56 protein-coding genes and 1 other annotated feature (2 of these 57 cut by a window edge) are annotated in these 56,744 nt (G+C 56.9%); of the genes, 44 read left to right on the top strand and 12 right to left on the bottom strand.

The window, feature by feature from the left end; translation table 11 throughout:
* Positions 1–399 carry the start of an ATP-binding protein gene (locus tag KJB29_RS09905; RefSeq protein WP_004512126.1) on the bottom strand. Its footprint begins 1,566 nt before the window's first position, so 399 of the gene's 1,965 nt are visible here — the first part of the coding sequence; it begins with the start codon at positions 397–399; the stop codon falls past the left edge of the window.
* Positions 400–407: 8 nt separating this feature from the next.
* Complete coding sequence (locus KJB29_RS09900; RefSeq protein ID WP_238378985.1) at positions 408–1,325, bottom strand: ABC transporter substrate-binding protein; 918 nt, start codon at positions 1,323–1,325, stop codon at positions 408–410.
* Between the two features lie 523 nt (positions 1,326–1,848).
* Between KJB29_RS09900 and KJB29_RS09895 the strand changes: the two genes are divergently transcribed.
* The 3 genes from KJB29_RS09895 to gptM all read left to right on the top strand — a co-directional run bounded on the left by KJB29_RS09895 (position 1,849) and on the right by gptM (position 5,404).
* Positions 1,849–3,759, top strand: a complete 1,911-nt coding sequence (locus tag KJB29_RS09895; RefSeq protein WP_004512124.1) for a TonB-dependent receptor plug domain-containing protein — start codon at positions 1,849–1,851, stop codon at positions 3,757–3,759.
* A 111-nt stretch (positions 3,760–3,870) separates the two neighbouring features.
* Positions 3,871–3,999, top strand: coding sequence for a hypothetical protein (locus KJB29_RS19555; RefSeq protein ID WP_004512123.1), 129 nt, complete (start codon positions 3,871–3,873; stop codon positions 3,997–3,999).
* A gap of 106 nt (positions 4,000–4,105) precedes the next feature.
* Entirely contained in the window at positions 4,106–5,404 is a 1,299-nt protein-coding gene (gene gptM / locus KJB29_RS09890; RefSeq protein WP_004512122.1) for a geopeptide radical SAM maturase, read from the top strand.
* 51 nt (positions 5,405–5,455) lie between these two features.
* Here gptM and KJB29_RS09885 read toward each other — a convergent pair whose 3' ends face one another.
* From KJB29_RS09885 to lptF, 3 genes are read right to left on the bottom strand one after another with little or no spacing between them, the layout of a single operon-like run.
* Positions 5,456–6,406 (bottom strand): IPT/TIG domain-containing protein, encoded by a 951-nt coding sequence (locus KJB29_RS09885; protein WP_215734433.1) that lies wholly within the window; start codon positions 6,404–6,406, stop codon positions 5,456–5,458.
* 56 nt (positions 6,407–6,462) lie between these two features.
* The gene (gene lptG / locus KJB29_RS09880; RefSeq protein WP_215734432.1) at positions 6,463–7,542 is read right to left on the bottom strand and encodes an LPS export ABC transporter permease LptG; all 1,080 of its coding nucleotides are present in this window, start codon (positions 7,540–7,542) and stop codon (positions 6,463–6,465) included.
* On the bottom strand, positions 7,539–8,708 hold the full coding sequence (lptF, locus tag KJB29_RS09875; RefSeq protein ID WP_215734431.1) for an LPS export ABC transporter permease LptF: 1,170 nt from the start codon (positions 8,706–8,708) through the stop codon (positions 7,539–7,541). Before lptF ends, lptG begins: the two co-directional genes overlap by 4 nt.
* 205 nt (positions 8,709–8,913) lie before the next feature.
* On the opposite strand from lptF, the gene rpsB reads away from it, so the two are divergent.
* The 16 genes from rpsB (at position 8,914) to KJB29_RS09795 (ending at position 25,295) form a co-directional block, all read left to right on the top strand.
* Positions 8,914–9,669, top strand: a complete 756-nt coding sequence (gene rpsB / locus KJB29_RS09870; protein ID WP_215734430.1) for a 30S ribosomal protein S2 — start codon at positions 8,914–8,916, stop codon at positions 9,667–9,669.
* A 96-nt stretch (positions 9,670–9,765) separates the two neighbouring features.
* A complete protein-coding gene (gene tsf, locus KJB29_RS09865; RefSeq protein ID WP_011365792.1) occupies positions 9,766–10,416 on the top strand; it encodes a translation elongation factor Ts in 651 nt (216 codons plus the stop codon).
* 95 nt (positions 10,417–10,511) lie between these two features.
* Positions 10,512–11,231, top strand: coding sequence for a UMP kinase (gene pyrH, locus KJB29_RS09860; RefSeq protein WP_215734429.1), 720 nt, complete (start codon positions 10,512–10,514; stop codon positions 11,229–11,231).
* A 1-nt stretch (position 11,232) separates the two neighbouring features.
* Positions 11,233–11,790, top strand: coding sequence for a ribosome recycling factor (gene frr, locus KJB29_RS09855; RefSeq protein WP_004512114.1), 558 nt, complete (start codon positions 11,233–11,235; stop codon positions 11,788–11,790).
* Between the two features lie 118 nt (positions 11,791–11,908).
* Positions 11,909–12,649: an undecaprenyl pyrophosphate synthase gene (gene uppS, locus KJB29_RS09850; RefSeq protein ID WP_215734428.1), complete on the top strand. Its 741-nt coding sequence runs from the start codon at positions 11,909–11,911 to the stop codon at positions 12,647–12,649.
* 2 nt (positions 12,650–12,651) lie between these two features.
* A complete protein-coding gene (locus tag KJB29_RS09845; RefSeq protein WP_215734445.1) occupies positions 12,652–13,479 on the top strand; it encodes a phosphatidate cytidylyltransferase in 828 nt (275 codons plus the stop codon).
* A gap of 18 nt (positions 13,480–13,497) precedes the next feature.
* Positions 13,498–14,652 (top strand): 1-deoxy-D-xylulose-5-phosphate reductoisomerase, encoded by a 1,155-nt coding sequence (locus tag KJB29_RS09840; protein ID WP_215734427.1) that lies wholly within the window; start codon positions 13,498–13,500, stop codon positions 14,650–14,652.
* Between the two features lie 32 nt (positions 14,653–14,684).
* The gene (gene rseP / locus KJB29_RS09835) at positions 14,685–15,752 is read left to right on the top strand and encodes an RIP metalloprotease RseP (RefSeq protein ID WP_215734426.1); all 1,068 of its coding nucleotides are present in this window, start codon (positions 14,685–14,687) and stop codon (positions 15,750–15,752) included.
* Complete coding sequence (gene tsaB, locus KJB29_RS09830) at positions 15,752–16,444, top strand: tRNA (adenosine(37)-N6)-threonylcarbamoyltransferase complex dimerization subunit type 1 TsaB (protein WP_004512109.1); 693 nt, start codon at positions 15,752–15,754, stop codon at positions 16,442–16,444. The genes rseP and tsaB overlap by 1 nt, the downstream gene beginning before the upstream one ends.
* A gap of 175 nt (positions 16,445–16,619) precedes the next feature.
* Positions 16,620–18,281, top strand: a complete 1,662-nt coding sequence (ilvD, locus tag KJB29_RS09825; protein ID WP_215734425.1) for a dihydroxy-acid dehydratase — start codon at positions 16,620–16,622, stop codon at positions 18,279–18,281.
* Positions 18,282–18,353: 72 nt separating this feature from the next.
* Positions 18,354–20,054, top strand: coding sequence for a biosynthetic-type acetolactate synthase large subunit (gene ilvB / locus KJB29_RS09820; RefSeq protein WP_215734424.1), 1,701 nt, complete (start codon positions 18,354–18,356; stop codon positions 20,052–20,054).
* 57 nt (positions 20,055–20,111) lie between these two features.
* Positions 20,112–20,603 (top strand): acetolactate synthase small subunit, encoded by a 492-nt coding sequence (gene ilvN, locus KJB29_RS09815; RefSeq protein WP_215734423.1) that lies wholly within the window; start codon positions 20,112–20,114, stop codon positions 20,601–20,603.
* Positions 20,604–20,666: 63 nt separating this feature from the next.
* Positions 20,667–21,683, top strand: coding sequence for a ketol-acid reductoisomerase (ilvC, locus tag KJB29_RS09810; RefSeq protein WP_215734422.1), 1,017 nt, complete (start codon positions 20,667–20,669; stop codon positions 21,681–21,683).
* Positions 21,684–21,833: 150 nt separating this feature from the next.
* A complete protein-coding gene (locus KJB29_RS09805; protein WP_215734421.1) occupies positions 21,834–22,490 on the top strand; it encodes a phosphatidylserine decarboxylase family protein in 657 nt (218 codons plus the stop codon).
* Positions 22,487–23,266 (top strand): CDP-diacylglycerol--serine O-phosphatidyltransferase, encoded by a 780-nt coding sequence (gene pssA / locus KJB29_RS09800; protein ID WP_004512103.1) that lies wholly within the window; start codon positions 22,487–22,489, stop codon positions 23,264–23,266. The genes KJB29_RS09805 and pssA overlap by 4 nt, the downstream gene beginning before the upstream one ends.
* Positions 23,267–23,399: 133 nt before the next feature.
* Positions 23,400–23,655: a binding site (T-box leader), on the top strand.
* A 101-nt stretch (positions 23,656–23,756) separates the two neighbouring features.
* A complete protein-coding gene (locus KJB29_RS09795; protein ID WP_004512102.1) occupies positions 23,757–25,295 on the top strand; it encodes a 2-isopropylmalate synthase in 1,539 nt (512 codons plus the stop codon).
* Between the two features lie 128 nt (positions 25,296–25,423).
* On the opposite strand, the gene KJB29_RS09790 is transcribed toward KJB29_RS09795, so the two are convergent.
* Both KJB29_RS09790 and KJB29_RS09785 read right to left on the bottom strand, forming a co-directional pair.
* Complete coding sequence (locus KJB29_RS09790; RefSeq protein WP_004512101.1) at positions 25,424–25,624, bottom strand: cold-shock protein; 201 nt, start codon at positions 25,622–25,624, stop codon at positions 25,424–25,426.
* 206 nt (positions 25,625–25,830) lie between these two features.
* A complete protein-coding gene (locus KJB29_RS09785) occupies positions 25,831–26,859 on the bottom strand; it encodes an LOG family protein (protein WP_004512100.1) in 1,029 nt (342 codons plus the stop codon).
* Positions 26,860–27,015: 156 nt separating this feature from the next.
* Between KJB29_RS09785 and KJB29_RS09780 the strand changes: the two genes are divergently transcribed.
* From KJB29_RS09780 to KJB29_RS09755, 6 genes are all read left to right on the top strand, one after another.
* A complete protein-coding gene (locus tag KJB29_RS09780; protein WP_215734420.1) occupies positions 27,016–28,299 on the top strand; it encodes a 3-isopropylmalate dehydratase large subunit in 1,284 nt (427 codons plus the stop codon).
* Positions 28,300–28,373: 74 nt separating this feature from the next.
* Complete coding sequence (locus KJB29_RS09775) at positions 28,374–28,901, top strand: 3-isopropylmalate dehydratase small subunit (protein WP_215734419.1); 528 nt, start codon at positions 28,374–28,376, stop codon at positions 28,899–28,901.
* A gap of 161 nt (positions 28,902–29,062) precedes the next feature.
* Positions 29,063–30,580 carry a hypothetical protein gene (locus KJB29_RS09770; RefSeq protein ID WP_215734418.1) on the top strand — a complete coding sequence of 506 codons (1,518 nt, stop codon included), beginning with the start codon at positions 29,063–29,065 and terminating at the stop codon, positions 30,578–30,580.
* 5 nt (positions 30,581–30,585) lie between these two features.
* The gene (locus KJB29_RS09765) at positions 30,586–31,353 is read left to right on the top strand and encodes an MlaE family ABC transporter permease (protein ID WP_246561060.1); all 768 of its coding nucleotides are present in this window, start codon (positions 30,586–30,588) and stop codon (positions 31,351–31,353) included.
* A gap of 90 nt (positions 31,354–31,443) precedes the next feature.
* Entirely contained in the window at positions 31,444–32,487 is a 1,044-nt protein-coding gene (locus tag KJB29_RS09760) for an MlaD family protein (protein WP_011365795.1), read from the top strand.
* Between the two features lie 91 nt (positions 32,488–32,578).
* Positions 32,579–33,448 (top strand): carotenoid biosynthesis protein, encoded by an 870-nt coding sequence (locus KJB29_RS09755; RefSeq protein ID WP_215734416.1) that lies wholly within the window; start codon positions 32,579–32,581, stop codon positions 33,446–33,448.
* Positions 33,449–33,469: 21 nt separating this feature from the next.
* On the opposite strand, the gene KJB29_RS09750 is transcribed toward KJB29_RS09755, so the two are convergent.
* Entirely contained in the window at positions 33,470–34,228 is a 759-nt protein-coding gene (locus tag KJB29_RS09750; protein ID WP_215734415.1) for a phosphorylase family protein, read from the bottom strand.
* Positions 34,229–34,474: 246 nt separating this feature from the next.
* Between KJB29_RS09750 and kdsB the strand changes: the two genes are divergently transcribed.
* The 16 genes from kdsB (at position 34,475) to metK (ending at position 49,322) form a co-directional block, all read left to right on the top strand.
* Positions 34,475–35,239: a 3-deoxy-manno-octulosonate cytidylyltransferase gene (kdsB, locus tag KJB29_RS09745; RefSeq protein WP_215734414.1), complete on the top strand. Its 765-nt coding sequence runs from the start codon at positions 34,475–34,477 to the stop codon at positions 35,237–35,239.
* 83 nt (positions 35,240–35,322) lie between these two features.
* On the top strand, positions 35,323–36,939 hold the full coding sequence (gene pyrG, locus KJB29_RS09740; protein ID WP_004512091.1) for a CTP synthase: 1,617 nt from the start codon (positions 35,323–35,325) through the stop codon (positions 36,937–36,939).
* Between the two features lie 27 nt (positions 36,940–36,966).
* Positions 36,967–37,785 carry a 3-deoxy-8-phosphooctulonate synthase gene (gene kdsA / locus KJB29_RS09735; RefSeq protein ID WP_004512090.1) on the top strand — a complete coding sequence of 273 codons (819 nt, stop codon included), beginning with the start codon at positions 36,967–36,969 and terminating at the stop codon, positions 37,783–37,785.
* 78 nt (positions 37,786–37,863) lie between these two features.
* Positions 37,864–38,829 carry a KpsF/GutQ family sugar-phosphate isomerase gene (locus tag KJB29_RS09730; RefSeq protein ID WP_004512089.1) on the top strand — a complete coding sequence of 322 codons (966 nt, stop codon included), beginning with the start codon at positions 37,864–37,866 and terminating at the stop codon, positions 38,827–38,829.
* Entirely contained in the window at positions 38,829–39,344 is a 516-nt protein-coding gene (locus KJB29_RS09725; RefSeq protein WP_215734413.1) for a KdsC family phosphatase, read from the top strand. Before KJB29_RS09730 ends, KJB29_RS09725 begins: the two co-directional genes overlap by 1 nt.
* 355 nt (positions 39,345–39,699) lie before the next feature.
* Positions 39,700–40,275, top strand: coding sequence for an LPS export ABC transporter periplasmic protein LptC (gene lptC, locus KJB29_RS09720; protein ID WP_215734412.1), 576 nt, complete (start codon positions 39,700–39,702; stop codon positions 40,273–40,275).
* 1 nt (position 40,276) lies between these two features.
* Positions 40,277–40,786 (top strand): lipopolysaccharide transport periplasmic protein LptA, encoded by a 510-nt coding sequence (gene lptA, locus KJB29_RS09715; RefSeq protein WP_004512085.1) that lies wholly within the window; start codon positions 40,277–40,279, stop codon positions 40,784–40,786.
* Positions 40,767–41,507 (top strand): LPS export ABC transporter ATP-binding protein, encoded by a 741-nt coding sequence (gene lptB, locus KJB29_RS09710; protein ID WP_215734411.1) that lies wholly within the window; start codon positions 40,767–40,769, stop codon positions 41,505–41,507. Before lptA ends, lptB begins: the two co-directional genes overlap by 20 nt.
* Before the next feature lie 94 nt (positions 41,508–41,601).
* Entirely contained in the window at positions 41,602–43,050 is a 1,449-nt protein-coding gene (gene rpoN / locus KJB29_RS09705) for an RNA polymerase factor sigma-54 (protein ID WP_215734410.1), read from the top strand.
* 119 nt (positions 43,051–43,169) lie between these two features.
* Positions 43,170–43,715, top strand: a complete 546-nt coding sequence (gene hpf, locus KJB29_RS09700; protein WP_215734409.1) for a ribosome hibernation-promoting factor, HPF/YfiA family — start codon at positions 43,170–43,172, stop codon at positions 43,713–43,715.
* 82 nt (positions 43,716–43,797) lie between these two features.
* A complete protein-coding gene (gene hprK, locus KJB29_RS09695; protein ID WP_215734408.1) occupies positions 43,798–44,757 on the top strand; it encodes an HPr(Ser) kinase/phosphatase in 960 nt (319 codons plus the stop codon).
* 3 nt (positions 44,758–44,760) lie between these two features.
* Positions 44,761–45,618, top strand: a complete 858-nt coding sequence (gene rapZ / locus KJB29_RS09690) for an RNase adapter RapZ (RefSeq protein WP_215734407.1) — start codon at positions 44,761–44,763, stop codon at positions 45,616–45,618.
* A gap of 4 nt (positions 45,619–45,622) precedes the next feature.
* Positions 45,623–46,015: a PTS sugar transporter subunit IIA gene (locus KJB29_RS09685; RefSeq protein ID WP_214187064.1), complete on the top strand. Its 393-nt coding sequence runs from the start codon at positions 45,623–45,625 to the stop codon at positions 46,013–46,015.
* A 21-nt stretch (positions 46,016–46,036) separates the two neighbouring features.
* Positions 46,037–46,303 (top strand): HPr family phosphocarrier protein, encoded by a 267-nt coding sequence (locus KJB29_RS09680; RefSeq protein ID WP_215734406.1) that lies wholly within the window; start codon positions 46,037–46,039, stop codon positions 46,301–46,303.
* Positions 46,284–48,050, top strand: coding sequence for a phosphoenolpyruvate--protein phosphotransferase (gene ptsP / locus KJB29_RS09675; protein WP_215734405.1), 1,767 nt, complete (start codon positions 46,284–46,286; stop codon positions 48,048–48,050). The genes KJB29_RS09680 and ptsP overlap by 20 nt, the downstream gene beginning before the upstream one ends.
* 108 nt (positions 48,051–48,158) lie before the next feature.
* Entirely contained in the window at positions 48,159–49,322 is a 1,164-nt protein-coding gene (gene metK, locus KJB29_RS09670; RefSeq protein WP_215734404.1) for a methionine adenosyltransferase, read from the top strand.
* Positions 49,323–49,412: 90 nt separating this feature from the next.
* Here metK and KJB29_RS09665 read toward each other — a convergent pair whose 3' ends face one another.
* A complete protein-coding gene (locus KJB29_RS09665) occupies positions 49,413–50,135 on the bottom strand; it encodes a response regulator transcription factor (protein WP_215734403.1) in 723 nt (240 codons plus the stop codon).
* Positions 50,132–51,088, bottom strand: a complete 957-nt coding sequence (locus KJB29_RS09660) for a sensor histidine kinase (RefSeq protein ID WP_215734402.1) — start codon at positions 51,086–51,088, stop codon at positions 50,132–50,134. The genes KJB29_RS09665 and KJB29_RS09660 overlap by 4 nt, the downstream gene beginning before the upstream one ends.
* A 130-nt stretch (positions 51,089–51,218) precedes the next feature.
* On the opposite strand from KJB29_RS09660, the gene KJB29_RS09655 reads away from it, so the two are divergent.
* A complete protein-coding gene (locus tag KJB29_RS09655) occupies positions 51,219–52,307 on the top strand; it encodes an NAD(P)H-dependent flavin oxidoreductase (RefSeq protein ID WP_215734401.1) in 1,089 nt (362 codons plus the stop codon).
* Positions 52,308–52,466: 159 nt separating this feature from the next.
* A complete protein-coding gene (gene ahcY, locus KJB29_RS09650; protein WP_215734400.1) occupies positions 52,467–53,897 on the top strand; it encodes an adenosylhomocysteinase in 1,431 nt (476 codons plus the stop codon).
* Positions 53,898–53,975: 78 nt separating this feature from the next.
* Here the strand turns inward: ahcY and KJB29_RS09645 are convergent, their stop codons facing one another.
* A complete protein-coding gene (locus KJB29_RS09645; protein ID WP_215734399.1) occupies positions 53,976–55,757 on the bottom strand; it encodes a M3 family oligoendopeptidase in 1,782 nt (593 codons plus the stop codon).
* A gap of 129 nt (positions 55,758–55,886) precedes the next feature.
* On the opposite strand from KJB29_RS09645, the gene KJB29_RS09640 reads away from it, so the two are divergent.
* Positions 55,887–56,177, top strand: a complete 291-nt coding sequence (locus tag KJB29_RS09640) for a Smr/MutS family protein (protein WP_215734398.1) — start codon at positions 55,887–55,889, stop codon at positions 56,175–56,177.
* A gap of 85 nt (positions 56,178–56,262) precedes the next feature.
* On the opposite strand, the gene KJB29_RS09635 is transcribed toward KJB29_RS09640, so the two are convergent.
* Positions 56,263–56,744, bottom strand: the end of a protein-coding gene (locus KJB29_RS09635; RefSeq protein WP_215734397.1) for a vitamin B12-dependent ribonucleotide reductase. 1,747 nt of this gene lie beyond the right edge of the window; only the last 482 of its 2,229 coding nucleotides appear in the window; its start codon lies off the right edge, out of view; its stop codon occupies positions 56,263–56,265.

Raw genomic sequence — 56,744 nt, 5'->3', positions numbered from 1 at the left:
CTCGGTTGTCCCTTTCAGCCGTTCGAAGCGGGTGCTCCAATGGGGAAAGGCCCGGCCGGAATTGTTGATAACACTCTTGTGTGCCTGTTCCTGGAGTGCTTTACCTTCTGCCGTCACGATGGTGACAAAAAGGACTCCTTCGTGTTCCAGAATACCCTGGATGGGGTCCCGCAGAAGTTCTGCATTTTCGGCAAAAACACCGAGACGGGTATTGTGGGCCAGGAGTCTCGCCAGGAGTTTCCCCTCGTTGACCAGACTATCCCTCAGGGCGCTTCGCTGTTGCTGGAAGAAGAAAACCGTAAACGAAATCGAAATTACCGCGATAAAGAGTGTGAACAGGAGGAAGAACCTCAGTCCCACGCTGTCACGACGGTTTTTCAGCTCGTCGAAAAAATCCATTCTTTCCCCTAGCGTATGACTTTGGCTCGACTTAAAGCCTCTTCGTTCAAGGAGAGGCCAAGTTTGCGCGCTATCCTGCTGTTTATCGTGATGACCGCGCCATGGGGTTCGCTGCGCGGGATGCTTTCAGGAGAGGTTCCCGACTGTATCTTTCTGACCATTTCGCCAGCCTGCCGCCCCACCTCGTACGGATCAACATCGAGCGCCATGAGTGCTCCCATCTGAACATACTTATCCGAAAACGTGATGATGGGAATCCTGTTGTTCAGGGAGAAGAGCAGGAGGTACTCGATCGCTTCCGGTGTCAAAAGCGTGGCATCGGGAAGCATGAGGAATGCCTCGATGTCGCCTTTCATCCCTTCGACAAGATTCAGGACATCGCGTGACGAGCGGACTTCCCGCGCCACGAGGTCTATGCCGAGAGAGCGGGCCGTTGCCTGCGATTTACGGAAAAGGGCTCCGCTTCGCGCCGGGTTGTACAGGGTCCCCACACGCTTGAGCCGCGGCATTACCTTCTGTGCTGAAACTAATTGCCGCTCCGGCGCCACGTGCATGCCGATGCCGGTGATGTTTGATCCAGTAGTGAGGGAGTTATGCTGGTCGAAGACCATAAGGTAGACGATGGGAGTGTCCTTGATTCTCTTTACCCTGTTCATGGCCTCCGTGCCGATGGCCACAATCACATCGGGCCGTTCATCCCGAACCGCTTTTGCCACATCGAGACCGTCGAGATCAGACAGGACCAGTTTCCTGAAGTTCCCGGCCACGACGCTTCGCACCCCCTTCGCCGCTTCCTCATAGGGGGCGACCCTGAGGCTTTGCAGGACGAGCACCTTCTGGGCCGCCTGACTTGTTCCGCCAAGGAGCACCAGAGTGAACGCAAACACGAACGTGACAAGCCTCATGAAGAGGATGGCTCTGTTCACGTCGCTTGCGCCCAGGAATGGCGGGATCGTGTGATCTTTGCCGAAAGCCCTGGTGCTCTGGATCGAACTATGGTCTTGTCGACGATTTGACATGTTGGAGGTAATGGTTGCCAATTTTTTGTTTGTCTAAGTCGTTAATTTGAATTGCTTTATAGGCTGGCAATAGTAATTAAGCCCTTGAATGTCCATAAAAAACAGGATGTTTGCCGGTGTGCTCCTGATGGGAGCGTACGGTAAAGATAGGGAGTTGTGCGATTTTAATGCCATTTTGGTAATGATACCGAAGAGTTGATTATTCGAGAGAGAAATTTCTCTTGCCGGGTAACCCGGAGGAGATTCAATGGTGCTGATTTTTCGATGTATTTAAGGGTGGAAGGGATATTGTTTCTAACATCTGTGGGATTTGAAAGGTTTGAAAGGAGCTCTTTTTGCATGATCCGGTTTCTTGAAAATGCATTAATGGTTGCAGCATCGTGACAGCGAATAACACTATCGGGAACTTCTGTAGGGTTGGGGGAGATGGATGTCGTTTCAGGATAAAGCGATCAAGAAACGGATTTCTGTGGCCACGATAGCCTGTGCAGGGGCTGTGCTGTGGCTCCATGGCTCGGTTGTCCCGGCCTGGGCCGAAAACGACGAGATGAAGGTCCTTGAGATGTTTTACGAGGACAAAGAACTTGTGGTCACTCCCACGCGGGATCCGAAGCCCATCTCCCAGGTGGCGGAAAACGTCACCGTCATCACCGCCAAGGAGATTCAGGCCCTCAATGCCCACACCCTGGGAGAGGTTCTCAATACCATACCGGGGGTCCATGTGGAGCCCCGCGTGACGCCGGGAGGGTTATCCCCCACACTTTCCATCCAGGGGTCCGAGAGCAACCATGTCCGGGTGATCATGGATGGAGTGACCATCAACAACGTTTCCGACTTCCTGGCGGATGTGGGGGCCATCCCTGTACAGCGGATCGCGGCGGTGGAGATAATCAAAGGGCCGGCGTCCTCGGCATGGGGTTCTTCACTGGGGGGGATCATCAACATCATCACCAAGTCTCCGGACGAGGGACGGAAACTGGGCGGAACGGTCTCGGCCTCCATGGGTGAGCGTACCACCGGCGACTTCCGCCTGGAACTCTCTGGCACCCGTTCTTCTCTTGGATATTACCTGGCTGCCGACGGCATAACCTCCGACGGTCTCCTTCCCCATACGGGCGTGGACAGCGGCAGCGTATACGGCAAGATGACATGGGACCCCCAGGAGGATACCCGCGTGTTTGCCACGTATAGTTATTCCCGCGGGAAAAGGGGGTTGGGGGAGTTTCCCCAGTATGGATTGCGTCAGGAGGGGGACTATGAGCATTTGATAGCAACCCTCGGCATGAGCCATGCCTTGAGTGAAAGCCTTGATCTGGATATCGCGGGCCGCTTCTCGCACCGCGATTACAGTGACGTTTCCGGTGCCTTGGGCGCGGGAGAGGGATTGAACAACAACAGCTATGAGCAGCCCAACCTCGGCGCAAGCGCCAAGCTCGCCTGGCGCACGGGCATTCACAGCGTGATAATTGGAACGGATTACGACAACGGTACCATAGACGCAGATTTAAGGGAAAATGGCGGCACCGTTCGCACGAAGACCCATGGCCGCCTGGAGCGGCGGGCGATTTTCGCCAACGACACAATCGTCTGGAACAACTGGTCGATCACCCCGGGTCTGCGTTACGACTGGACCAGCACCAGCGATGATTTCTTCAGCCCGAGCCTAGGGGTGACATATAACCTGAGTGACCACACGGTCCTGCGGGCTTATGTGGCCCGGGGCTTTAACGTCCCTTCTTTGACCGCGACTACCGTCGGCGCGCAGGGATTGCAGCCTAACCCTCATCTGGAAATGGAGAAGGTCTGGTCCTATCAGCTTGGCTTCGAGACGACCTTTCTCAGGTATCTCTGGCTGAAGAATACGGTGTTCCGTCATGATGTCTCTGACTTCCTTGCTTATGATGGTGCGACCAACAGTTATGTCAATCAGGGGAAGCAGCGTCGGCAGGGGGTAGAGGTGGAGGTGAAATCCATCCCCTTTTTCAACACCACCATCGGCGTCGGCTATACATTCATCGATGCCCGTGATCGGCTTGCCGATGAACGCGTGCCGAACATCCCTCGGCAAACGTGGGACGTATCCATAAATTATGACGACCGGAAACTCCTGCGGGGAGGGCTTGTTGGGCGCTATACCCAATGGAACGCCAGAGAGGATTTTAACAGCCGCGAAAACGCCATGATCTGGGACCTGACCGGAGGGGTCCGGTTTCTGACCGGGCAGGTATCCGGCGAGATATTCTTCGTTGCCCATAACCTTTTCAATGGTTCACAATATCTCCATTACTTCTTTAGGAATCCTGGTCGCTGGTTCGAGGGAGGGCTTCGCTTTAACTTTTGAGTTGACGAAATTCATAAATTGAATATTATTAATTTTTTTCTTCTTGATTACTTGTGTGCAGAAAGTAGAATGACGTTCTATCGGTAAATATCTCACAGGAGGGAGGTACGTATGCAACAGGATGTTCAGAACGTGAAGAATGAAGTGACAGAAGAGGTTATGGTGGTGTCGGAGGGGACAATCGGTTCCGGTCCTCAAATTGGTGTCTGCTTCGGCTCGTACTTCCTCATAAGAGGATGATAATCACCTGAAGCATGAAGGAAGGGGGAGCTATTCCCCCTTTTTTTTATGTGTCATGGTGATGGATCGCAATGCACTCCTTACTTTGGCGCCAGGGAGGGCCGCCATGCACCTTTCCCGCTATCTGAAACGGTACTCCTGCCATGAGCGGCCGGGGCACCTGCTTCTCTTTTCCACCAGAACCGCTGCCATCGCCATCGTTCCCGAGAAGGTCATTGCCAATATCGAACAGGGAGCCATCAGTCCGGCGACCGCTGAAACCCTCTCGCGTCTCGGGTTTCTTGTCCCCGATACCGAGGTCGAGGCGGAACAGGTACGTCAGTTGTTCACGACGATCAATGGGGAGCGCACCGTTGCCACCATCATCGCCGTTCTGAACATGGACTGCAACCTGGCCTGCACTTACTGCTTCGAGGGTGGGCTGAAGGGGAAGCGGTACATGGATCACGCAACGGCAGAACGACTGGTATCTTTTCTGGACCGCCATTACCTCGCCGAAGGCATTGCCCCCAATCTGGATTTTTACGGTGGTGAGCCCCTCTTGAGTCTGGATCTGATCCGTTCCATCACCACGAGGCTGAAAGAACGTGCTGCCGGACGTGGGCTTTCCTGTTCCTTCGGCATGGTCAGCAACGGTACGCTTTTGACCGGAGATGTGGCCTGCGAGTTGGCCTCGCTGGGCGTTACCGGGGTCCAGGTTACCCTTGACGGCACTCGCGAGAACCATGATCGATACAGACCCTTTGTCTCCGGAAAGGGAAGCTTTGATGTGATAGTGCGGAATCTGCTGGAAGCATGCGATCTGCTCGATATCAGCATCGTCTGCAACTACACCCAGGAGAATTACTGGGGATTCCCCTCCCTGCTCGATTATCTCCTTGAAGTAGGCCTGAAGCCCGAACGGATTGCTGCTGTCAATTTCGCCCCCATCTCCCGAATCGGCACAGGGGAGCTTCCCCCCGAGTTCAACGATAGCTGTGCCTCCCACAATATGCCGTGGGTTTACGAATCGCAGCTCTTTTTGCGTCAGGAGGCTCTGAAGCGGGGCTACTCAGTGGCGAAGCTCCGTCCGCCGCTCTGCATGGTGGAATTGGCCCGTGATCTCGTGGTTACCCACGAAGGGGAATTGTACAAGTGCCCGGCTTTCATGGGGCGGAAGGGGCTTGCGGTTGGTACGCTGGAAGCGGGCGTCACGGAGTACCGGGAATCTCACAATCTCGATCTCTGGAATAACGAGGAATGTCTCGACTGTGAGTATCTCCCCTTCTGCTACGGTGGGTGCAGGCTTTCGCGGCTCGCGCAGACGGGGGAGATTAATGGGGTGGACTGCCGAAGGGACTACTACGAAGCATCCCTTGAGCGGTATGTCCGGCAAGAGATGGCCAACACGTCCCGTAAACGATAACTTTGCCGGAGACGAATTTGATTCCGTGAAGCACTGCTCGATTGACGGGGGTTACGGCGCTGTCACCTGCACTACCGAGCTTGTTTCGCCATTGGGGTTAATCACCTGAATCCTCAGATCCTTATCCGTCGGATCGGCGGGATAGCGCTGGTAGACCAGTTTCGAGCAGTCCACAAAGGTCAGAAACTCCCGTTCCCCTGATGGCGGCGCACCCGCCCTGAGTCGTTTGCCGGCTCCCGCGTTCAGTCCCACCTGCAGACTGTTTTCCTCCACTACTATTGTTGTTCCTGGCTGGAAATTCTTCCCTTCGATAACCAGCTTGTAATAGGTGACCGCTGCGTCGCTCCTTGTAACGCTGTAAATTTCCGGGGTTGCCACGATGGCAAGAGTCATGGGGGTGGTGAAGGTGTCGTCAGGATTCTTGACCTGGACCTGATGGAGTCCTCCTGGGGCCTGGGGGACAGTGAAGGTGAAAGATTGCTCCGAACCGAAGCTGCTCTTCACCACCGACCCATCGAAAAGCACTTGGCTTGCTGGCTGGAAATTGCGGCCAGTGATGGACAGGACACGCTCGCCCGCGGAGGAACAGACGCTGATAGTGTCGGGAGAAATGGATTCGACAAAGGGTTTCGGCGCTTGGATCGAGAAATTGTAGGTACGGCTCGTGGCGCCGTCGCGTTTGAGGAAAAGGGCGTAAAGTCCAGGAGGGAGTTTCGGTATGGTGAAGGTCAGCAGTTCCGGGCCAACGACCGTGGTCGGCACTTCGATTGTGCCCAGAAACGCCGATGTCTTCGCGGTAAAGCCGGTTCCTGAAAGGGTAACGGTGATATTCGGCTCGCCCTGGGCCGGAATGATGCTCAGGATATTTGGAGCAGGGGCGGGAGCCGGTTTCTCTGCCACTGTTGAGCTTGTCTTCCTGGACTTGGTTTGGGGGGCGCCCTGGGCGGCCACCGCAGGCAGCAGCGCCGCAAGCGCCACCAGTGCAATTACACGTTGTTTCATTGGGCCTCCCGTCTGGAGCGTACCTCGCACCAATTAAATCACCTGGTTGAGCGATGTCAACGGTTGAGTGTCATGGCGAGCCAGATGCCCGAGAGGGCAAAAATGACGTTTGCCGCCCACGCTGAAACCAGGGAGGGAAGGACGCCGGTCTGGCCGAAGGAGATGAGAATGGCGTTGATGATGAAGTAAGCGAAGCCGAAACCGATGCTGGCGCCGATGCCGAGGGCGACACCGCTGGAGCGGTTTCCCCGCAGTGCGAACGGGATGCCGAGAAAGGCCATGATGAGCGAGGCAAAGGGAAGCGATATTTTTGAATGCATCTGGGCTTCGTAACGGGTGGTTTCGTACCCCCCCTTTTTCAGCTTTTGGATATACTCTCTCAGCTTCAGAAATCCCATGTTGTCGGCGTATTTGTCCACCACTTTGAGGTCTTCTATCTGGAGGTTGAGGTTGACCGGCATGCTGGCGATCTGGGTTGTATTGGCAACGCCGCCCCCCTGGAAATCCCGCACGGTGACTTTCCAGAGAGTCCATTGGCTGCCGTCCCAACTCCCCTGTTCGGCGTCTATTCTCCGGGAGGGAGTCATCCCCTCCGAAAAAGACCACAGTGTTACCCCCCTCAACGTCTGATGGTCGGGATCAAAGGCCCGTGCCATGAGTATCGCTTTGTTGTCCTTGTGCCAGATATTGTTCTGGCGGAAGAACGTATTCGAGCTTTTTTTCCTGATGAGGACCTCCTCAATGAAGCGCATCTGGCTGTAGGTCTTCGGCAGAATCAGCTCGTTTGACACGATAACGAAAAGGCTGGCCGCACAGGCTATGACCAGGATTGGCGCACTGATTTTGCGGAGGCTCACGCCACAACTGCGCATGGCGATGATCTCGCTGTTGCGCGACAGCATCCCAAGCGTCAGCAGTGTGGCCATGAGTACCGCAAGAGGAATTACCTGGGTGGCGATTTCGGGGATCTTGTAGAGGAAAAACCGGACAACATGTATCCACTGGGGATCGAAGCGAAGAAAACGCCCGATCTTTTCCAGAAAATCAATCACCAGGTAGATGGCTATGAATGATGCAAGGCAGAGCCAGAAAACCCGCAGATAGGCGGAGGCTATGTAACGAGTCAGGATGCTCACGCAGCCTTCCTCCGGTGGAGCCACTCCCGCGCCTCTCCGATAAGCGTTCGCCCTCTCTCTATCAGTGGAAAGGGACGTTCAGTCGCCGCGAGCCTCAGCAGATAAACGCCAAAGGCGGTAAAGAAGACATTAGGGAGCCAGACAGCAAGCGGGATGGGAAGGATTTCCTTCTCCGCAATGGTTTTGCCGGCGGACATGACCACGTAGTACAGCATGAGGATGATGATGCCCGCTGAAAAACCTCCTGCTCTTCCCGACCGCTGGTTCTGGATGCCGAGCGGAACGCCTACCATTGCGAATACGATGCAGGCAAAGGGGAGCGCAAACCGTTTATGAAGCTCAATTGAGATATCGCGGCGGAACTTTTCGTTGTTCTGTCGGTTCCCGCGACTGGCAATAAGCTGCTTGAGGGTCATATCCTGTTCGTCGAACTGGTTTTTTTTCGCGTTCTGGCGCAGGTCCACATGGAGGTCGTAGCTGCGGAACTCAACAAGACGGTAGCCGCCAGGATCTATCCCCCGATGAATGCTCCCGTTTACAAGGTGAAGTCGGACGTTTTTTTCTTCGGGAGCTGCCGCGATTATTCCGGTTGAGGCGAAGATTGTCATTGGTTCATCCGGGTTGCGCTCGTCATGGACCAGGATGCCCGATATCTGGTGGCTCGCCTGGTCATAATCGTCAATATACACAACCAAGCCGGGGAAATCGTCGATAAATACCTTTTCCTTGATGGTTGTGGCAGCCCGCGACTCAATAACCTCGTAGAGAAATCGCTTGAAGGAGGTGTTGCCCCAGGGGAGTGCATAGACCGTGATGAACGTCGTGACGAGATAGGCAAGGACGGCGAACGTGAAGACTGGCGTGAGCAGCGATCCGAGGCCAACCCCCCCCGCCTTCATGGCTGTTACTTCGCTGTCCGCGGACAGTCTGCCGAAGGAAAGAAGTACCGCCAGCAGAAATGCCATGGGGATTGCAACGAGCAAGAAGGAAGGAAGCATGTAGAGGATGAGTCGGCAAACGTCAAGGAATGGCACTCCCTTGGCGAAGACCATCTCTGCCAGTTTGAGCAGGCGCCCCATGAGAAGTACAAAGGTAAAAACCGCCATGCCGAGGACGAACGGAACAGCGGTTTCCTTGAAAATGTAACGGAACAGAATGCTGGTCATGGAGGCGCGATGATACACGAAGGCATGGGGGTTGTAAATAACGGAGGGGTGCGCATCACAGTTTGCCCTTGTCAATTGTCTGTTCATGTGCTATACGAGTTCGGTTTCTAATTCGCACGCTTTCTGTCCGGCCGGTGGTGTCCGCGTCTGATGCGGGTTCCGGCTGTCGGGGAAGCGGAGGCACAACCAAAAAGGAGAAAAAAGTATGTCCAGTGTAACAATGAAGGAGTTGCTGGAGGCCGGCGTACATTTCGGTCACCAAACCAAGAGATGGAATCCGAAGATGAAGCCGTACATTTTCGGGGCGCGGAACGGGATTTATATCATCGATCTCCAGAAGACCGTCCGTCTGTTCAAAAATGCTTACAGCTTTGTTCGCGAGTGTGCCCAGTCCGGTGAGACGATACTCTTTGTCGGGACCAAGAAGCAGGCCCAGGACGCCATTGGTGAGGAAGCGTCGCGTTGCAACATGTATTATGTGAACCAACGCTGGCTTGGCGGGATGCTTACCAACTTCGCCACCGTGAAGCAGAGCATTGATCGCCTCAAGCGTCTTGATGCCATGTTTGCCGATGGTACCGTTGAAGCCTACACTAAGAAGGAAGCCCTCCAGTTGGAAAAAGAGCGCCAGAAGCTCGAAAAGACCCTCGGCGGCATCAAGGGGATGGGAAAGGTTCCCGGTGCGCTTTTCGTGATTGACCCGAAGAACGAAACGATTGCCATCAGCGAAGCCAAAAAGCTCGGCATTCCAGTCGTGGCGGTTGTTGATACCAACTGCGACCCGGATCCGATCGATTATGTCATTCCCGGAAACGATGATGCAATTCGCGCCATCCGTCTTCTGACCTCTAAGATGGCCGATGCGGTTCTCGAAGGTGCCCAGGCCCGGGATGCGCAGTTGCAGACCGGCGAAGAAGAGATGGCTGCTGCCGAAGGCGAGTCGGAGCAGGTAGAAGCGTAAGTCGTTATACCCTGTCCGTTTGGCGCGGGGCGTATGTCATTCAAATTCAAAGAACAGGCTGACGCACGGCGCGTCGGCCCTGTCCGGGAGGATACAGTGAGCATCACAGCTGCACAGGTAAACGAGCTGAGAAAAGCTACCGGAGCAGGACTTATGGACTGCAAGAAGGCCCTTACTGAGACCGGCGGCGATCATGAGAAGGCCATTGACTATCTTCGGAAGAAGGGGCTTGCCGCCGCCTCCAAGAAAGCTGGTCGCGTGGCTTCCGAGGGTGCGGTGGGTTCCTACATTCACGCTGGCGGAAAAATCGGAGTTCTCGTCGAAGTCAACTGCGAGACCGATTTCGTTGCGCGTAACGAAAACTTCCAGGCTTTCGTGAAGGATATCGCCATGCACATTGCGGCGGCCGCTCCCCAGTATGTGCGCCGCGAAGAAGTGACCGCGGATGTTGTCGAGCGCGAGAAGGAAATCTACCGCGCCAAGGCACGGGAAACCGGCAAGCCTGAGAATATTATCGAGAAGATCATCGAGGGGCAGGTTAATAAGTTTTATGCCGACATCTGTCTCCTTGAGCAGCAATATGTGAAGGATTCGGATAAGACCGTCCAACAGTTCCTCAACGAGACCATCGCGTCGATCGGTGAGAATATTTCGATTCGCCGCTTTGTACGGTACGCGCTGGGTGAGGGGCTTGCGAAGAAGGAAACCGATTTTGCAGCAGAGGTCGCTGCCGCAGCTGGTCTGTAAGAAGGTGAACGGGCCGGCCATGCTCCATGGCCGGCCTTTTTTACGTCCACAGCAGAATATGAGTTCCATTTACCAGGCGTGAGGGCCGACACACCATGGGAACACCGTACTACAAGCGAGTATTATTGAAACTTTCCGGCGAGGCCCTTGCGGGCGACCAGGGCTACGGCATCGATCCTCTGACGATCACGACCATTGCCGCCGAGATCAAAGAGGTGGTGGCATCCGGGGCTCAACTCGCCCTCGTTATTGGAGGCGGGAATATTTTCCGCGGTCTGGCAGCTTCCTCCAAGGGGATGGACCGTGCCAGCGCCGACTACATGGGGATGCTGGCCACCATGATCAATTCACTGGCCATGCAGGACGCACTTGAGAAGATAGGTGTAGATACCAGGGTACAGTCGGCCATTGCCATGCAGGAGGTCGCAGAGCCGTACATCAGGCGACGGGCCATGCGGCATCTTGAGAAGGGTCGGGTCGTCATATTCGGCGCCGGTACCGGTAACCCGTATTTCACCACCGATACAGCGGCAAGCCTACGAGCCATGGAAATCGGAGCAGATGTGATTCTCAAGGGAACCAAGGTGGATGGCGTCTACTCGGCCGACCCAAAGAAAGATCCCACCGCCCAGAAATACCCCCGGCTCACGTATCTGGAGGTCCTCAAAAAAGGGCTTCAGGTAATGGATGCAACTGCTACCTCGCTCTGTATGGACAACAATCTCCCCATTATCGTTTTTGACATCACCACATACGGCAACATAACAAAGGTGGTGTGCGGTGAAGAGATTGGCACCGTTGTGAAAGGAGAATAGCATGACGAAAGAAGTCATTGCCGACATGAAGGCGCACATGGAAAAGTCGGTTGACGCACTTCGCCGCGAGTACCAGAAGGTGCGCACCGGCAGGGCCACCACCGGGCTTCTCGACGATATCAAGGTTGAATATTACGGGAATCCCTCGCCCCTCAGTCAGGTGGCGACCCTTTCTGTCCCCGAGCCCCGGACGATAACCATCCAACCTTGGGAGGCCAAGTTGATCCCGGTTATCGAAAAGGCGATCATGAATGCGAATCTTGGTTTTACCCCGGCCAATGACGGTAAGACGATCCGCATTTCCCTTCCGCCTCTCACCGAAGAGCGCCGGAAGGAAATCGTCAAAACACTCAAGAAAATGGCTGAGGATACCAAGGTTGCGGTTCGCAACATTCGCCGTGACGGGATTGATAGCCTCAAAAAGCTGGAGAAGGATAAGAAGATTTCCGAAGACGATCTGAAGCGCGCCGAGAAGGAAGTGCAGGATGTCACGAACACGTTCGTGGCAAAGGTTGAGGAAGTGCTTACGCACAAGGAGAAAGAGGTTCTGGAGGTCTGATGCCGCGCTAAGCGGGAAAAAAGTATTTTTCCGCTTTTTGCTTGCGCACCAAGTGCTTTTATGCTTTAATCCCCTTTAACCCCTCAATTAAAGGGGATTTTTTGTTTCTGGGTATCCCATGTACGGTCTCTCACACGACAAACTTCCCCGCCACTTGGCCGTCATTATGGACGGAAACGGCCGTTGGGCCCAGGAGCGGATGCTCAAGAGGATCATTGGCCACCAGAAGGGGGTCGAGACGGTGCGGGTGATTGTTGAGGAGTGTTCTCGTCTTGGCATCAAGTATCTGACACTCTTTGCCTTTTCCGCGGAGAACTGGCTCCGACCCAAGACGGAAGTGAAAGCCCTCATGTCACTTCTCAAGAAGTACATCAGGGTCGAAACAGCACGGATGCTTGACAGCAATATACGGTTCAACGTGATCGGTGCCCGGGAGGAACTGCCGCCGGACGTGAACCAGGCTGTGCAGGAGGCCATCGACAGGACAGCGCGCAATACAGGTATGGTGCTGACGCTTGCCCTTTCCTACGGTGCACGCCAGGAAATTCTCTTGGCGGCCGAGCGCATTGCTGCCGACCTCTCCTCAGGCCATCTCTCCCCTGGCGATATTGACGAGAAAACCTTCTCCTCATACCTGTTTACGTCTGGCATGCCCGATCCCGATTTCCTCATCAGAACGAGCGGCGAGATGCGGATCAGTAATTTCCTCCTCTGGCAACTCGCTTACACAGAGCTCTATTTTACCGAGGTCAACTGGCCCGAGTTCACAGCTAAGGAGCTCCACCGTGCTCTGCACGACTATCAGTCCCGCGAGCGGCGCTTCGGCCGTACGAGTGCGCAACTGCAGAACAGGAGCTGACCATCAAGCGTCTACTGACCGGGGCCATTGCCCTGCCTCTGCTGATATTGTTCATCCTTAAAGCGAGCGTTTTCGTCTTTGCCTGCTTTGTTGGTCTCCTGGTGTTACTTGGTCTGGGCGAGTTCTACCGGATGGCACTTCCGAAACGGCCCGTGGTAGGGACCGTTGCGTCGCTGTCAGGGATGCTCGTCCTGCCTGTTTTAGTCAGCCCTGAGTTGCTACTGCGCTTTGTGCCGGTCCCTGCCGGGAACGGCGTGTTGTTAGCTCTGACGCTTCTATTCTCCGCCGTTGCCATTTTTTTTCTCTTCAGTATCAGAGATATCCGTCAGAGTGCGGCCGAAGCAGGCCTCATTTGGTTGGGATTTGCCTATGTCCCTTTACTCCTTTCGCACCTTGTCCTTCTCAGGGCTCTCCCTGCTGGAGTCTCATGGGTGTTTCTGATGCTTTTGATAGTCATGTCCGGCGACACTGCGGCATACTATGTGGGGAGCACTCTCGGAAGACGGAAGCTTTACCCTGTTGTCAGTCCAAACAAGAGCATCGAAGGTGCTCTCGGCGGGCTCTGCGGGAGTCTTGCAGGTACCTTGATTGCAAAATACACATTCTTGCATCAGCTAACGGTCGTTGACTGTGTGGTCACTGCTTTGGCCGTAGGGGCGTTGGGGCAGGTCGGAGACCTGTTCGAATCGCTTCTCAAGCGCAGCTTCGGCGTTAAGGATTCAGGCATTATCATTCCTGGACACGGCGGCATCCTCGACCGGCTCGACAGCATTCTTTTTGCCGCACCCGCACTGTATTACTATGCCTATCTGGTGGTCATGGCCCGATAGGTTTCCTGACGAGGGAACATGAAAAAACTCACCATTCTTGGCTCAACCGGTTCCATCGGGACCAGCACTCTGGAGATCGTCGCAGCGCACCCGGACCGATTCCAGGTGATTGCCCTCACGGCGGGGAGTAACCTGGAGCTTCTCAAACAACAGGTTGAAGTGTTTCGGCCCAGGCTTGTCAGCGTTCTGACCGCTGACCTGGCCCGACAGTTGGACCGGATGCTCTCGGATCCGAAACCGGAAATCCATCATGGGATTCCCGGTCTTATCGCCGCTGCCACTGCCGGTGAGACCGATGTCGTGGTCGCCGCTATTGTTGGGGCTGCCGGCCTCGTGCCTACCGCCGCCGCAATCAAGGCCGGCAAGGACGTCGCCTTGGCAAATAAGGAGACCCTTGTCACCGCCGGCCGGATCATGATGGACCTCGTCAGGGAAAACGGGGTCAGGCTCTATCCTGTCGACAGCGAGCACTCGGCGGTCTTTCAGTCCCTGGAGGGGCAGAGCGGAAAGGATGTGAAGCGGATTATTCTGACCGCATCGGGGGGACCATTTCTGAATCTTCCCCTTGACCGCCTTTCACGGGTTTCGGTCGCCGATGCCCTCAATCACCCCAACTGGAGCATGGGGCAAAAGATAACCATCGACTCGGCCACCATGATGAACAAGGGATTGGAGGTGATCGAGGCCCGCTGGCTTTTTGACACGCCGGCGGAGCGGATTGCCGTGAATATTCACCCCCAGAGCATCATTCACTCCATGGTTGAGTATGTGGACGGCTGTGTTATGGCCCAGTTGGGGGTTCCCGACATGAAGGCTCCCATTGCCTATGCCTTGACCTATCCGGAACGGATTCCTACAGGGGTGAAGCCCCTTGATCTGACCGCGTTGTCAGGGCTCACCTTCCTGGCCCCCGACTATCAGCGCTTCCCCGCCTTGAAACTGGCCTATGATGCCCTTGCTGCTGGTGAAAGCATGCCGGCGGTCATGAACGCCGCCAACGAGGTGGCTGTCGAGGCCTTCCTCAAGGGGAAAATCGGGTTTACCGGTATCGCTACGTCTATCGCTCGAACCATGGATGCACACGAGCCCCATACCCTTGCCACCATCGAGGATGTCCTTTCCTCTGACCTCTGGGCGAGGGAGAAGAGCAGGGAGCTTATCGGGTTGTCCTGACGGTATGTCCGTCACCTTTATCGAGGCACCAGATGACCAGTATCGTTTCGGCAATAATTGTTCTCGGCATACTCATCTTTGTTCACGAGTTTGGGCACTTCCTCTTTGCCAAGCTCTTTGGCGTCGGGGTCGAAAAGTTTTCCCTCGGCTTCGGGCCGAAGCTTATCGGCAAAAAGATGGGTGAAACCGAGTACCTCATTTCCGCGTTCCCCTTGGGGGGATACGTAAAAATGGTGGGCGAGGGTGGGGGGGATGAACTCTCTGATGAGGAAAAGAACCGTTCCTTTGGAGAAAAATCGCCCCTCAGGCGTATTGGGATTGTGGTGGCAGGTCCCGGGTTTAACCTGATTTTTGCCTGGTTCGTATTCATTGCAGTATTCATGGTAGGGGTCCCCTCCGCGACCACTAAAATCGGCGAAGTGGTCAAGGACAAACCGGCGGCCAAGGCTGGTATCGTTACGGGCGACAGAATCACTGCTGTGAACGGCAAGAAGGTTGATCGCTGGGAGGAAATGGCCACAGAGATCGCGGCTTCGAAAGGACCATCCCTCCTTGTTGAGATCAAGCGCGGCGGGGAAACGAAGGCTTTCCAGCTTAAGCCCGAGATGAGGACCGGCAAGAATCTCCTCGGCGAAACCGTGACCTCACCCGTAATAGGGGTAGTTGCAGCGGGAGAGACGGTTATCGACCGCTATCCTCCCGGCGAAGCCTTCTCCCGTGGGAGTGTCCAGACCTGGAACGTCATCGAACTGACGGTCCTCTCGCTGGTGAGGATCATCGAGCGGGCCATTCCCCTGGACACTATCGGCGGGCCGATTATGATCGCCAAGATGGCCGGCCAGCAGGCTGAGGCTGGAGGGGTTAGTTTTCTTGCCTTCATGGCGCTCCTCTCGGTCAACCTGGGGGTGCTCAATCTTCTTCCCATCCCGATTCTCGATGGTGGTCACCTCTTTTTCTACCTTTGGGAGTTGATCTTCCGGAGGCCGGTAAGTATGAGGGCCCGGGAAATTGCACAACAGATTGGACTTGCGCTTCTCATCGGGCTCATGGTGCTTGCCTTCTACAACGACATCGCCCGCTACCTCGTGGGGAACGGGTAGTGAAGCTCCTTACCGTCGACACCTCTACCTCTACCTGCAGCGTGGCCCTTACCATTGGCGGGAGCCTCGTGGCCGAGTCCCTGCTCGACAGCGAGCGTACCCTTTCCGAGAGGCTCCTTGCATCGATCGACACGATACTGCGCGATGCCGGACTCCTTCTTGCCGATCTGGATGGCTTCGGGGTTGCCTTGGGGCCAGGTTCCTTCACTGGAGTCCGCATCGGGGTGTCAACCGTCAAGGGGCTAGCTTTGGCAACGGGAAAACCGGTTGCCGGTTTTTCTTCTCTCGCCATGCTTGCACTTAACCTCCCGGTCAACTCACTTCCTGTCTGCACCCTTTTTGATGCGCGGAAAAAGGAAGTCTACGCAGGGCTCTACCGTTGCGGCTCACTTCCCGAACCACTCCATGCCGACTGTGTCATGGCTCCGGAACGCTTCCTGGATCTGGTCGACGGTCCGGCTCTTTTTGTCGGCAATGGGGCGCTCCGGTACCACGAACTTATCGTGGAGACCCTTGGCGACCGTGCCGTCTTTGCGCCGGCCCACTGCCATCAGCCTCGGGCGGCGGCTGGTGCGGTTCTTGCTCTCGAGGCGTTCCGTTCTGGCGCGCTTACACTACTGCCTTTCCTGAACCCCACCTATATCCGTCCATCCGAGGCCGAACTGTCAAGAATGATGCGGGAAACGCTATAACGCCATTTTAATGGTGTTGACAGTCCCCCCCGGATGTATTATTTTCACACTTTCCTTTTGTACTTCGATCTGTTTGAGATAATTGAATTTTGGATTATGCTCGCGAAACAGTTGGTCGGATCGAAGGCTCTTCTTGGGTACCACCCCATTAGATTCTACAGCAGAGGTCTTTCAGATGCGCAGTGACACCATAAAGCAGGGGATCGAACGGACTCCGCACCGAGCCCTCATCAAGGGAACCGGGGTTCCCCAAAGCGAAATGGCAAAACCCTTCATCGGCGTTGCCACCAGCTTCACTGACCTTATCCCTGGTCACGTAGGAATGCGTGACCTGGAGCGATTTATTGAGAAGGGAATCCACAGCGGCGGCGGTTACGCCTTTTTCTTCGGCATTCCCGGTGTCTGTGACGGAATCGCCATGGGGCACAAGGGGATGCACTACTCTCTCCCGACCCGCGAACTGATTGCCGATATGGTTGAGTCGGTGGCCGAAGCCCATCGCCTCGATGGCCTCGTGCTGCTCACCAACTGCGATAAGATCACCCCTGGTATGCTTATGGCGGCTGCTCGGCTTGATATCCCCGCCATCGTGGTAACCGCCGGCCCCATGATGGCCGGCCGCGGTGTTGAAGGGCGCCGCTTTTCCTTCGTGACCGATACTTTTGAGGCCATGGCACGCTACAAGGCCGGTGTCATCGATGCGAAGGAGCTTCAGGTCTGCGAGGACAACGCCTGTCCCGGTATGGGATCGTGCCAGGGGCTCTTTACCGCCAACACCATGGCTATTCTCACCGAAACCCTCGGCATGAGTCTCCCTCGTTGTGGGACGGCCCTGGCGGTTTCCGCCCTCAAGCGTCGCATTGCCTTTGCCTCGGGTGAGAAGATCGTGGACCTGGTCCGCAATGAGGTTACCCCGCGCAAGATCCTGACACGTGCTGCATTTGAAAACGCCATCCGGGTGGATCTCGCCCTCGGCGGTTCCTCCAATACGGTCCTCCACCTCCTGGCCATTGCCCGGGAGGCAGGGGTGGATCTCCCTCTCGAAACCTTTGATATCCTTTCCAAGGAGACGCCGCAGATTGCCTCCATGAATCCCGCTGGAGAGTATTTCATGGAGGACCTCGACGCGGCCGGCGGTGTTGTCGGGGTGTTGAAGCAACTCGGTGACACCATCAAGGACAGCCCGACCGTCCTGGGGCTTACCACCCACGAGCTGGCCTCCACGGTGGAATCAGTTGATGAGCGGGTGATCCGTCCCGTTTCCGACCCGGTCAAGAAGGAAGGGGGGATCGCGGTCCTCTTCGGTAATCTCGCACCCAAAGGTGCCGTGGTGAAGCAGTCGGGGGTGTCTGCTCCCATGATGCAGTTCGAAGGGACTGCCCGCTGTTTCGACTCGGAAGAACTCGCCATGGCCGCCCTCATGGGGGGGAAGATCACGTCCGGCGACGTGGTGGTCATTCGTTACGAAGGGCCCAAGGGTGGTCCGGGGATGCGGGAGATGCTCGCACCGACCGCAACCCTCATGGGACTCGGCCTCGGCGATTCCGTTGCCCTTATTACCGACGGCCGCTTTTCCGGCGGCACCCGCGGCCCCTGTATCGGCCACATATCCCCGGAGGCGGCAGAGGGGGGCCCCATCGCCCTGGTTGAAGAGGGGGACAGGATCCGCCTCGATATTCCCAACCGGAAGCTGGAGCTCCTTGTGGATGAGTCGACCCTCGCGGAACGCCGCAGCCGCTGGGTAGCCCCCGAGCCCAAGATCAAGACCGGATGGCTTGCCCGCTACGCCAAGGTGGTTACTTCGGCATACACCGGCGCGGTTACCACGGCCGAGTAGGAGAGCGATTCTGCAATCGTTCCCGTAACCCAATCGCTCCACTATCTGATTTCCCTTTTGGGAGGTTTTTCTATGAAAATGACAGGTGCACGTATCCTCCTTGAATGTCTCAAGCGTGAAGGAGTTGATACCGTTTTCGGTTACCCCGGCGGTACGGTGATCAATCTCTACGACGAGCTTTTCAGCTTCAAGGATATCCGCCATATTCTTCCCCGCCACGAACAGGCAGGTGTCCATGCGGCCGATGGATTTGCCCGTGCCACCGGCAGGGTCGGTGTCGCCATCGCCACCTCCGGCCCCGGTGCCACCAATACGGTTACCGGCATCGCGACCGCCTACATGGACTCTATCCCCCTCGTGGTGATAACCGGCCAGGTGCCCACGGCGCTCATTGGCAATGATGCCTTCCAGGAGGTGGACATCATCGGCATCACCCGCCCCTGCACCAAGCACAACTTTCTCGTGAAAGACGTGAAGGACATCGCCACGATCATAAAGAAGGCCTTCTACATTGCTCGCACGGGGCGTCCCGGGCCGGTTCTCGTGGACCTGCCGAAGGATGTACAGATCGCCACGGCCGAGTTTGAGTATCCCGAAACCATTGAGCTTCGCAGCTACAAACCGACCGTTGAGGGGCACCCGAAGCAGGTCGAGAAGGCTGTGTCCATGCTTCTCGCGGCGAAGAAACCGGTTATTTACGTGGGAGGGGGCGCCATTTCCGGCGATGCCGCCGGTGAACTCACTGCCCTGGCCACCAAGCTCCACATCCCGGTCACCACTACCCTTATGGGACTTGGCTCCTTCCCCGAGGACAACCCCCTCTCCCTCAAGCTTCTCGGGATGCATGGCACCTATTTCGCCAACATGGCGGTGACCAACTGCGACCTGCTGGTTGCCGTAGGGGCGCGCTTCGACGACCGAGTGACCGGCAAGATCGCCACCTTCGCTCCCCATGCCAAGATCATCCACATGGACGTGGATCCGACATCCATTCGGAAGAACGTCCGTGTTGATCTCCCAATAGTTGGTCAGGTCAAGGAAGTGCTTGGTCGCATGCTCAAGTCCCTTGATGAGAGCGGTGACAAAGTGACGGCATTCCATGCGGCGATTGAGCCGTGGCTTGCGGAAATCGAGGGGTGGAAGCAGAAGTATCCCATGACCTACAAGCAGACATCCACGGTTATCAAGCCCCAGTTCGTGATCCAGAAACTCCGTGAACTTTCGGCTCCCGATGCCATTGTGGCCACCGACGTGGGACAGCACCAGATGTGGACTGCCCAGTTTTTCGGTTTCCGCGAGCCCCGTACGCTCCTGTCGTCCGGCGGGCTCGGGACCATGGGATTCGGACTACCGGCGGCCATGGGGGCCCAGGCCGCCTTCCCGAACCGCCAGGTCATCGCTGTTTGCGGCGACGGCGGTTTCCAGATGAACCTCCAGGAGATGGCAACGCTGGTGCAGAATCGACTTCCCGTGAAGATTGTCATACTCAACAACAACTTCCTCGGGATGGTGCGCCAGTGGCAGGAACTCTTCTTCGACAAGCGCTATTCACAGACCTGCATGGAGCTTCCCATTGATTTCATCAAGCTTGCCGAGGCGTTCGGGGCAAAGGGGTTCCAGGCGACAAAATCCGACGAGGTGAAAGCTACCATCAAGAGGGCCTTCGAGACGCCGGGACCGGTTATCATGGAATTCAAGATCGCCCGGGAAGAGAAGGTTCTTCCCATGGTTCCTGCGGGGGCGTCGCTCAATGAAATGGTGCTCAATGCCTGATTGGCGCGTTTACGCGCCAGGGATTCCGATCTTGCCTGCTCTTCAGGAGGTTTTTTCATGAGACATACAATCACCGTTCTGGTGGAAAACGAATTTGGCGTGTTATCCCGTGTTGCCGGCCTCTTTTCCGGCCGCGGCTTCAATATCGACTCTCTCTCGGTGGCCCCAACGAACGACGAGACCATCTCACGGATGACCATCGTGACCCGCGGGGACGATCAGATTCTTGAGCAGATATCCAAGCAACTCAACAAGCTCATCGACGTCATCAAGGTAATCGACTTTACCGATGGCGAGGTGATCGAGCGGGAGATGGCGCTCATCAAGGTTACCGCCGAGGATTCTGCACGGGCTGAAGTCCTGAGGATTGCCGATATCTTCCGGGCGAAGGTCATAGACGTAACCCCAAAATCGTATACCATTGAGGCGACTGGGACCCCGGCAAAAATCGACGCCATTCTGGAACTTCTCCGCCCCCTGGGGCTCAAGGAGTTGGTTAGGACCGGGCCGGTTGCCATAGGCCGCGGTGCCAAGGCGTTGAAGAGCTAGCACGTTTTTTTCTGCCTGGCAATACAACGCAATAATTGATCCACTACACTCGAGGAGGAAAGAATGAAGATTTACTATGACAAAGACTGCAATATGGGCGTACTCAAAGGGAAAAAGGTTGCCATTATCGGCTACGGCTCCCAAGGACATGCCCATGCCAATAACCTGAAGGATTCGGGCATCGACGTTGTGGTGGGACTCCGTGCGGATTCCGCGTCGGTCAAGAAGGCCACCGAGGCCGGCCTGACCGTGCTCCCCACTTCTGAAGCGGTTAAGATCGCCGACGTGGTGATGATTCTCCTCCCTGATGAAACCCAGGGGGATATCTACCGGGAGGAGATCGGCCCGTTCCTCAAGCAGGGCGCCTATCTCGCCTTCAGCCATGGTTTTAATATCCACTTTGGCCAGATCGTGCCGCGGCCCGATGTGAACGTCATTATGATCGCTCCCAAGGGGCCGGGCCACCTGGTTCGCCATGAGTATACAAAGGGGGGCGGCGTGCCGAGCCTCATCGCCATCCACCACGACCCTGCCGGTAATTCCCGCGACGTGGCCCTTGCCTATGCCTCGGCCAACGGTGGTGGTCGCGCCGGCATCATTGAGACCTCGTTCAAGGAAGAGACCGAGACCGACCTCTTCGGTGAGCAGGCTGTGCTGTGCGGCGGTATCTCTGCCCTGATCCAGGCTGGTTTCGAGACCCTGGTCGAAGCAGGTTATGCGCCGGAGATGGCCTACTTCGAGTGTCTCCACGAGACGAAGCTCATCGTTGACCTGATCTACGAAGGCGGCATCGCCAACATGCGCTACTCCATCTCCAATACTGCCGAGTATGGTGACCTCACCCGCGGGCCGCGGGTCGTTACCGGCGAAACCAAGAAGGAGATGAAGAGGATTCTTGAAGAGATCCAGACTGGCCAGTTCGCCAAGGAGTGGATGCTCGAGAACAAAGCCAACAAGCCGGTGTTCACCGCCCTGCGCCGTAAGGGGGCCGAGCACCAGATCGAGGAAGTCGGCGCTCGTCTCCGTTCCATGATGTCCTGGATCGGTGCTTCCAAGATCGTCGATAAAGCGAAGAACTAACAATAGACTGAACCAGAGACAGGGAGGCCGGGTACAGGAGAGGGGATAAGGACCCAAACCGTATCCGGCCTCTTTGTGGTTTGCGTGAAATATGCGGTCGCCACGGGGCGGTCGTTTGGTTTATTATTGTCCAAAACCCGAGGTTCTCTGATGCGCAACTCAAATACTCCCATAGCAGCGGAGGGATACCCCTTTATCGCCGGTGCCGTGCTCATTGCCGTAGTGCTGGCCGTTCTCGGCTCAAAAATTCCCGCATTCTTTTTTCTGGCGGTGTTTTTCGGGGCGTTGACCCTTTTTATCGTTTTTTTCTTTCGTAATCCCGAGCGCACCACCCCGGCGGATGAAAACGCGGTGATTGCTCCGGCTGACGGCGTGGTTATCTACCTGGGGCCTTCCCGCGAAGAGCACTTGGGCGAGGAGATGACCAAGATCAGCATCTTCATGTCGGTCTTCAATGTTCATGTGAACAGGGTGCCGATAACCGGCAAAGTGCTGGACACCTTTTACATCAAGGGGAAGTTCCTTGATGTTCGCGACGACCGGGCAACGTTCGAGAACGAACAGGCGGGGCTTATCATTGAAACTGCCAAGGGAATGAAGATGGTTGTTGTTCAGGTGGCAGGCCTCATCGCACGCCGCATTGTCTGTTACGCTGCCAAGGGAGATCAACTCGTGCGCGGAAAACGTTACGGTTTGATCCGCTTCGGTTCCCGCCTCGATGTGTATCTCCCGAGTGAAGCTGCAGTACGCGTCAGGATGGGCGACAAGACCGTTGCCGGCGAAACTATCCTGGGGTTACTGCCATGAATGGTGAAAAGATCGACATGAGCGAGAGCATGCGGAAGGGGATTTACATCCTTCCGAATCTCTTTACCACGGGAAGCCTGTTTGCCGGCTTTTACGGTATGGTCGCCACCATGAACGGCGATTTCAAGACCGCCGCGCTCTGGATTCTTGTCTCCTCCATCTTTGATGGCCTTGACGGCAAGGTTGCGCGGCTTACCGGCACCTCCAGCAAGTTCGGGGTTGAATACGACTCGCTCGCGGATGTGGTATCCTTCTGTGTCGCTCCGGCACTCCTCACATACAAGTGGGCGCTCCAACCCTTTGGCCGCTTGGGGTGGCTTGCGGCGTTTCTCTTCGTCGCCTGCGGTGCGCTCAGGTTGGCCCGCTTCAACGTTCAGGTCAATACGGTGGAGAGTAAGCGTTTCGTGGGACTGCCGACCCCTGCGGCTGCGAGCATGGTGTCGGCCATGGTGCTTCTTTTCTATCACTTCGGCTGGCCCAGTTCCTACAAGAAACTGGCGATCCTGGTCCTCATTTACCTTCTCGCCTTTCTCATGGTTTCCAACTTCCGGTACTACTCCTTCAAGGATCCTGAGTTGATCAAGCGCCAGCCCTTTGCCTTTCTCGTGCTTGCGGTGCTTCTCCTGGTGGTTATTGCGGCTGAACCGGTCGTCATGCTCTTTCTGATTTTCATCTGCTACACGTTTTCGGGGATTGTCGGTTTTTTGATGACCTGGCCACGGCGGCGCAGACTCGAGAAGGCGATCCATAACAAACACACCAAGGAAGAGCCCTGAGCTATCCACGGATATGAAGCGGCCTTGAATTTGGTTAGGACAAACAAGATTTGAAGCTTTGGAACCTTGTGGAATCCAAGTGGAATTGTCTTGACACGCTGTCTCGTTGTTTTCTATTATCACAGGACAAATCGTAAAGGCAGAGAAGAGGAGTAGTAGTCCTCATCCTTATTGTGCAGTTTCCAGAGAGCCGGTGGGTGGTGCGAACCGGTATAAGGACGGATGAACTCGCCTCGGAGCTGCTCCGGTGAACGCGGACATGACCTGTGTCCCCTAGTCGGAGACGTCGCCCGCGTGAAGGGAATAATGAGGTCCACTTCAGTGAGGGTTTTACTCATTTGGGGAGGATAAAAAGGGTGGTACCACGGAGCAAAGTCTTCGTCCCTTGTCTGGGCGAAGGCTTTTTTTGTTTTGGGCTCACGTGAACACTGACGGCCTTGATCGACCCGTCGGTGGCATGAGACAGCCATCACGCAAAGGGAGGTAGACCATGGCGGAACTGAAGACCATCAAGATTTTCGATACAACGCTTCGCGACGGCGAGCAGTCGCCGGGCAACAGCATGAACATCGATGAGAAACTGCGGGTTGCCAAGCAGCTTCTGAAGCTGAACGTCGATGTCATCGAAGCGGGATTTCCCATCGCTTCCGAGGGGGATTTCGAGGCGGTCAAACGGGTTGCCCAGACCATCAAGGGACCGGAGATCGCTGGCCTTTGCCGTTCCAGCGACAAGGATATCGACCGGGCCTGGGAGGCACTTAAGTACGCAGGTGAGAAGGGGCGTATTCATACTTTTATCGCCACCTCTGATATCCACATGAAGTACAAGCTGAAGATGACCCGTGAGCAGGTTCTTGAGAATGCGGTCAAAGCGGTGAAACGAGCGAAATCCTACACGCCAAATGTGGAATTTTCCTGCGAGGATGCCGTCCGTACCGACTTGGCCTTCTTGGTGCAAATGGTGGAGGCGGTGATCGACGCCGGAGTCACGACGGTGAATATTCCCGATACTGTCGGCTACACGATCCCCTTCGAGTACTTCAACATCATCCGTCACCTCAAGGAAAACGTTTCCAATATCGAAAAGGCAGTAATTTCAGTCCATTGCCACAATGACCTGGGGCTTTCCGTGGCGAACTCCATTGCGGCGGTTCAGGCTGGGGCAGGTCAGGTGGAGTGTACCATCAACGGCATTGGTGAGCGGGCGGGAAACTGCTCTCTTGAAGAGTTCGTCATGGCCATCAAGACCCGCCACGACATCCTCCCCTTCAGGACAAACGTTGACCACGAGCAGATCGTCCCTGCCAGTCGGCTTCTCTCCACTATTACCGGCATCGGGGTTCAGCCCAACAAGGCGATTGTGGGGGCCAACGCCTTTGCCCATGAGTCGGGCATACATCAGCATGGCGTGCTCATGGAGAAATCGACCTACGAAATCATGACTCCGGAATCAATCGGGCTCAAGACGAACGTATTGGTGCTCGGCAAGCATTCGGGACGTCACGCATTCAAGAAGCGGCTTGCGGAACTTGGGTACGAGCTTTCCGATGAAGACCTGAACCGCGCCTTTGAGCGTTTCAAGGCCTTGGCTGATCTGAAGAAAGAGGTTTTCGACGAAGATCTTGACGCACTGGTTGCAGACGAAGTGATGCGTCCGGCGGAGAAGTTCCGGCTCTCTCATATCACGGTCACGTGCGGTTCCTTTGCGGTCGCCACTTCGACGGTGCAAATGGAGATTGACGGTACGGCGGTGCGAACTGCCGAGCTGGGGGATGGACCGGTTGATGCGACTCTCAAGGCAATCAAGAAGCTAACCAAGACCAAGGCGAAGCTTCAGCAGTATAATGTCGGATCCATTACCGGCGGAACCGATGCCCAGGGCGAAGTGACCGTGCGGGTGACAGACGGCAACGAAACGGTTGTGGGGCGAGGTTCTTCCACAGACATAATTGAGGCGTCGGCAAAGGCTTACATCAACGCGCTCAATCGACTCAATGCAAAGATAGAGCGAATCCACGAAAGTCTGTGATCTGATGTCGGTGAGAGACCTCGGTGGCTCTCGCCGACAGTTGAGATTTCAATGAGGCGCTTGTCTGAAAAAACGAAACCCCGCTGAATAATTCAGCGGGGTTTCGTGTCTGTTAGGGGATGAATCAGTTAAGCTTTTTTTACGTTGGCTGCCTGGAGTCCCTTGGGACCGGTGACCACATCGAAGGTGACAGCTTCGCCTTCAGCAAGGGTCTTGAACCCGTCGGACTGGATGGCTGAGAAGTGAACAAACACGTCCTCCCCGTTCTCCTGCTCAATGAAGCCGAAACCTTTGGCGTCGTTGAACCACTTAACCTTGCCCTGTGCCATTTTCCTACCTCCTTTTTTGGTGCCTCCGGATCAGTGCCGGAACTTCGTGGGATGTTGCTAAAGTTTCCGGAGTCTTGGGGCAGGAAAACCGCAAAGCATGTACGTCTTTGTTCTGGTTTTCATTTGCTGCGTAAAGCTTCCGAAACTTGCTACTTTAAAAAATTAACAGCGTATAATTACGTTGTCAAGGTTTTTCCCTTCCGTATTTAGAACATATTGAGCTTTCGGATAAAGGCGATAAGGAGGCCGTAATGCTGGTGATTGAACTGCAGAGAGATGCGGGGCAGTTTCAACAGGTTGGGTTCATCGGCCTCTTCTGGGAGAGGAGCGCAGGGGAGGATGCGGGTCCCCGGCAATCGTAATTCGGGAAACTCGTTCTCCAGTTCCTCGATCTGTTCGGGGGTCAACTCCTTGTTGAGGCGGATGATGAGCCTTCTTTCGAAGAACCGGAGTGAATGGTAATTGCGGTAAAAATCATCAATGACACGGATTGCTTCGTCTTCGTCGCGGGTTATGGTGAAAATGGAGAAGTCTTCCGCAGAGATAAACCCTTTCCCAAGTATGCAATTCTTCACGAAGTCGAACCAGCGATCCCAATAGCCGGTGTTATCGTCAATGAGCACAAGGGGTTTTGGTGAGGTCTTTCCGGTCTGAATGAGGGTGAATACCTCCATTGCCTCGTCAAGAGTGCCGAAACCGCCAGGAAAGACGGCAAGGGCGTTCGATTCCTTAACAAAGGCAACCTTCCGGTTAAAGAAGTACTTGTAGTTGATGAGTCGGGGGTTTTTGAGCATGACTGGATTGGGCTGTTGCTCAAAGGGAAGACGGATGTTGACGGCAAAGGAGTGCTCGCTGCCGGCGCCTTCGTTTCCTGCCTGCATGATCCCCGGTCCGCCACCGGTGATGATCATGAAACCTTTCTCGGCAAGTTTACGGCTGAAACGGACACATGTCTGATAGATAGATTCCTGAGGTTCCGTGCGCGCCGACCCGAAAATGGTAACCTTCCGTTTCTCCCGGTAGGGGGCAAAAACGTTGGTAGTGTAACGCATCTCCTTCATGGTGTTGTTGAGAAGTTTCAGGTCTGCCAGATAATCGCACTCCTGGCCGGACTTGAGGGCGGAAATGATCATCTCACGGATCATCGCCGGGTGATGGATGGCATCGACCTTCTCCATGAGGGTGTCGATCAGAGTGTCAATTTCGCCATTAGTGCGGGTAAAGTTCAATTCCATTGCCTGCCAACTCCCTCTGAAATTTGGGTATGATAGCACGCCATAATCGTGCAAGCAAATGTTAAGCCGGACCGAACAAATATTACGTTGATTTATTAGGGGGCTTTGTTTAGAGTGGCCACCATACTTTCATTACACTGCGAAAGGGTAGTTCATATGGGGAAGACTACAGCGGAAAAAATTTTTGCAAGCCACCTGGTCGATGAGCCGTTTTCCGGCACCAAGGTGCTCCGGCTCGACGTGGTGATGTGCCACGAAATTACCACTCCCATAGCCATTGCCGACCTGATGGCGCGAGGTAAAGACCGGGTTTTTGACCCCACGAAGATCAAGGCGGTGATTGATCACGTCACGCCGAGCAAGGACTCGAAGACCGCCACCCAGGCGAAAATGTTGCGCGACTGGGCACGGCGACACGCCATCAAGGACTTCTTCGATGTGGGGCATAACGGCGTGTGTCACGCACTCTTCCCCGAGAAGGGGTACATCCGCCCCGGTTACACAGTCATCATGGGCGATTCCCATACCTGCACCCATGGCGCCTTCGGTGCCTTTGCCGCCGGTGTCGGCACTACCGACCTGGAGGTCGGTATTCTCAAAGGGGTCTGCGCTTTCCGTGAGCCCAAGAGCATCCGGATCAACCTGAACGGCACCCTTCCCAAGGGCGTTTATGCAAAGGATGTCATCCTCTACGTCATCGGCCAGCTCGGCGTCAACGGCGCTACTGACCGGGTCATGGAGTTCCGGGGACCGGTGGTGGACGCCATGACCATGGAGTCGCGGATGACACTTTGCAACATGGCCATCGAGGCGGGAGGCACCTCCGGCATCTGCATGCCCGACATGGTGACGGTGGAATACCTCTGGCCCTTCATTGAGAACGAGTACCCGTCCAAAAAAGCTGCCCTCGCCGAGTTCAGCACATGGCGCTCCGACGACGACGCTGTCTACGAGCGGGTGCTCGACTTTGACGTTTCTGTCCTCGAGCCGATCGTCACCTTCGGCTACAAGCCCGATCAGGTGAAGCCGATCAGCGAAATTGCCGGTTCTCCCGTTGATCAAGTCTATCTGGGCTCCTGCACTAACGGCCGCCTTGAAGATCTGCGGATTGCTGCCCGGATTCTCAAAGGGAAAAAGATTGCCCCGTCGGTGCGGGGGATTCTCTCCCCGGCCACGCCGAAGATTTACCAGGACGCCATGGCCGAGGGACTTATCGACATATTCATGGAGGCGGGTTTCTGCGTCACGAATCCCACCTGCGGTGCCTGCCTTGGCATGAGCAACGGCGTCCTGGCTGAAGGGGAGGTCTGTGCATCCACCACGAACCGCAACTTCATGGGGCGGATGGGGAAGGGGGGGATGGTCCACCTCATGTCTCCGGCTACGAGCGCAGCAACGGCCATCGAAGGGGCGATCGCCGATCCCCGGAAGTACCTGTAATCATGCTAATGGATGGGACGGTAGCCCTTTTGGATACTGGCCACCCGTGACCGACTTTTCAAGGAGAATGCACCATGAAACAATTTGGCGGCCCCGTACTCTTTCTCGACCGCGCCGATATCAATACCGATGAAATCATCCCGGCCAAGTACCTGACCGAAATCACGAAGGAAGATCTGAAACCTTATATTCTTGAGGACTTGAAGCTCCCGGGCTTCGATCCGAAGGGTGAGAAGACCAGGTCCGCACGGGTCATCGTGTCCCGGGCAAACTTTGGGTGCGGTTCCTCCCGGGAGCATGCACCCTGGGTTTTCGAGGTCAACGGCATCACCGCCGTTATCGCGGAGTCTTTTGCCCGGATTTTCCGACAGAACATGTTCAACTGTGGCATGGCAGCCATCGAGTTGCCGAAGGAGAAGATCGATCTCCTCTTTTCCTTTGACAACTGCCCTGACACCGCCATCGGCATCGATGTTGAAAAGCAGACCCTGACCATTTCGGGAGGAGGAAGGAAGGAGATAATTACCTTCGATGTTTCACCTTTCGACAAGGCCCTCGTCCTCGCAGGCGGGTGGGTTGACTATGCCGACCAGAAATACTGAGCAGTAGATCTACCCCGTGAGCATTTCCGAGAGGCCTGCGTCATACGTGGGCCTCTTTCTCTATGAACGGGTGCAAGAGGGGATTTTTTGTTGACTCGCCCCGGTTCATGAGAGTATTTAATCAGTTTGTACATTTTTTTGACACGGTGGAATTACCCTCCATGCGTCTTCGCATCCTGTTTATCCTCTGTGTTCTCGCGATGTTCCTTGCTGCGCCCCTCGAAGCGTCGGCAGGGGACGAGGCGGAGCAGGGAACGATAGTGACCCTCTGGCCGCTCTTCGACTATCGGGAGAGTCCTGGCAACGGCTTCAGTAATCTTTCGATTCTGGGTCCCCTGATCAAGGTACAGCAGCAGGGGGAAGAAAGGACAACCGCGGTCCGTCCCTTTGTCTACCGCACTGTCGATGAACGGGAGCAGAGTGCAACTACAAGCTATCTCTATCCGCTCGCCTCGTCGCGGGAAGCTCCGGAGGTGTCGACCTTTCAGGTGTTGCAACTCTTCCAGGTTAATACGTTCCGCAAGGATGAGCCGGACAAGGTGAAGAGCGATTCCATGCTCTTTCCGTTCTATATTCGCGGCATATCGGAAACCTATGGGCCGTATACCTCGGTATTTCCGTTTTACGGAACGCTTTATGAGCGATTTTGGCGGGACGAGATCCACTACACCCTCTTCCCGCTTTACAGTCGCACGGTCAAGAAGGGGACCACGACGCGAAACTACCTCTATCCGTTTTTCTCGACCACCTCAGGGGTGGGGGAGAACGGCATCCAATTCTGGCCCCTATACGGCAGCGCCGCCAAGGAAGGGAGCTACGAACGTCGCTTCATCCTCTGGCCCTTCTACTTCCATGAGCGGAGGGGACTCGACACGGACAATCCAACGGAGCGGCTCACCGTTTTCCCCCTTTATTCGGCTACCGAGTCCCCCCGGCTCTCTTCCCGTACCTACCTCTGGCCTTTTATGGGATGGACCAGCGACCGGCAGGCGAAGCAGGAGGAGCGACGCTACCTTTGGCCCCTGGTCATGACCGCCTCGGGTGAAAAGCGGGACGTAAAGCGCTATCTTCCCTTCTATGCCGAGGAACGGAGCAAAGAAACCCTCAAGCGGTGGTATCTCTGGCCCCTCTATCGGCACGACGAGCTTGCGTCGGACACCTATTGCCGTGATCGCGACCGTATTCTTTTTTTCCTGTATTCGGACTTGCGGGAGCAATGGCCCATTGACCAGGCAGAACGGCGGCGGACAACACTCTGGCCCCTCTTTGTCTTCAATCGGGACACTCATGGGGTGAAGCAGTTCAGCTTTCCGGCACTTATGGAACCCATTTTACCTCAGGAAGGGATCGAGCGGAACTGGGCTCCCCTCTGGCGGGTCTATATCCAGAGGTGGAGCGATTCCGGTGATTCCACTGTATCGTTTCTCTGGAACCTTTACTGGCATGAGCGGAGGGGAAATGATCTGGCTTATGAATTGTTTCCGTTAGTTTCATACCGCTCGGAAGGCACACGGGCCGACGTTTCCGTGCTGAAGGGACTCATTCGGTTACGACAAAATAAAGGGGTGAAGACCCTGAGCCTTTTCTGGCTTCCCTTCGGCATAACCTGGGATGCGAGTGGAGAGGCTGCAGCTGGACAGGAGAGCACTATGACGAACAGTGCGAGGCTTGAACCGTGACAGGCATGTTCGAGCGCGTAGGGAAACGGGTGATTGCGTTTAACGAAATCGTGGGAGAGATGGTCATGCTCCTCTGCCAGACCGTCTGGTTTTTTCGTGAGGCGCCGCGCAACATCCTGAGCATCTTTACCCAGATGTCGATCATCGGTTACGAAACGCTGCCGATGGCTTCAGTCATGGCATTCTTCGTGGGGATGGTCCTGGCGCTCCAGACCGGGGCCGAGCTTCAGAAGTACGGTACCCAGAACATCATCGGCGGCATTGTGGGGCTCTCCATGGTTCGGGAACTGGGGCCGGTCATGACGAGCTTTCTGGTGGCCGGGCGGGCCGGATCAGCCATGGCGGCCGAGATCGGGGTCATGAAGGTCTATGAGGAAATCGACGCCCTCAAGACCCTCGATATCAACCCCGTGCGCTACCTTGCCATGCCACGGCTTATCGCCTGCCTCATCTGTGTTCCGGCGCTGGTCATCTACGCCGATTTCGTGGGGATTCTGGGGGGGGCGCTCCTGAGTCACCTGCATCCGAAGATTTTCATTTCCTATTCTACCTATTACGACAGCCTCAATACGGCGCTCAAGTTGAAGGAGGTCGGTGCCGGGCTTCTCAAGGCCACGGTGTTTGGCTGTATCATCGGGGTGGTGTCGTGTTACACCGGTTTCAAGACTACCGGAGGGGCCCGGGGGATCGCCCAGTCCACCACCAGGGCTGTGGTCCTCTCATTTATGCTGATTCTGGTGGCTGATTATTTTCTGACGAGGATTCTGCTCTGAACAGTCGATTTCAATCGGGGAATTTCATGGTTTGCGAAAATAGTGTGCAATGCGGCCGCCCAGGCCGGTGCGGAGGGGGCGCGAGGTATTATGTCTATTGAAAAAAAGGTCGGATTTTTCTTTATAGCCGGACTTGTGCTTCTCGGGGTGATGCTTGAGCTTGGGGAGAAGTGGAACCCCTTTCAAAAGGCCATTCCCTATAAGACCTATCTCTCAAGCACCACAGGCCTCAAGCTGGGCGATCCGGTCCGGCTGGCGGGAGTGGAGGTCGGCAAGATTACGAAAATTGCCATTGCCGACAGCCGGGTTGAAGTGGCTTTCGAGGTGAAGCCCGGTACTGCCATCAAAGCCGATTCGGTGGCAACCATCCGGCTCACCAACCTCCTCGGAGGTCAGTTCCTCGGTCTCTCCTTCGGGTCGCCCGACGCACCGGTGCTACCGCCCGGCAGTGCGGTCAAAAGCCGTGAGACCGCCAATATCGACGTCATCGTGGATAACGTAGGTGACCTCGCCAAGGACGCAAAAGTCTTGATCAAGGACCTGACCGTCAATCAGAAGGAGGTGTTTCAGAAGGTCTCCTCCATGCTTGACGAAAACCGGGGGAACCTGCGGGGCGCCATCGAAAACATGAACAGTATCACCACCAAGATGGACCGGGGACAAGGATCGCTGGCCCTCCTTCTCAACGACAAATCCCTCTACCGCAACACCAACGAGCTGGCGGCGAGCATGAAGAACGTCACCGCGAAGATTGAGAAGGGGGAGGGGAGCCTCGGCAAGTTCGTCAACGACGATGCCTTCTACCGTGATGCCAAGGGGGCCGTGGCGAATCTGAACGACGGAGCCAAGGACATCAAGGAGATTGCCGCCAAGATCAACCGGGGTGAGGGGAGTGTTGGCAAGCTCGTGAATGACGAGAGCCTCTACAATGAACTCCGGGACGCTTCAAAGAACGTAGGGGAGGTCGCCAAAAAAATCAATAATGGGCAGGGTACCCTCGGCAAGCTCGTGAATGACGATACCCTGTACCGCGACACCACGGCAGCCATGAAGAAGCTGGACAAGGCGACCGAGGGGCTGTCCGACACAGGCCCCATTTCAGTCATCGGAAGCATGGTAGGGACGTTGTTCTAGCGCGAATAACACGCAGCGGAAAAATCGTGAAGTTCTCGGGGCGCGGGGTCGCATGAAGTGGCTTCCGCGCTTCGTTTGTCAGGAGGAACAAATGGAGGATATCTTAAGGATTGCCGCCGGGACCGTCACGATGCGTCCCTATGTTTTCGCGTTTTTCGCCGCTTATCTGGTGGCAGCCGTTCCCCATCTGGGGTGGCGCAAGATAGCTCTCTTCACGGTTGTGGGATACCTTACTGCATTTCTTTCCGAGTTCAGTTCCATAACTACCGGCATTCCCTACGGATGGTACTATTACATCGACGTGACCCGCGACCGGGAACTCTGGATAGCGGGGGTACCCTTTTTCGATTCACTCTCCTATGTCTTTCTCACCTACTGCAGCTATGCCACTGCCATCTTCGTTGTTGCGCCCATCAAAGCGTGGCGCTGGGATCTGGTGACGCTGGAGACCCGCTCCCTACGCAACTCCTTTGCCGTTCTCTTTCTGGGCTCCCTTTTTCAGGTCTTCCTCGACATCATTATCGATCCAGTGGCGCTCCAGGGGAGCCGTTGGTTTTTGGGGCAAATCTACGGCTACCGGGAGGTGGGAGCCCATTTCGGAGTCCCCCTTTCCAACTATCTCGGGTGGTGGCTCGTGAGTTTCGTGCTCGTCTTTGCGCTGCAGCGAATCGACGCTTGGGGCGGCAGCAGTCGGAGCGAACGACCGGCAGGGGTGGCGAATCCGCCCTTCCGCACCCTCTATGGGCCGATCCTCTATGTCTCGGTCCTTGTCTTCAACCTCAGTGTGACCCTCTGGATCGGCGAGCGCCTCATGGCGCTGACCGGCCTTTTCATCATCATCCCCGCCATGGCAATATCGGCAGTGACTATTATCCGCCGCACTAACCGATACCGTAAGGAGGAACTGGCGGAACATCTGAGGGACTTCCCCTGGTCTGTCGCATCGGCCCGCAAAGGATAGACGGAGGGACTGTCCCGCCCCTTATCCGCGGGAAAGAAACTCTGCGGTTGCCAGAACCCCCTGGGCGAGCCGTTTGCCGGCGATGCGGGAGTTGCGGGCAAGCCTCAGAAGCTGGGGGATGATCCAGGGCTTTCGGGCGATGGTCGCCAGCACTTTCAGGGGGCGGATTGCCATGTCTTTATCGGTGAATTCGTCGAGGGAGAAGGCAAGCTCCTCTTCAGCGTCGTCGCTGATGGCGCGAAGGGCCACGATTGGTATCCCGTGCCGGTGGGCTGCCTCGGCCACTGCGGCCGTTTCCATGTCGAGAATCGGCGAGGATATTCCGTTCGGGAGTGAATGAGCCAGATCGCCCTTCTTGAGAATCCGGGCGGATGTGATAATTTCACCCCGGGTGACCCCATTGCATATCCTGTTGAGCTCTTCGGCCAGCTTTTCGGCCAGGTTCCGGTCGATTCCCCTGCGGAGGACAATCCCCTCCGTACCGGCAAACCAGCTTGTCATTCCCACCGCCAGGTCTCCCACTTTGAGGCCGGGCAACGCGGCACCACCAAAACCAAAGGAAAGGATGGCGACCGGCGAGGCTGCAGCCACGAGCGCATCGGTTGCCGCTGTCGCCCTGTCGATCCCCATCCCTGATTCCACGAGAACGATGTCATCATTGCCGACCCGCAACCGCCACATGGGGAATCTCCCGCCGTGCAAGCGTGCCGCAGGGCTTGCCAGTCGGAGGAAAGGCCGTATCTCGTCGGGCATTGCCGCAATAAGTCCGATAGTACCCATGGGCGGCACTGTACCAAAGGGAACCCCGTGCGGCAACGCATTTCATCCCTTGACACGCTACGGCCTTTGAGGTAGCGTTATCCGTCCCACCTGCCGAAGGGACACAATCCTAGCAGCAGCAAATCTTTTGCCCCCATCAGGACTATTGTCGGTTGTCTTATTCAGCGCTCAGTGCCGGGCATCATCGATGCGTGGCGTTTATGCGTGCCGTCGTGTTTTGTGTGGGGTGGAGCCGGAACTATTGTTATGAAAATAACAGCAATCATTCCTGCCAGATACGCCTCGACCCGTTTCCCCGGCAAGGCTCTCGCCGAGATCATTGGCAAGCCAATGGTTCAGCATGTCTACGAGCGGACAGCCAAGGCCGGTCTGGTGTCCGAGGTTATTGTCGCTACCGATGACGAGCGGGTTGCCGAAGCCGTTCGTGCTTTCGGAGGCCGGGTGGAAATGACTTCCGCGACCCACGAAACAGGTACCGACCGGCTTGCCGAGGTTGCTGCCCGCATCGATGCAGATATCATTGTGAACGTCCAGGGTGATGAACCCCTTATCGAGCCTGCCATGATCGACGAGGCAATTACGCCTCTGGTTACCGACGCATCGATCCGGATGGGGACCCTCAAGAGCCGTATCAAGTCGCTGCACGATTTCCTGAGTCCCAATGTGGTTAAGGTCGTAACCGATCGCGAGGGAGATGCCCTGTACTTCTCCCGTTCGCCTCTCCCCAACTTCCGCGACAAGTGGAACGACCTGAAGGACGAGGCGTTCGTCACCGGACGGCTATTGTGTTACAAACACGTGGGGCTCTATGTCTATCGACGCGACTTCCTCCTGGCGTTCGCCCGGATGGCGCCCACTCCCCTTGAGCTTGCGGAGAAACTGGAGCAGTTGAGGGTTTTGGAGAACGGCTTCCGCATAAGGGTGGTGGAAACGTCCTTCGAGTCGATCGGTGTCGATACGCCGAACGATCTGGATAAGGTCGTCGAAAAGTTGTCGAGATTCCAAATCTGAAGGTTCGCGGGCACGAGGGGACGGTTAAAGCAGGCAATCCCCTTTCTGATGTCCCTTACCATTGGCTTGTTTTAGGAGCATTCATGAAAACCAAGTTTATCTTTGTGACCGGTGGAGTTGTTTCCTCCATAGGCAAGGGGCTGGCCTCGGCATCCCTCGGGGCTCTCCTGGAGGCCAGGGGCCTGCGGGTTTCCATGCAGAAGCTCGATCCCTACATTAACGTCGATCCCGGTACCATGTCCCCCTTCCAGCATGGTGAGGTTTTCGTTACTGATGATGGCGCCGAAACCGACCTGGACCTCGGCCACTACGAGCGCTATACGTCGGCACGGCTTTCCAAACGGAGCAACTTCACCACGGGCCAGGTCTACTTCTCGGTCATCGAGAAGGAGCGTCGCGGCGATTACCTGGGAGGGACCGTCCAGGTAATTCCCCACATCACCGATGAGATCAAACATAAGATTCTCGAGAATGCCAAGGGTGCCGATGTGGCCATCGTCGAGGTTGGGGGCACCGTGGGGGACATCGAGTCGCTGCCGTTCCTTGAGGCGATCCGCCAGTTCAAGGCCGACCGTGGCGCAGGCAACGTTCTCTATCTCCACGTGACGCTCGTTCCCTACATCAAGACCGCCGGCGAGTTGAAGACCAAGCCGACCCAACACTCGGTCAAGGAGCTGAGGGAAATTGGTATCCAGCCCGATATTCTCATTTGCCGCTGTGAGAAGGATCTGCCCCACGACATGAAGGCGAAGATCGCCCTCTTCTGTAACGTGGAGGAAAAGGGGGTCATCACCTCCGCCGACGCCGAGCACATCTACGCAGTCCCCCTCGCCCTTCACAAGCAGGGGCTCGACGACCAGGTGGTGGACAAGCTCAACATCTGGACCAAGGCCCCGGACCTGGCCCCTTGGGAAAGCGTAGTGGAGAAGCTCCGCAACCCGCTCAAGGGCGAGGTTCACATTGCCATCGTCGGTAAGTACGTGAACCTCACCGAATCGTACAAATCCCTTGCCGAGGCCCTAACCCACGGCGGGATCGCCAATGACTGCCGCGTTTACCTCCGCTACCTCGATTCCGAGAAGCTGGAGAGCGAAGGCCTCGGTGGTCTTCTGGACGACGTCGACGCTATTCTCGTGCCGGGCGGGTTCGGAGAACGGGGGACCGAAGGAAAGATCAAGGCCATCGAGTACGCCCGGACCCGGAAAGTTCCGTTTTTCGGCATCTGTCTCGGCATGCAAATGGCGGTTGTCGAGTATGCCCGCAACGTCTGTGGCCTTGACAACGCCTTCTCCAGCGAATTCCGACCCGACTGCGCGAATCCGGTCATTCATCTTATGGAGGAGCAGAAGGGGGTGGAGCGCAAGGGAGGAACCATGCGACTTGGGGCCTATCCCTGTTCCCTCTCGAAGGGGACCTTCGCCCACCGGGCCTATGGCTCCCTTGACGTCTCCGAGCGGCACCGCCACCGCTACGAATTCAACAACGCCTTCCGGGAAATTCTGGTTTCCAAAGGGCTCGTCATCTCCGGCATCTACAAGGAGGGTGACCTCGTCGAGATCGTCGAGGTGGCGGATCACCCCTGGTTCCTTGGCTGCCAGTTCCATCCGGAGTTCAAGTCCAAGCCCCTCAATCCCCATCCGCTCTTCAGGACGTTCATTGCCGCTGCCCTGGAGCACCGGGGCAAGAGATCACAGGCTTAGTTCATCCGTCTAGGTACCGAGGTTCCCATGACCCGAGAAATCGCCATTGGCAACGTGAAGATGGGGGGCAGTCGTCCCCTGGTGCTTATCGCCGGTCCCTGCGTTATTGAAAACGAGACGGCGACGCTCCGCTGCGCTGAACGCCTTATGACCATCGTGAACGGGTTGTCGATCCCGCTCATCTTCAAGGCTTCCTATGACAAGGCGAACCGCACCTCGGTCACCGCCTTTCGGGGACCGGGGCTTAAAGAGGGGCTGCGCATCCTCGCCAAGGTCAAGGAGTCTCTGGGCCTTCCGGTCATCTCCGACATCCACTCCATCGAGCAGGTGCAGCCTGCGGCAGAGGTTCTCGACATTCTTCAGATTCCGGCGTTTCTCTGCCGCCAGACCGATCTCCTGGTGGAAGCAGCCCGTACGGGATGCGTGGTGAACGTGAAGAAGGGGCAGTTTCTTGCCCCGTGGGACATGGAGAATGTGGTCGGCAAGATCGTTGCCAGTGGGAACGAGCGGATCATCCTCACGGAGCGCGGTGCCTCCTTCGGCTACAACAACCTGGTGTCCGACATGCGGAGCCTCCCCATCATGCGGCGGTTCGGTTTTCCGGTGGTTTTCGACGCAACCCACAGCGTCCAGCTCCCGGGGGGGCAGGGTGGTTCGTCCGGCGGACAGCGAGAGTTCGTGGAGTATCTTTCCCGTGCCGCGGTGGCAACGGGCATTGACGGGGTATTTCTGGAGGTTCACGAGGAGCCGGACAAGGCCCTTTGCGACGGCCCCAATTCGGTCCCCCTTGACGACCTTCCCGTTCTGCTGAAAAAACTCAAGGCCATAGACGCCATAGTAAAATAGGAGTCTGGAGCGGGCGCCCTGGAGCAGGTAGATGCATTTACCGGTTTCTGGTCCTCGGTCCTCGATCACGGATTTCAGATGATTATCGAAGAAGCACGCAAAGTCATCCGCATTGAAGCGGACGCCCTCATGGCCCTTGCGGATTCCATCAATGGCGAATTTGAGCAGGCCGTTCGCCGCATCCTTTCAACCAAGGGGAGGGTGGTGGTGACCGGTATGGGGAAATCGGGCCTTATCGGCCAGAAGATTGCCTCCACCATGGCCTCCACCGGCACTCCCGCCTTCTTTCTCCATCCCGCCGAGGGAATCCACGGCGACCTGGGGATGATCATGAAGGGTGATGTGGTGATCGCCATCTCCAACAGCGGCGAGACCGACGAGGTGGTGCGAATCCTTCCCATCATCAAGCGGCTCGGTGCTTCCCTGATCTCCATGTCCGGTAATCCGAAGTCGTCCCTGGCAAAGGCCGGTGACGTATTTCTCGATATATCGGTCAAGGAGGAGGCATGTCCCCTGGGGCTGGCGCCTACCGCTTCCACGACGGCCACCTTGGCCATGGGTGACGCCCTTGCCGTGGCGCTTCTGCTCGAGCGTGGATTCCGTCCCGAGGATTTCGCACTGTTTCATCCCGGGGGCTCCCTCGGCAAGAAGCTCCTTCTCACGGTGGGGGATCTGATGCACGCGGGCGATGCCGTGCCGATCGTTACGTCCGATACACCCATGCGGGATGCGCTGTTCGTGATCAGCTCCAAGGGGCTCGGCGTCACCGGGGTAGTAGACGGGAGCGGGGCGCTTCTGGGGGTAATTACCGACGGCGACCTCCGCCGGGCGCTCAGCAAGGGGCTCGCGGTTTTGGAGTTGCCGGCCGGCGAGCTCATGAGCCGCAACCCCAAGCGGATCAAGCGTGGTGAACTGGCTGCCAAAGCCCTTCAGCGGATGGAGCAGTATTCCATTACTTCACTGTTTGTCTTTGAGGGTGACGACGATGCGCAACCGGTTGGAGTCATCCACCTGCATGACCTCCTTAAAGCGGGGCTGGCCTGATGAAAGAGCGTCTCAGCAAAATACGGCTTCTTCTCCTCGATGTGGACGGCGTCATGACCGACGGTCGGATTATCTTCGATTCCAACGGAATTGAGAGCAAATTCTTCAACGTCAAGGATGGTCATGGTATCAAAATGGTTCAGAGGGCAGGGATTGAGGTGGGAATCATTTCGGGCCGCGGGTCGGTGGTCGTGTCTAACCGGGCTGCGGAACTGGGGATTTCTCTTGTCTACCAAAAGTCCCTCGACAAACTAACCCCGTACCGGGAGATTCTGGGAAAAACCGGATTCACCGATGATCAGGTTGCCTTCGTGGGAGATGATGTCATCGATATCCCGGTGTTGCGCCGGGTCGGCTTTGCGGCGGCTCCGGCCGATGCCGTGGAGGAGGTTTTTCCTCATGTCCACTTCACCACCCGCAATCGTGGTGGCTGGGGAGCCGTTCGCGAAGTCTGTGATCTGCTGCTCAGGGGGCAGGGGAAGTGGGATGAGATAACAGCCCGTTATTTTAGTTGATACTCAGCTTTCTCGCCTAAGGTTCATTCCACCCATCAACTCCCTCCTGCTGGTTACGCACCCAATTCGCGGCTTACGAAAATTACATCAGCCCATACTCAAGGTTTCTGTAAATTTCTGTTAAGGCGGATAGCACTTTTCCCGATAAGCTCTGTATATGCAGAGGATGACCATGTTCAACTCAGAAAGAGAGAGTTGTGGAACGTCTTCGGTCCATTTTCCCCATAACATAACGGTATTTGCCCAGTTTGTGGCGAGAGTAATGCAATCTTTCAATCTCCGTGCCAAATTTCTCCTTGACATCTAGAATCTCCTTTACAGTGATTGGGCGAGATGGTATACTTCGGCAAAATATATGGTAAAACCCAATAAAATCAGGCATATTCTTGCCTCTGTCATTGTTCTTGCTACTCTCTATATTGCCGTTTCTCTGGCGTTTAAGCTTGGGGCGGGTGGCAAGAAAGATGAGGGGTTGCCGGCCCTCCCTCGCAATGTGGAGATATCCCTCAGCAAGATTCATTACACTGAAACCAAGGATGGTGTCAGGCAGTGGGACCTCTACGCGGGCAAGGGTGAATACGACAAGGCGCGGGACGTTACGAGGTTGACAGATGTGCGTCTGGTGCTTCATGAGAGAGGCAAGAGCGGCGAGATAACTCTTGTTTCAGATCAGGCCGATTACTTCAATGCCGCGAAAAATGTGGCGCTTACCGGAAACGTCGTGGCAAAGAGTGAATCCGGCATGGAGTTTACCACGGGGCGGGCATCCTACCAGTCGAACCGCTCCCTCGTGGTGACCGATGACAGGGTAAGGTTTACCGATGGTGGGATGAGCGTCTCTGGCGTGGGAATGGAACTATCCGTAAAGACGCGTCAGGTGAGGATTTTGAGAGACGTAACCGCGACTGTCGCGCCGGGGAAAAAGGGATAATATGAAACGAATGCTCACGGTGCTGCTTTTCCTCGTGGTGGTATCACTGGGGACCGCGCATTCCGCACAACTCCCAAAGGGGGGGCGGCAAGGGCAGCCTATTACCATTAAGTCCAATGAACTGTCCACGGACAGCAGGCATAATACGGCAACGTTCACCGGCAAAGTCATCGCTCGCCAAGGTGATCTGACGATCTACGCAGACAAGCTGGTTGTCCACTACAAGGCTGATGGTGGTGATCTCGACAGAGTTGAAGCATCGGGCAACGTGCGGATCGTCCAGGGAGATCGCCTCGCCACGGCTCGCGACGGGGTCTACCAGAGTGCCGAGCAGAAGATCGTTCTGACCGGCGACCCCAAGGTTTTTCAAGGTGAGAATACGGTGTCCGGCAAAGTCATCACCTACTTTGTAGACGAAGAGAAAAGCATTGTCACGGGCGGTCCGGACACAAGGGTAGAGGCGGTCATTACGCCAAAGGAAAAGGGGAAGGATGGCGGCCAACAGCGCTGATATGGTTTTGCAGGCGCATGGCCTCCGGAAGGGATTCGGCAAGCGTGTCGTCGTGAATGGGGTTGACCTGCGGGTTGCCACCGGCGAGGTGGTGGGGCTGCTGGGACCCAACGGCGCTGGAAAGACCACCACGTTTTACATGGTTGTGGGGCTCTGCCGACCGGATGGGGGGCAGGTCTTTATCGGCGACGAAGAGATTACCGCTCTTCCCATGTATCAGCGTGCGCGCATGGGGATCAGCTATCTCCCTCAAGAACCATCAGTTTTCCGTAAACTTACGGTGGAAGAAAACATACTGGCCGTGCTGGAGACTATGGATCTTTCGTCATCTGAACGGCGTGATCGAGCTGCGGAGCTTATCGGCGAGTTCAAGATTAGTCATATAGCAAAAAGCAAGGGATACGCCCTCTCCGGTGGGGAGCGTCGGCGGGTCGAGATAGCACGGGCACTGGCCACGGATCCCCTTTTTATTCTTCTCGACGAACCTTTTGCCGGGATCGATCCCATTGCGGTGATCGATATTCAGGGGATCATTACTGAACTGAAGGCGCGGGGAATAGGGATATTGATCTCTGACCACAACGTGAGAGAGACCCTCGGTGTATGCGATAACGCCTACATCATGAGCGCCGGCGAAGTGATAGAGTATGGTGATCCGGTCAAAATTGCCGGAAGCAAGCAGGCCCGGGAGATTTATCTGGGAGAAAAATTCAGACTTTAATCGTTTCTGTATCCATGGTGAGCTACGCCTCAGGCGTCACGGGGCGGGCGTTTCTGATCCTGCAGCATGAAACTGTTTCTAGGGTGTTCCAGCTATGGCCATTGAAATGCGTCAACAGATGAAGCTGACCCAGCAACTGGTGATGACTCCCCAGTTGCAGCAGGCCATCAAGCTTCTACAGCTCTCACGGCTTGAGCTTCAGGATCTTGTCCGTCAGGAAATGGAGGAGAATCCGGTCCTTGAGGAAACCCTCGAACTGGAGGAACCCAAAGAGCAGGACCAGTTGGAGCAGTCCGAAAAGGAAGAGACACCTTCTAGTGAGGACAAGGAGTTCCAGGAGGTGAAAGCGGGCGAGGAGACGCTGCGCGAAACCGACTGGGACAGCTATCTCGAAGGTTATAATTTCAGCGCGGGCGAGCAGTATTACGACGACGAAGATCGCCCCTCCTACGAAAATGTTCTGACCCGCAAGGGCACGCTCGGTGATCACCTCATGTGGCAGTTGAGCCTCACCCGGTTTTCTGACGTGGAGACGGCGGTGGGTGCCGAGATTATAGGCAATATCGATGAAGACGGCTATTTCCGTGCCACAGTGGAGGAAATTGCGCGATCGCAGGGCGTTGACGAAGCCCTTGTCGAGACATGCCTCAAAAAGGTTCAGGAATTCGACCCCATGGGGGTTGGTGCGCGGGACCTTAGGGAGTGCCTTCTTATTCAGGTGGAACAGCTTGGAATGGGGGGTAGCGTCGTGGAGGGGATCCTGCGTCATCACCTCCACGACCTTGAAGCCCGCAAATACAAGCAGATTGCCAAGGCCCTCGGGATCGACATCAACGATGTCCTCATGGGGGCGCGGATCATTGCCGGGTTCGATCCCAAGCCGGGGCGGGTCTATGGCTCCGAGGACGTCCACTATATTTCCGCCGACATTTTCGTTTACAAGATCGGAGAGGATTACGTGGTGGTGCTGAACGACGAGGGACTTCCCAGCCTCCGGATCAGCCCCTACTACGCGGGAGAAGCAAAGGCGAGCGGTCAGGTGGATGCCAAGGCCGAGGAATATATCAACGACAAGGTCCGTTCGGCCATGTGGCTCATTAAGAGCATTCACCAGCGCCAGCGGACCATTTACAAGGTGGCAAAGAGTATCGCCAAATTTCAGCGTGACTTCCTCGACAAGGGTATTGAATATCTCCGACCCCTTGTGCTCCGCGATGTTGCTGAGGACATCGGCATGCACGAGTCGACCATCAGCCGCGTCACCACCAACAAGTACATGCAGACCCCCCAGGGGCTCTTCGAAATGAAGTATTTCTTCAACAGCGGCATTTCCACGGGAGAGGGTGATTTCATCGCCTCCGAGAGTGTCAAGAACAAGATCAAGGAAATCGTCGGGGCCGAGGATCCCCGTAAGCCTTACAGCGACCAGCGCATCGCCGATCTTCTGTCGGCCCACAGCATCAACATCGCCCGGCGCACGGTCACCAAGTACCGTGAGATGCTGAGAATAGGCTCGTCTTCGGAGCGCAAGCGGCATTTCTGAGCCGTTGCGCGCCGTATATTATTTTCTTTCGACGTTTCGGGTTGAAGGTTTGCATTTTCGTGATTTAAGAGAATTAAGGAGCAGGTGACCCGAAACGCATCTACCGCAAGGAGGAAGTTATGCAAATTACCACAACGTTCAGGCACATGGAGCAGAGCGATGCCCTCAAGGGCTACGCTGCCGAAAAACTGGAAAGGGTTAAGAAATATATTGACGAACCCATTACCGCACAGGTCTTCCTCACCGTGGAGAAAATCCGCCACATGGCCGAGGTGACCCTGACCGCAAAGGGAGTCACCATCAAGGCCGCCGAAGAAACCAACGACATGTACGCTGCCATTGACGCTGTCGTGGACAAGATCGAGCGCCAGCTCCGGCGGTATAAGGAGCGCCTTAAGAACCACAAGCCGGCCGTCGACAATCGAGCCCTCGAAGTGCAGAAGACCATCCTTACTGCCGAGAGTATCGACCAGCAGCAAGAGCCGGTTATTGTCCGCAGCAAGACCATAACCATCAAGCCGATGTCCGTCGAGGAGGCGGTTATGCAGATGGATCTCCTCCACAAGGACTTCCTCGTTTTCACCGATTCCACCACCGAAGTCATCAATGTCGTCTACCGTCGCAAGGACGGAAACTACGGTCTCATAGAGCCGGCGCGCAAATAAAGAAGGATGCGCCGCGCCGCTGATTTGATTCGCGTGCGCGGCGTCCTTCCCTTTGCCTTGCGGCGTGGAGGGAGATCAGCAGTTGAACACCATCAGCCTCTCAATCGAAGACCTCCTCAATGACACGGAGTACGGTCTCGACCTCTCCCTCATTGCGGGAAGGGGAGGGGTCGGTCATCGTGTGTTCAGCTCTCGCATTCAGAAGCCGGGCCTGGCCCTCACCGGGTACACCGACCACCTCCATCCGGACCGGGTACAGGTGCTCGGGAATACCGAAATATCCTACTTGCGCCAGCTCCACGAGGAACTTGCTACGATTTTCGTCGACAAGTTCTGCGAATACCCTATTTCCTGCATCATCGTCACCAAGGGGCTTGATCCGCCCCAGTTCCTCAAGGATGCGGCCGAACGCGAAGCAATCCCCCTGCTGGTGACGCCACTTCAGTCGTCAACTTTTATCTCGCTCATTACAAAGTTTCTTGAGGAGCGGCTTCTCCCCACGACCCATATCCATGGTGTGCTTGTGGACGTTCTCGGCGTGGGCGTTCTGCTGCTGGGGAAAAGCGGCATCGGCAAGAGTGAGTGCGCTCTTGACTTGGTCATACGTGGTCACCGCCTCGTGGCAGACGACGTGGTGTTCGTGAAGAAGAAGATGCCGGCAGCCCTTGTTGGACAGGCTGCTGAGGCAATTCAGTATCACATCGAAATCAGGGGGCTTGGCGTCCTCAACATCAAGAACCTTTTCGGCGTCTCCTCTATCCGTGAAAAAAAGATCATTGAAATGGTGATTGAGCTGGTTGAGTGGGACCCTCAACAAGAATATGACCGTCTCGGCCTCGACGACGAAGTATATACCATTCTCGATCTGGAGCTCCCCTACATCAAGATTCCCGTCAGACCCGGACGCAACCTTACCTCCATCATCGAGGTGGCCGCCCGCAACCATCTCCTCAAGGGAATGGGTTACCACTCGGCCCGGGAGTTCCAGGAGAAGCTCCTGGCTCGGATGGAAAACCGTCCTCTTGGGGATGAGGTGGAGTAGCCGATGCGCGTTCTGGTAATCTCCGGTCTGTCCGGTTCGGGCAAGTCGACGGCGGTTCGAGTTCTGGAGGATGAGGGTTTTTTCTGCATCGACAATCTTCCGGTTCAGCTCTTCCCGACGATCATCGACCTGGTCAACAAAGCCCAGGAGACGGTGCCGGGGGTGGCTTTGGTCATGGACATCCGGGGGAGGGATTTTCTCAAGGGTTTCGAGAAGATCTTCCAGGAGATTGATGATGCCGGACACACCATTGAGATCATCTTTTTCGATGCAACCGACGAAGTTCTGATCCGGCGCTTCTCCGAGACCCGCCGGCGCCATCCTGCCTTGGAGAGTGGCTCGGTCCCCGAAGGGATTCGTTATGAACGCGAGCAATTGTCAGGGCTTCGACGCCTTGCCACCCTCGTTATCGACACGTCGGAGCTGAACGTCCATCAGCTCAAAGAGATGGTGCTGGCACGGGTGAAGGGAGAGGCCGGTGCCCGGAGGATGACGATCCATCTCCAGTCGTTCGGCTACCGGTACGGGATTCCCCTGGAATCAGATCTGGTTATGGATGTCCGTTTCCTATCCAACCCGCATTTCGTGCCGGAGCTCAAACCCTTGTCGGGGCTGGACCCCGGCGTCCGGAACTTTGTTCTTGAAAAACCCGAGACTGCCCAGTTTCTTGCCCGGTTCGAGGGGCTTCTCGAATACCTTCTTCCTGCCTATCAGCGGGAAGGAAAATCGTATCTTACAATCTCCATCGGCTGCACCGGCGGCAGACACCGTTCCGTCGCCCTTGTTGAAGAGCTCCGCCGATTCTTCGACCGCGCAGGCATTGCGGTGAAGGTGAGCCACAGGGATATGGAAAAGGGATGAAAAGATGATTGGATTGGTGCTCGTTACCCATGCCGGCCTTGCTGAGGAACTCCTCAGGGGGGCCGAGATGATCGTAGGACCCATTGAGTCCGCCGAAACCGTCGGAATCCGGCCGGGAGATCAGGCCGATGCGATCATGGAGCGCATCGCAGAGGCCGTGAAACGTGTTTCCGTGGACGGTGCGCTTATCATGACGGACATGTTTGGCGGGACGCCGTCGAATATGAGTCTTTCCTTCCTCGAGGCCGACCGCATCGAGGTGTTGACTGGCGTGAATCTGCCGATGGTCATCAAGTTTGCTGCCGAGCGGGACCGGATAGCTGTTGCCGAACTGGCCACGTCCCTCAAGGAGTGCGGCCGCGAGAGTATCGCCGTGGCCGGAGATTATCTGAAATAACCGGGAACTACAGGGACTGAAATGCTCGACCAGGAATTCACCATCATCAACAAACTCGGTCTCCACGCACGGGCCTCGGCCCTTTTTGTCAAGACGGCAAGCCGTTTTCGCTCTGACATAAAGATTGCGCGAGAGGGGATCGAAGTGAACGGCAAGAGCATCATGGGGATCATGATGCTGGCCGCGGCCAAGGGAACACTTATCAGGGTAAAAATCGAGGGGGAGGACGAGGCGGAAGCGATGGCCGCCCTCGGAGAGCTTATAACCAATGGATTCGGCGAGGAATGAAACGAGGATTTATCGCGGAATAGAAGCCTCGGCCGGCATTGCCATCGGCACGGCGCGCTTGACCGACCGCAGCCGTGTGGCTGTCACCGAGGTTTCCATCGGCGACGAAGAGGTGGAGTTGGAGTGCGCACGCTTCCTCGCAGCGCTCCAGGATGCCCGGGAAGAACTCCTTGCTGTCAAGGAGCATCTGGCGTCAAGCCGCGGTCCGGAACACCTCTATGTTGTCGATAGCCACCTTCTGATCCTTGAAGACGGGATGCTGACCCGTGGCACCCTCGATCTGATTGCCGGCGATAAGATCAACGCCGAAGCTGCCCTCAAGCGTAACCTTCTAAAGTTCAAAGAATTCTTTTCCGCCATTGAAGATGAGTATCTGCGCGAACGGGCCGGTGATGTAGAAACCGTCGTCGAGCGTATCATGCGCGCCATGGTGGGAAAACGACAGGAGTGCATCGGCTCCATTGACGGTGGCAAGATCGTCATCGTCGCCCACGACCTCTCTCCAACCGACATTCTCCAGATCGACAAGAACAACGTTATCGGCTTCATAACTGATCTGGGGGGACGAACATCACACACCGCCATACTGGCGAGGGCACTGGAAATTCCTGCAGTCGTAGGCCTTGAAACGATTACCGGCGAAGACATCGACGGACTGCCGATAATCATCGATGGCACTGACGGGACGGTGGTCGTCAATCCCGACCAGGATACCTTTCGCGATTACCTGCGGCGCAAGCAACGTTACGACTATCTGGAGCAGGAATTTCTTAAACTGCGGGATCTCCCTGCCGAGACCATAGACGGCCATCGGATTTCACTCATGGGTAACATTGAGTTTGCCGAGGAGATCCCAACGCTCAAGGGTCACGGAGGTGAGGGGATCGGTCTTTACCGGACCGAGATGCTTTACATGAACCGCCAGGGACTTCCCGACGAAGAAGAGCAATACTTGGCCTACTCCGCAATCGTCGAAGCAATGGCACCTCTGCCGATAACCATTCGCACCCTCGACGTGGGGGGCGATAAACTCGCCACCGACCTCCATCTGGAAGACGAGATGAACCCGGCCCTGGGACTGCGCGCCATTCGTCTGTCCCTCCGTAAACCCGAGGTCTTCAAGACCCAGTTGCGGGCAATTCTGCGCGCCAGCGTACGGGGAAAAATCCGGATATTCTTCCCGATGATTTCGGGGGTAGAGGAAGTGCGCGCCGCCAAGGCGATTCTGGAGGAAGCGAAAAACGAGCTCCGTGCTGAAGGAGTTCCCTTCGACAACGCCATTGAGGTTGGCATCATGATCGAGATTCCGTCGGCTGTGCTTGTTGCCGACATTCTTGCCCGGGAGGTGGATTTCTTCAGCGTCGGCACCAATGACCTCATCCAGTACTCGTTGGCCATCGACCGAACCAATGAGCATCTGGCGCACCTCTATCAACCTATGCACCCCGCTGTTCTCCGATCTCTCCGGACGGTGGTCGATGCGGCCCATGCCGCCGGAATCCGCGCCTGCATGTGTGGCGAGGTGGCGGGCGAGTCACGCTATCTTCCCATACTCCTCGGTTTGGGGTTTGATGAACTGTCCATGACCGGCGTGTCGATTCCGCGAGTCAAGAAAGTCCTGCGCCGGGCCGTCAAGGCTGACGCCCAGTTGCTCGTCTCCCGGGCCTTCACTTTTTCTACCGCAGCCGAAGTGGAGGCCTTCCTGAACAGCGAGATTTCCGCGCGGTTTTCCGAGAGTTTCGACTGATTCCTTTCAGTTTTCTTCCTTGACATCCGTTGTCGTCAGCTTATACAATTCACATCTTTGCAAATCATTGAGCAGACCATTTTCACCAGCGAGGAGGAACGATCAGCGATGGAGATGAAGGACTATATTTTTACCTCCGAATCGGTTTCCGAGGGGCATCCCGACAAGGTCGCGGATCAGGTGTCGGATTCCATTCTTGATGCGATTCTTGCACAAGATCCCAGGGCCCGCGTTGCCTGCGAAACCCTGGTAACTACCGGTATGGCGGTTATTGCCGGGGAGATTACCACGAGTGCCGTGGTGGACTATCCGAAGGTTGTCCGCGAGACCATCCGGGAGATCGGCTACAACGACTCGGCCATGGGGTTCGACTGGGAAACCTGCGCGGTGCTCGTTTCCATTGACAAACAGTCCCCTGACATCTCCCAGGGGGTCACGGAGGGAGAGGGGATGTTCAAGGAGCAGGGGGCCGGCGACCAGGGGCTCATGTTCGGCTATGCCTGCACCGAAACCCCCGAGCTCATGCCGATGTCCATCACCTATGCCCACAAGCTGACCCAGAAGCTGGCCGAAGTGCGCAAGAACGGGGTGCTGGACTTCCTCCGTCCCGACTCCAAGTCCCAGGTTTCCATTGAATATGTAAACGACAAGCCGGTGCGGGTTGACACGGTTGTCATCTCATCCCAGCATACGCCGGAGGTTTCCTACGAAACCATCAAGGAAGGGATCATCGAGGAGGTCGTGAAGAAGATTATCCCGGCCAACCTCATGGACGAACGGACCCGCATGCTCATAAACCCCACCGGCCGCTTCGTCGTCGGCGGTCCCATGGGTGACTGCGGCCTGACCGGACGCAAGATCATCGTCGACAGCTACGGCGGCCATGGTGCCCATGGCGGCGGCGCCTTCTCAGGCAAGGACCCCTCGAAGGTGGACCGCTCCGCCGCCTACATGGGGCGTTACGTTGCCAAGAACCTGGTAGCCGCCGGCCTGTGCGAGAAGTGCGAGGTTCAGGTAGCCTATGCCATCGGCGTTGCCGAGCCGGTTTCGGTCATGGTCGACACTGCCGGCACGGGTAAGATCTCCTCCAAGCGGATTGCCGAGATCGTCCGCGAGGTCTTCGACCTGCGGCCCCGCGCCATCATCGAGCAGCTGGACCTTCTTCGCCCCATTTATTGCAAGACCGCCGCTTACGGTCACTTTGGCCGCGAGCTGCCCGAGTTTACCTGGGAGCGGACCGACAAGGTGGATATGATCCGCCAGAAAGCATAAAGGCTGGGACCAGGGACCGGGGACCAGAAAAAGCAAAAGGCCGGGAGGATATACCTTCCGGCCTTTTGCTTTCCCGATTCCCGTACCCGTCTATGCGTTGTTCCCGGTCCCGGCCCTTCTGCTGAAGCGGTATCCCAGTCCCCGAACGGTATGAAAGTAGATCGGCCTAGCCGGGTTCGGCTCGAAGTATTTCCGGAGCCGCACGATGAAGTTGTCGAGGGTCCGGGTTTCGGTGTCGGAGGTGTATCCCCAGACGTTTTCAAGGATCTCCCGGCGGCTGATGGCCTCTCCCTCCCGCTGGAAGAAGAGGGAGAGCATCTTCACCTCCAGTTCCGTCAGATCGATTTCGCCCTGGGCGGTCCGGGCGTGATAGGAGAGAAGGAACACCTCGTTGTCGCCGAACCGGTAGGCTTCCTCCACCGGTTCCGGCCGGTACCAGGAGGAGCGCCGCAGCATTCCGCCGACCCTCAAGAGAAACTCGTTCAGGCTGAAAGGCTTGGTGAGGTAGTCGTCGGCGCCGCTTTGGAGCCCCGTGATCCGTGCCCCCTCATCGGAACGGGCGGTCAGAATAAGAACCGGCACGCGGCTGTCCATGGCGCGGATCCGTTCGCAGACGGCGAATCCGTCCATCCCCGGGAGCATGACGTCGAGAATGATGAGGGCGAAGCGGTCGTAGGCAAGGCGCTCCAGGGCTTCTTCGCCGCTCTCCACGTGGCTTACCCGGTATCCTTCCATTTCGAGGTTGAAACATATCCCCCGGGCCAGGTGCATCTCGTCTTCCACCAGGAGGATGTGGGGTTTTTCTTCGGTCATGGGGTTCCCCCCTTGCGGCGGGGGAGGGTGAGGCTGATGGTGAAAGTGGTCCCCTTCCCGGTTCCCGCGCTCATTGCGGTTACGGTTCCGGCGTGTTCCTTTACCACTGACTTGACGATCCAGAGGCCGAGGCCGGTCCCCCGGATTGCCTCGCCGCTGCTCCGGATGCGATAGAACTTCCTGAAAACATTATTAAGATCTTTCCGGTCTATCCCTTTGCCGTTGTCCTGGAAGGAGAGGATGCAGCGGTTCGCCTGCCGTTTCAGCGCGACGCGGATCTCCGGGGCACCGATACTGTACAGGATCGCATTCTCGAACAGGTTGCGCAGGACCGTTTCCATTCCCTCCACATCGATGGCCGCCGAAATCCCTTTTTCAATGTCGAGGATCACGTTTCCCCCTTCGGGGAGAACGTGGCGTTGCTGGTCCATGTACCGGGTCACCAGGGCGGAAAAATCCACCACCGGGTACTGGGAGGCACGGCGTCGCTGTTCAAGCTTGGCGACCATCAGGATATTGCTGGTGAGGTTGTCGAGCCGGTCGATGTCCACGAGCATGGTGTCAAGGAACCGTTCCAGCTTGTCGGGTGGAGGTTTGCGGAGACGGATTGTCTCCAGGTGGAGCTTGATGGAGGCCAAGGGAGACTTGAGCTCGTGGGTTGCCTGGGAGATAAAGTCCTTTTGCTCCAGGTTCAGGTTCGACTGGCGGCGCCAGTATATGAAGATGACGTAGACCCCCACCAGTATGATGACGAGGAGTACGATCCCCTCCACGAGCACCGCCCAGTCGAAGCCGCGGCCCAGGAGTTCGGGGCGGTAGCGTTCGGCCAGTTCCCGGAACTCCTTGTGGCGACCCACGAACCAGGTGATCCAGAAAAAAACCAGGAGCCCCCAGACAACCTGGATGCCGATCAGGGCCATGAGGGGATTGACGAGTCTCTTCAGCCACTTCATGGTGTTTTGTGTAGCACCCCACTGTTGTGTTTGCAAGGGTATTTCGTTTTACAAAAGTATTACACATGTTCCGCCCGCGGCTCTGCTATGGTAACCATCATACAAACAACACCGGCAGGGGGTGAGGAACATGGCAGGACCGCTTAAAATCGGCAAGTATGAAGTGAAATATCCGCTCATACAGGGGGGGATGGGAGTTCGCATATCGGGATGGCGGCTTGCCGGCCATGTGGCCAAATGCGGCGGCGTGGGGCTCGTGGCCACTGCCGGCATCACTCTCAACAGCGGCCTCTACACCGGTTCCAACTACCTCCAGTCCAATCCCGAGGCGCTGCGGCAGGAGCTGCGCAAGGCCTATGAGGTGGCTCCCGACGGGGTCATCGGCGTAAACATCATGGTAGCCCTTTCCGACTATGAAGATCTCGTTCGGGCCGCCATTGACGGCGGCGCCAAGGTGATAGTCTGCGGGGCGGGTCTTCCCATGACGCTTCCCGGCCTTACCGCCCATGCCCCGGATGTGGCTATCGTGCCGATCGTGTCATCGCTCCGTGCTGCTCAACTCATCGCCAAAAAGTGGGATAAAGGATACGGCCGCCTTCCCGATGCGGTTGTTGTGGAAGACCCAGACACCGCCGGCGGCCATCTGGGTGAAAAGCTGGAAAACATCGGCACCGGTGACTATGACCAGTACGGCACCATCCGCGCCATAAAGGAATTCTTCCGCTCCGAATACGGTAAAGAGATACCGATCATCGCCGCAGGGGGTATTTGGGACCGCGCCGATGTCCTCCATGCTCTTGCTGAAGGGGCCGATGGCGTCCAGATGGCGAGTCGCTTTGTGCCGACGGTTGAGTGCGATGCCGAAGACGCCTACAAGCAGATGTACCTCGATTGCCGCAAGGAGGATATTGGCCTCATCATGAGCCCGGCGGGGCTTCCGGGACGGGCCATTCTCAGCAACCAGGAGGGGATCGCCCTCTACGACCAGATCAATTCCAGCGAGTGCAACAACGGCTGCCTCAAGAAGTGCTCCTACAAGGAAACGGGCGAGCGCTTCTGCATCGTGAACGCCCTCGACCGGGCCCAACAGGGGGATGTGGAGTCGGGACTCGTCTTCTGCGGCACCAACGCCTGGAAGGCCGACCGCATCACCACCGTTCAGGAAATCTTCGACGAGCTTTTCGCGGAGGAGGCCAGTCAGGCTGAAAAGGCCGCTTGAGGCAGTTTGTTAGCCAAGGAGATAGTGGGGGTGCCAACAGGTGCCCCTTTTTTTTGTGAAAACGGCAATTCGACTTTGACCCTGTTGTGCCACAAATGCTATAAAACTCCTTTGCCTGTTGCTGTGATACCAAAATAACCATAACCAACGGAGGATACGATGTCGACAACCAGCACACAGACCGCGACAACTGCCGCATTCACGGATTGCCACGTACGGGACCTCTCCCTTGCCGCCTGGGGGCGCAAGGAGATGGTCATTGCCGAAACAGAGATGCCGGGCCTCATGGCCATCCGCGAGGAGTATGCCGCCAGCCAGCCCCTGAAGGGGGCCCGCATTGCCGGTTCGCTCCACATGACCATCCAGACCGCCATGCTCATCGAGACCCTGACGGTCCTGGGCGCCGAGGTGCGCTGGGCATCGTGCAACATCTTCTCCACCCAGGACCACGCCGCTGCCGCCATTGCCGCAGCCGGTATCCCGGTCTTCGCCTACAAGGGTGAGTCCCTGGAGGAGTACTGGGAGTTCACCCACCGGATCTTCGAGTGGCACGACGGCGGCACCCCCAACATGATCCTGGACGACGGCGGCGATGCAACGCTGCTGCTACACCTGGGGAGCGACGCGGAGAAGGACCCGTCGGTCATCGCCAACCCCACCTGCGAGGAGGAACAGTACCTCTTCGCCTCCATCAAGAAGCGCCTGGCCGAGAAGCCGGGGTGGTATTCGCAGACGGCCGCCGCTATCAAGGGGGTGACGGAGGAAACCACCACCGGCGTGCACCGGCTCTACCAGATGCACGAGAAGGGGCGACTCAAGTTCCCGGCCATCAACGTCAACGACTCGGTCACCAAGTCCAAGTTCGACAACATCTACGGCTGCCGCGAGTCCCTGGTGGACGGCATCAAGCGGGCCACCGACGTGATGGTGGCCGGCAAAGTGGCTGTCATCTGCGGCTACGGCGAGGTGGGCAAGGGGTGCGCCCAGGCCATGCGCGGGCTTCAGGCCCAGGTGTGGGTCACCGAGATCGACCCCATCTGCGCCCTCCAGGCCGCCATGGAAGGGTACAAGGTGGTCACCATGGAGTGGGCGGCTGACAAGGCCGACATCTTCGTCACCACCACCGGCAACATTAACGTCATCACCCACGCCCACATGAAGGCCATGAAGCACAACGCCATCGTCTGCAACATCGGTCACTTCGACAACGAGATCGAGGTGGCGGCCCTCAAGCAGTACCAGTGGGAGAACATCAAGCCCCAGGTGGACCACGTCATCTTCCCCGACGGCAAGCGGATCATCCTCCTGGCCGAGGGGCGGCTCGTGAACCTGGGTTGCGCCACGGGGCACCCCTCCTACGTCATGTCCTCCTCCTTCGCCAATCAGACCCTGGCCCAGATGGAGCTCTTCTGCAACCCCGGCAAGTACCCGGTGGGCGTCTACATGCTTCCCAAGGAGCTGGACGAGAAGGTGGCCCGGCTGCAGCTCAAGACCCTGGGCGCCATGCTGACGGAGCTCACCGACGAGCAGGCCGCCTACATCGGCGTGCCGAAGGCAGGACCCTACAAGACCGATCATTACCGGTACTGATTGGTGCCGAAATAAGAAGAAAGGCCGTCGGGAATGAATCCCGGCGGCCTTTCTTCTTTTTGCATGCATCGTGCGAACTTACTGTTTCGCCACCAATCCCTTCAACTCTTCGATCAGCTCCGCCAGAAAATCATACCCCTTCTGCCAGAAGTGGGGATCGGCCAAGTCGATCCCCGCCGGTTTCACCGTGTCTGCCGGCGACAGGGAGCCGCCGCTTTCCAGGATGCCGACATAGGTGGGGATGAACGCGTCGCCATCCTCCAGGTATTTCCGGTAGAGAGAGAGGACCAGAAGCTCCGCGAAGGTGTAGGAATAGCAGTAAAAGCGGGCGTGGATGAAATGGGAGATGTAGCTCCATCCCCAGCGGTAGGGCTCGATCATATCCACCGCGTCGCCGTAAAGCTTGCCGTTCTCCTCCCACCAGAGATCGCAGAGCCGTGATGAGGTCAGGAGCCCCTCCTTCCGCTCCTTGTGCATCCGTTCCTCGAAGCGGGTGAGGACGTTCTGGCGGAAGGTGGTGGCGATGATATCCTCGATCTTGGCGCAGAGAAGGGCGATCTTCACTTGCGGGTCGGATTCCCGTTCAAGAAGGAACCGGGTCAGGAGCATCTCGCCAAAGACCGACGCCGTTTCCGCCAGAGGAAGCGGTGCGTGGTAGTTGAGCATGGTCTGCTTCTGGGCCAGGACGAAGTGGAGCCCGTGCCCCAGTTCGTGGGCCAGGGTCGCCACGTCACGCAGGTTGCCGGTGAAGTTCAGGAGCACATACGGAGAGAGGCTCGGCGTCATCCCCATGCAGAACGCGCCTCCTCCCTTGCCGGGGCGTGGCAGCACGTCAATGCGCCGCTCGGCGAAAAAGGCGGCGCAGATATCCCGGAAGCGGGGCTGAAACGCGCCGTAGGCCTCCAGGACCAAGTCCCGGGCCTCCTCGAAGGTGTAACGGCGGTCCGTTTCGCCAACCGGGGCGTAGACATCGGTGTTCTTCAGCTTCGGAAGCCCCAGAAGCCGCGCCTTGAGACGGAAGTAGTCCCGGGCCAGGCCGTAGTTGGCCTCGGAGACATCCATGAGACGGTTCACCACCTCCTCGGGGATTTCGTTTCCCAGGTTCGTGGGCTCCATGGGGTGGCGGTAGCTGCGGAGCTCCAGTTCCTGGCCGTGGTCGAGAGCCACGGTGTTGAAGATGGCGCCAAGGGCGATTCCCTCCTCCTCGTGGCGCTTGAGGAAGGTGGCGAAGGCCCGCTCCCGCACCGCCGCGTCCGGGTGGTGGAGGAGCCCCAGGAGCTCCTCGCCGGTGAATTCCTGTTCCTCCCCCTCCAGCGTCATCCGGTAGCGGAAGGATGCCGACAGCTCGTCGAAGAGCCGGGTGAAGGCCTCGGCCCCCGTGAGGTTCTTCAGCTTCAGGAGCTGCTCCTCCCGCTCCGTGAGGGTGTGGGGCTTGAATTTGCGCACGCTCTCCAGATAGTGGCGGTAGCCGGACAGGCCGCCGTCCGCGACAATCTCCGTGAAGCGCCCGTCGGGGATCTCCATGATCTCCAGATCGAAGAAGAGGAGCTCGCGTCCCATGAGGTTGCCGAACTCGGCAGTCTGTTGGGAGAGCTTCTTGTGCTCGTCGTTCCCGGCGTCGGCAGCGAAGAGGAGATGGGTGTAAAGCTGGGGCTTCACGAGAAGCTCCGTGAGGGCTTCGTAGCGCCGGAGAGCTTCCAGAAGCCCGGCTGCATCGAGGGAGGCGACCTTCCCCAGGTAGGCTTCCCGGAATACTTTCGTCTCGGCTGCTCCTGAGGCGAGATCTGCTTCGAGTTCCGGTGCGTGTGCATGGTAGAGGGGATCGGTGTCCCAGAGCATGGCGGCGATGTCGGTTGTCATGGCAATCCTTTCAGGGAAAATGGGCGGTTGCGTTGCACTCCCATTCTGGATTACCACAGGGGAGAGAGAAATCAATAGCGTTTTTGAAAGGAAGGGGAGATACTTTGAGTTTCCGAGGATAATACATCCATGATCGAAGACCTGACCATTGAACTGCCCATCGACGGAACTCTCGATCTCCATACTTTCCGGCCCGGCGAGGTGAAGGATCTCGTCCCCGACTACCTGGCGGCCTGCCGCGAGCGGGGGATCTACTCGGTGCGGATCGTCCACGGCAAGGGTACCGGAACTCTGCGCCGGACCGTCCACGCCATCCTGGAACGGCTTGACGTTGTGGCCTCGTTCCGGCTTGCGGGAGAGGATGCCGGAGGGTGGGGGGCGACGCTGGTGGAATTGAAACAGATCTCTGTCCAACAATAATGCGGCAACCGCCGGAAGCTTTGCTGCCAAAAAGAAAGGCCCGCATTCGGCGGGCCTTTCGTCGTTCATCGTCAGTTGTTGCCGGTCAGGCGCACTCGGAATACCCGCAGACCCGGCAGACGGCGCAGCCGCCTTCGTGCTCCACGATGCCGCCGCATTCGGGGCAGGCCCCCCGCTCGGGTGCCGCGGTTTCGAGCCCCACATCGTAGCCGGCAGCCTGCATGTGGGCCTGGATCGCTCTGGCCACGGCGTCGGCGCAGGAAAGAACCTTGTTGTCGCCGAATCCCGCCGGCAGGTGGCAGGAGATGCCGAGGAGCTGCTTGATCACCTGCCTGGCCTGGACGCCGCTGCGCCAGGCGAGGGACACCATGCGGCCGATGGCCTCGCACTGGGAGGAGGCGCACCCGCCCGCCTTCCCCATGGTGGTGAAGAGCTCGAAAAGCCCGGCCTTGTCCTCGTTGACGGTGACATAGAGTGGGCCGCAGCCGGTCTGCATCTGGTAGGTCCATCCCTTGAGGGCCTTGGGACGGTCCCGCTTCACGGCCCGTTTCTCCTCCGTCTGGACAA

The organism is Geobacter grbiciae (assembly GCF_018531165.1).
Classification (GTDB): domain Bacteria; phylum Desulfobacterota; class Desulfuromonadia; order Geobacterales; family Geobacteraceae; genus Geobacter; species Geobacter metallireducens.
Note: the sequence above shows the minus strand (reverse complement) of the source record. Positions and strands in the feature narration are given on the sequence as shown.

Coding starts and splice junctions, on each gene's coding strand:
- KJB29_RS09895 (WP_004512124.1), top strand. CDS start 1,849: ATGTCGTTTCAGGATAAAGCGATCAAGAAACGGATTTCTGTGGCCACG.
- KJB29_RS19555 (WP_004512123.1), top strand. CDS start 3,871: ATGCAACAGGATGTTCAGAACGTGAAGAATGAAGTGACAGAAGAGGTT.
- gptM (WP_004512122.1), top strand. CDS start 4,106: ATGCACCTTTCCCGCTATCTGAAACGGTACTCCTGCCATGAGCGGCCG.
- KJB29_RS09885 (WP_215734433.1), bottom strand. CDS start 6,406: ATGAAACAACGTGTAATTGCACTGGTGGCGCTTGCGGCGCTGCTGCCT.
- lptF (WP_215734431.1), bottom strand. CDS start 8,708: ATGACCAGCATTCTGTTCCGTTACATTTTCAAGGAAACCGCTGTTCCG.
- rpsB (WP_215734430.1), top strand. CDS start 8,914: ATGTCCAGTGTAACAATGAAGGAGTTGCTGGAGGCCGGCGTACATTTC.
- pyrH (WP_215734429.1), top strand. CDS start 10,512: ATGGGAACACCGTACTACAAGCGAGTATTATTGAAACTTTCCGGCGAG.
- frr (WP_004512114.1), top strand. CDS start 11,233: ATGACGAAAGAAGTCATTGCCGACATGAAGGCGCACATGGAAAAGTCG.
- uppS (WP_215734428.1), top strand. CDS start 11,909: ATGTACGGTCTCTCACACGACAAACTTCCCCGCCACTTGGCCGTCATT.
- KJB29_RS09840 (WP_215734427.1), top strand. CDS start 13,498: ATGAAAAAACTCACCATTCTTGGCTCAACCGGTTCCATCGGGACCAGC.
- rseP (WP_215734426.1), top strand. CDS start 14,685: ATGACCAGTATCGTTTCGGCAATAATTGTTCTCGGCATACTCATCTTT.
- ilvD (WP_215734425.1), top strand. CDS start 16,620: ATGCGCAGTGACACCATAAAGCAGGGGATCGAACGGACTCCGCACCGA.
- ilvB (WP_215734424.1), top strand. CDS start 18,354: ATGAAAATGACAGGTGCACGTATCCTCCTTGAATGTCTCAAGCGTGAA.
- ilvN (WP_215734423.1), top strand. CDS start 20,112: ATGAGACATACAATCACCGTTCTGGTGGAAAACGAATTTGGCGTGTTA.
- ilvC (WP_215734422.1), top strand. CDS start 20,667: ATGAAGATTTACTATGACAAAGACTGCAATATGGGCGTACTCAAAGGG.
- KJB29_RS09805 (WP_215734421.1), top strand. CDS start 21,834: ATGCGCAACTCAAATACTCCCATAGCAGCGGAGGGATACCCCTTTATC.
- pssA (WP_004512103.1), top strand. CDS start 22,487: ATGAATGGTGAAAAGATCGACATGAGCGAGAGCATGCGGAAGGGGATT.
- KJB29_RS09795 (WP_004512102.1), top strand. CDS start 23,757: ATGGCGGAACTGAAGACCATCAAGATTTTCGATACAACGCTTCGCGAC.
- KJB29_RS09790 (WP_004512101.1), bottom strand. CDS start 25,624: ATGGCACAGGGCAAGGTTAAGTGGTTCAACGACGCCAAAGGTTTCGGC.
- KJB29_RS09785 (WP_004512100.1), bottom strand. CDS start 26,859: ATGGAATTGAACTTTACCCGCACTAATGGCGAAATTGACACTCTGATC.
- KJB29_RS09780 (WP_215734420.1), top strand. CDS start 27,016: ATGGGGAAGACTACAGCGGAAAAAATTTTTGCAAGCCACCTGGTCGAT.
- KJB29_RS09775 (WP_215734419.1), top strand. CDS start 28,374: ATGAAACAATTTGGCGGCCCCGTACTCTTTCTCGACCGCGCCGATATC.
- KJB29_RS09770 (WP_215734418.1), top strand. CDS start 29,063: ATGCGTCTTCGCATCCTGTTTATCCTCTGTGTTCTCGCGATGTTCCTT.
- KJB29_RS09765 (WP_246561060.1), top strand. CDS start 30,586: ATGTTCGAGCGCGTAGGGAAACGGGTGATTGCGTTTAACGAAATCGTG.
- KJB29_RS09760 (WP_011365795.1), top strand. CDS start 31,444: ATGTCTATTGAAAAAAAGGTCGGATTTTTCTTTATAGCCGGACTTGTG.
- KJB29_RS09755 (WP_215734416.1), top strand. CDS start 32,579: ATGGAGGATATCTTAAGGATTGCCGCCGGGACCGTCACGATGCGTCCC.
- KJB29_RS09750 (WP_215734415.1), bottom strand. CDS start 34,228: ATGGGTACTATCGGACTTATTGCGGCAATGCCCGACGAGATACGGCCT.
- kdsB (WP_215734414.1), top strand. CDS start 34,475: ATGAAAATAACAGCAATCATTCCTGCCAGATACGCCTCGACCCGTTTC.
- pyrG (WP_004512091.1), top strand. CDS start 35,323: ATGAAAACCAAGTTTATCTTTGTGACCGGTGGAGTTGTTTCCTCCATA.
- kdsA (WP_004512090.1), top strand. CDS start 36,967: ATGACCCGAGAAATCGCCATTGGCAACGTGAAGATGGGGGGCAGTCGT.
- KJB29_RS09730 (WP_004512089.1), top strand. CDS start 37,864: ATGATTATCGAAGAAGCACGCAAAGTCATCCGCATTGAAGCGGACGCC.
- KJB29_RS09725 (WP_215734413.1), top strand. CDS start 38,829: ATGAAAGAGCGTCTCAGCAAAATACGGCTTCTTCTCCTCGATGTGGAC.
- lptC (WP_215734412.1), top strand. CDS start 39,700: ATGGTAAAACCCAATAAAATCAGGCATATTCTTGCCTCTGTCATTGTT.
- lptA (WP_004512085.1), top strand. CDS start 40,277: ATGAAACGAATGCTCACGGTGCTGCTTTTCCTCGTGGTGGTATCACTG.
- lptB (WP_215734411.1), top strand. CDS start 40,767: ATGGCGGCCAACAGCGCTGATATGGTTTTGCAGGCGCATGGCCTCCGG.
- rpoN (WP_215734410.1), top strand. CDS start 41,602: ATGGCCATTGAAATGCGTCAACAGATGAAGCTGACCCAGCAACTGGTG.
- hpf (WP_215734409.1), top strand. CDS start 43,170: ATGCAAATTACCACAACGTTCAGGCACATGGAGCAGAGCGATGCCCTC.
- rapZ (WP_215734407.1), top strand. CDS start 44,761: ATGCGCGTTCTGGTAATCTCCGGTCTGTCCGGTTCGGGCAAGTCGACG.
- KJB29_RS09685 (WP_214187064.1), top strand. CDS start 45,623: ATGATTGGATTGGTGCTCGTTACCCATGCCGGCCTTGCTGAGGAACTC.
- KJB29_RS09680 (WP_215734406.1), top strand. CDS start 46,037: ATGCTCGACCAGGAATTCACCATCATCAACAAACTCGGTCTCCACGCA.
- ptsP (WP_215734405.1), top strand. CDS start 46,284: ATGGATTCGGCGAGGAATGAAACGAGGATTTATCGCGGAATAGAAGCC.
- metK (WP_215734404.1), top strand. CDS start 48,159: ATGGAGATGAAGGACTATATTTTTACCTCCGAATCGGTTTCCGAGGGG.
- KJB29_RS09665 (WP_215734403.1), bottom strand. CDS start 50,135: ATGACCGAAGAAAAACCCCACATCCTCCTGGTGGAAGACGAGATGCAC.
- KJB29_RS09660 (WP_215734402.1), bottom strand. CDS start 51,088: ATGAAGTGGCTGAAGAGACTCGTCAATCCCCTCATGGCCCTGATCGGC.
- KJB29_RS09655 (WP_215734401.1), top strand. CDS start 51,219: ATGGCAGGACCGCTTAAAATCGGCAAGTATGAAGTGAAATATCCGCTC.
- ahcY (WP_215734400.1), top strand. CDS start 52,467: ATGTCGACAACCAGCACACAGACCGCGACAACTGCCGCATTCACGGAT.
- KJB29_RS09645 (WP_215734399.1), bottom strand. CDS start 55,757: ATGACAACCGACATCGCCGCCATGCTCTGGGACACCGATCCCCTCTAC.
- KJB29_RS09640 (WP_215734398.1), top strand. CDS start 55,887: ATGATCGAAGACCTGACCATTGAACTGCCCATCGACGGAACTCTCGAT.